At 70.7% G+C, this 55,905-nt stretch carries 53 protein-coding genes (2 of these 53 running past the window's edge); 30 read left to right on the forward strand and 23 right to left on the reverse strand.

Annotated features, from left to right (window positions below; genetic code table 11):
• Positions 1–493 carry the 5' portion of a 5'/3'-nucleotidase SurE gene (gene surE / locus AC1PK7_RS12540; protein WP_010341529.1) on the reverse strand. 287 nt of this gene lie to the left of the window's left edge, so only the first 493 of its 780 coding nucleotides appear in the window; its start codon is at positions 491–493; its stop codon lies off the left edge, out of view.
• Here surE and AC1PK7_RS12545 point away from each other — a divergent pair.
• The 6 genes from AC1PK7_RS12545 (at position 492) to AC1PK7_RS12570 (ending at position 6,719) form a co-directional block, all read left to right on the forward strand.
• Positions 492–689 carry a hypothetical protein gene (locus AC1PK7_RS12545; RefSeq protein ID WP_481098343.1) on the forward strand — a complete coding sequence of 66 codons (198 nt, stop codon included), beginning with the start codon at positions 492–494 and terminating at the stop codon, positions 687–689. The two genes, surE and AC1PK7_RS12545, sit on opposite strands and share 2 nt — an antisense overlap.
• 9 nt (positions 690–698) lie before the next feature.
• Positions 699–1,232 (forward strand): Smr/MutS family protein, encoded by a 534-nt coding sequence (locus tag AC1PK7_RS12550; protein WP_209029074.1) that lies wholly within the window; start codon positions 699–701, stop codon positions 1,230–1,232.
• Positions 1,233–1,582: 350 nt separating this feature from the next.
• The gene (locus tag AC1PK7_RS12555) at positions 1,583–2,650 is read left to right on the forward strand and encodes a VirK/YbjX family protein (RefSeq protein ID WP_481098344.1); all 1,068 of its coding nucleotides are present in this window, start codon (positions 1,583–1,585) and stop codon (positions 2,648–2,650) included.
• 48 nt (positions 2,651–2,698) lie between these two features.
• A complete protein-coding gene (locus AC1PK7_RS12560) occupies positions 2,699–3,247 on the forward strand; it encodes an RNA polymerase sigma factor (RefSeq protein ID WP_481098345.1) in 549 nt (182 codons plus the stop codon).
• Positions 3,247–4,215 carry a FecR family protein gene (locus tag AC1PK7_RS12565; RefSeq protein ID WP_420010030.1) on the forward strand — a complete coding sequence of 323 codons (969 nt, stop codon included), beginning with the start codon at positions 3,247–3,249 and terminating at the stop codon, positions 4,213–4,215. The genes AC1PK7_RS12560 and AC1PK7_RS12565 overlap by 1 nt, the downstream gene beginning before the upstream one ends.
• Before the next feature lie 221 nt (positions 4,216–4,436).
• On the forward strand, positions 4,437–6,719 hold the full coding sequence (locus AC1PK7_RS12570; protein WP_481098346.1) for a TonB-dependent siderophore receptor: 2,283 nt from the start codon (positions 4,437–4,439) through the stop codon (positions 6,717–6,719).
• A 34-nt stretch (positions 6,720–6,753) separates the two neighbouring features.
• Here the strand turns inward: AC1PK7_RS12570 and truD are convergent, their stop codons facing one another.
• The 9 genes from truD to AC1PK7_RS12615 all read right to left on the reverse strand — a co-directional run bounded on the left by truD (position 6,754) and on the right by AC1PK7_RS12615 (position 14,304).
• Positions 6,754–7,755 carry a tRNA pseudouridine(13) synthase TruD gene (gene truD, locus AC1PK7_RS12575; RefSeq protein ID WP_481098347.1) on the reverse strand — a complete coding sequence of 334 codons (1,002 nt, stop codon included), beginning with the start codon at positions 7,753–7,755 and terminating at the stop codon, positions 6,754–6,756.
• 44 nt (positions 7,756–7,799) lie between these two features.
• Positions 7,800–8,291 (reverse strand): 2-C-methyl-D-erythritol 2,4-cyclodiphosphate synthase, encoded by a 492-nt coding sequence (gene ispF / locus AC1PK7_RS12580; RefSeq protein ID WP_481098348.1) that lies wholly within the window; start codon positions 8,289–8,291, stop codon positions 7,800–7,802.
• A gap of 81 nt (positions 8,292–8,372) precedes the next feature.
• Positions 8,373–9,074, reverse strand: coding sequence for a 2-C-methyl-D-erythritol 4-phosphate cytidylyltransferase (gene ispD / locus AC1PK7_RS12585; protein ID WP_481098349.1), 702 nt, complete (start codon positions 9,072–9,074; stop codon positions 8,373–8,375).
• On the reverse strand, positions 9,074–9,433 hold the full coding sequence (gene ftsB / locus AC1PK7_RS12590; protein WP_481098350.1) for a cell division protein FtsB: 360 nt from the start codon (positions 9,431–9,433) through the stop codon (positions 9,074–9,076). The genes ispD and ftsB overlap by 1 nt, the downstream gene beginning before the upstream one ends.
• A 3-nt stretch (positions 9,434–9,436) precedes the next feature.
• Positions 9,437–10,729, reverse strand: coding sequence for a phosphopyruvate hydratase (eno, locus tag AC1PK7_RS12595; RefSeq protein WP_043095786.1), 1,293 nt, complete (start codon positions 10,727–10,729; stop codon positions 9,437–9,439).
• Between the two features lie 99 nt (positions 10,730–10,828).
• Entirely contained in the window at positions 10,829–11,158 is a 330-nt protein-coding gene (locus tag AC1PK7_RS12600; RefSeq protein WP_481098351.1) for a hypothetical protein, read from the reverse strand.
• A gap of 7 nt (positions 11,159–11,165) precedes the next feature.
• Positions 11,166–11,996 carry a 3-deoxy-8-phosphooctulonate synthase gene (kdsA, locus tag AC1PK7_RS12605; protein ID WP_481098352.1) on the reverse strand — a complete coding sequence of 277 codons (831 nt, stop codon included), beginning with the start codon at positions 11,994–11,996 and terminating at the stop codon, positions 11,166–11,168.
• Positions 11,997–12,247: 251 nt separating this feature from the next.
• Complete coding sequence (locus tag AC1PK7_RS12610) at positions 12,248–13,912, reverse strand: CTP synthase (protein WP_019799956.1); 1,665 nt, start codon at positions 13,910–13,912, stop codon at positions 12,248–12,250.
• A 137-nt stretch (positions 13,913–14,049) separates the two neighbouring features.
• Positions 14,050–14,304, reverse strand: coding sequence for a hypothetical protein (locus AC1PK7_RS12615; RefSeq protein ID WP_481098353.1), 255 nt, complete (start codon positions 14,302–14,304; stop codon positions 14,050–14,052).
• A 165-nt stretch (positions 14,305–14,469) separates the two neighbouring features.
• On the opposite strand from AC1PK7_RS12615, the gene parE reads away from it, so the two are divergent.
• Positions 14,470–16,359 carry a DNA topoisomerase IV subunit B gene (gene parE / locus AC1PK7_RS12620; protein ID WP_481098354.1) on the forward strand — a complete coding sequence of 630 codons (1,890 nt, stop codon included), beginning with the start codon at positions 14,470–14,472 and terminating at the stop codon, positions 16,357–16,359.
• 187 nt (positions 16,360–16,546) lie between these two features.
• Here parE and AC1PK7_RS12625 read toward each other — a convergent pair whose 3' ends face one another.
• Entirely contained in the window at positions 16,547–17,359 is an 813-nt protein-coding gene (locus AC1PK7_RS12625) for a CDP-diacylglycerol diphosphatase (RefSeq protein WP_481098355.1), read from the reverse strand.
• A 207-nt stretch (positions 17,360–17,566) separates the two neighbouring features.
• Between AC1PK7_RS12625 and AC1PK7_RS12630 the strand changes: the two genes are divergently transcribed.
• Complete coding sequence (locus tag AC1PK7_RS12630; protein WP_481100893.1) at positions 17,567–19,018, forward strand: S10 family peptidase; 1,452 nt, start codon at positions 17,567–17,569, stop codon at positions 19,016–19,018.
• A 200-nt stretch (positions 19,019–19,218) separates the two neighbouring features.
• On the opposite strand, the gene AC1PK7_RS12635 is transcribed toward AC1PK7_RS12630, so the two are convergent.
• Both AC1PK7_RS12635 and AC1PK7_RS12640 read right to left on the reverse strand, forming a co-directional pair.
• On the reverse strand, positions 19,219–20,340 hold the full coding sequence (locus AC1PK7_RS12635) for an inorganic phosphate transporter (RefSeq protein WP_371182479.1): 1,122 nt from the start codon (positions 20,338–20,340) through the stop codon (positions 19,219–19,221).
• Positions 20,341–20,425: 85 nt separating this feature from the next.
• Positions 20,426–21,052 carry a DUF47 domain-containing protein gene (locus AC1PK7_RS12640; protein WP_010343421.1) on the reverse strand — a complete coding sequence of 209 codons (627 nt, stop codon included), beginning with the start codon at positions 21,050–21,052 and terminating at the stop codon, positions 20,426–20,428.
• A 259-nt stretch (positions 21,053–21,311) separates the two neighbouring features.
• On the opposite strand from AC1PK7_RS12640, the gene AC1PK7_RS12645 reads away from it, so the two are divergent.
• On the forward strand, positions 21,312–22,655 hold the full coding sequence (locus AC1PK7_RS12645) for a hemolysin family protein (protein ID WP_481098356.1): 1,344 nt from the start codon (positions 21,312–21,314) through the stop codon (positions 22,653–22,655).
• Positions 22,639–23,301: an exopolysaccharide biosynthesis protein gene (locus AC1PK7_RS12650; protein ID WP_481098357.1), complete on the forward strand. Its 663-nt coding sequence runs from the start codon at positions 22,639–22,641 to the stop codon at positions 23,299–23,301. Before AC1PK7_RS12645 ends, AC1PK7_RS12650 begins: the two co-directional genes overlap by 17 nt.
• 33 nt (positions 23,302–23,334) lie before the next feature.
• On the opposite strand, the gene AC1PK7_RS12655 is transcribed toward AC1PK7_RS12650, so the two are convergent.
• Together AC1PK7_RS12655 and AC1PK7_RS12660 are read right to left on the reverse strand one after the other, a co-directional pair.
• Positions 23,335–23,523, reverse strand: coding sequence for a hypothetical protein (locus AC1PK7_RS12655; RefSeq protein ID WP_019802461.1), 189 nt, complete (start codon positions 23,521–23,523; stop codon positions 23,335–23,337).
• Positions 23,524–23,721: 198 nt separating this feature from the next.
• Entirely contained in the window at positions 23,722–24,720 is a 999-nt protein-coding gene (locus tag AC1PK7_RS12660; RefSeq protein WP_481098358.1) for an LLM class flavin-dependent oxidoreductase, read from the reverse strand.
• A gap of 482 nt (positions 24,721–25,202) precedes the next feature.
• Between AC1PK7_RS12660 and AC1PK7_RS12665 the strand changes: the two genes are divergently transcribed.
• On the forward strand, positions 25,203–26,009 hold the full coding sequence (locus AC1PK7_RS12665; protein WP_481098359.1) for an SDR family oxidoreductase: 807 nt from the start codon (positions 25,203–25,205) through the stop codon (positions 26,007–26,009).
• Between the two features lie 133 nt (positions 26,010–26,142).
• Here the strand turns inward: AC1PK7_RS12665 and AC1PK7_RS12670 are convergent, their stop codons facing one another.
• Both AC1PK7_RS12670 and AC1PK7_RS12675 read right to left on the reverse strand, forming a co-directional pair.
• On the reverse strand, positions 26,143–26,880 hold the full coding sequence (locus AC1PK7_RS12670) for a sulfurtransferase (protein ID WP_481098360.1): 738 nt from the start codon (positions 26,878–26,880) through the stop codon (positions 26,143–26,145).
• Positions 26,881–26,975: 95 nt separating this feature from the next.
• The gene (locus AC1PK7_RS12675; RefSeq protein ID WP_481098361.1) at positions 26,976–27,341 is read right to left on the reverse strand and encodes a DUF6164 family protein; all 366 of its coding nucleotides are present in this window, start codon (positions 27,339–27,341) and stop codon (positions 26,976–26,978) included.
• Positions 27,342–27,408: 67 nt separating this feature from the next.
• Here AC1PK7_RS12675 and AC1PK7_RS12680 point away from each other — a divergent pair, with 67 nt between their 5' ends.
• The 3 genes from AC1PK7_RS12680 to AC1PK7_RS12690 all read left to right on the forward strand — a co-directional run bounded on the left by AC1PK7_RS12680 (position 27,409) and on the right by AC1PK7_RS12690 (position 30,727).
• Positions 27,409–27,852, forward strand: coding sequence for an FKBP-type peptidyl-prolyl cis-trans isomerase (locus tag AC1PK7_RS12680; RefSeq protein ID WP_010341042.1), 444 nt, complete (start codon positions 27,409–27,411; stop codon positions 27,850–27,852).
• A 13-nt stretch (positions 27,853–27,865) separates the two neighbouring features.
• Entirely contained in the window at positions 27,866–29,125 is a 1,260-nt protein-coding gene (locus AC1PK7_RS12685; protein WP_481100894.1) for a TIGR03862 family flavoprotein, read from the forward strand.
• Positions 29,126–29,266: 141 nt separating this feature from the next.
• Positions 29,267–30,727 (forward strand): serine hydrolase domain-containing protein, encoded by a 1,461-nt coding sequence (locus AC1PK7_RS12690; protein ID WP_481098362.1) that lies wholly within the window; start codon positions 29,267–29,269, stop codon positions 30,725–30,727.
• A 31-nt stretch (positions 30,728–30,758) separates the two neighbouring features.
• Here the strand turns inward: AC1PK7_RS12690 and AC1PK7_RS12695 are convergent, their stop codons facing one another.
• The 4 genes from AC1PK7_RS12695 to AC1PK7_RS12710 all read right to left on the reverse strand — a co-directional run bounded on the left by AC1PK7_RS12695 (position 30,759) and on the right by AC1PK7_RS12710 (position 36,619).
• Positions 30,759–32,945 (reverse strand): PAS domain S-box protein, encoded by a 2,187-nt coding sequence (locus AC1PK7_RS12695; protein ID WP_481098363.1) that lies wholly within the window; start codon positions 32,943–32,945, stop codon positions 30,759–30,761.
• Positions 32,946–33,064: 119 nt separating this feature from the next.
• Positions 33,065–33,541 carry a GNAT family N-acetyltransferase gene (locus tag AC1PK7_RS12700; protein WP_481100895.1) on the reverse strand — a complete coding sequence of 159 codons (477 nt, stop codon included), beginning with the start codon at positions 33,539–33,541 and terminating at the stop codon, positions 33,065–33,067.
• Positions 33,542–33,558: 17 nt separating this feature from the next.
• Positions 33,559–35,181 (reverse strand): FMN-binding glutamate synthase family protein, encoded by a 1,623-nt coding sequence (locus AC1PK7_RS12705; protein ID WP_481098364.1) that lies wholly within the window; start codon positions 35,179–35,181, stop codon positions 33,559–33,561.
• A gap of 148 nt (positions 35,182–35,329) precedes the next feature.
• Positions 35,330–36,619 (reverse strand): nucleotide sugar dehydrogenase, encoded by a 1,290-nt coding sequence (locus AC1PK7_RS12710; protein WP_481098365.1) that lies wholly within the window; start codon positions 36,617–36,619, stop codon positions 35,330–35,332.
• 364 nt (positions 36,620–36,983) lie between these two features.
• Between AC1PK7_RS12710 and AC1PK7_RS12715 the strand changes: the two genes are divergently transcribed.
• Positions 36,984–37,307, forward strand: coding sequence for a hypothetical protein (locus AC1PK7_RS12715; protein ID WP_017911090.1), 324 nt, complete (start codon positions 36,984–36,986; stop codon positions 37,305–37,307).
• 15 nt (positions 37,308–37,322) lie between these two features.
• Positions 37,323–37,499: a hypothetical protein gene (locus AC1PK7_RS12720; protein ID WP_010341034.1), complete on the forward strand. Its 177-nt coding sequence runs from the start codon at positions 37,323–37,325 to the stop codon at positions 37,497–37,499.
• A 78-nt stretch (positions 37,500–37,577) separates the two neighbouring features.
• On the opposite strand, the gene AC1PK7_RS12725 is transcribed toward AC1PK7_RS12720, so the two are convergent.
• Complete coding sequence (locus AC1PK7_RS12725) at positions 37,578–38,558, reverse strand: LacI family DNA-binding transcriptional regulator (RefSeq protein ID WP_481098366.1); 981 nt, start codon at positions 38,556–38,558, stop codon at positions 37,578–37,580.
• A 162-nt stretch (positions 38,559–38,720) separates the two neighbouring features.
• Here AC1PK7_RS12725 and ptsP point away from each other — a divergent pair, with 162 nt between their 5' ends.
• The 14 genes from ptsP (at position 38,721) to AC1PK7_RS12795 (ending at position 55,187) form a co-directional block, all read left to right on the forward strand.
• Positions 38,721–41,234, forward strand: a complete 2,514-nt coding sequence (gene ptsP, locus AC1PK7_RS12730) for a phosphoenolpyruvate--protein phosphotransferase (RefSeq protein WP_481098367.1) — start codon at positions 38,721–38,723, stop codon at positions 41,232–41,234.
• Positions 41,231–42,184, forward strand: coding sequence for a 1-phosphofructokinase (pfkB, locus tag AC1PK7_RS12735; RefSeq protein WP_420010051.1), 954 nt, complete (start codon positions 41,231–41,233; stop codon positions 42,182–42,184). Before ptsP ends, pfkB begins: the two co-directional genes overlap by 4 nt.
• Before the next feature lie 55 nt (positions 42,185–42,239).
• Positions 42,240–43,970 (forward strand): PTS fructose transporter subunit IIC, encoded by a 1,731-nt coding sequence (locus AC1PK7_RS12740; protein ID WP_481098368.1) that lies wholly within the window; start codon positions 42,240–42,242, stop codon positions 43,968–43,970.
• A 92-nt stretch (positions 43,971–44,062) separates the two neighbouring features.
• Complete coding sequence (locus tag AC1PK7_RS12745; RefSeq protein ID WP_150408945.1) at positions 44,063–45,331, forward strand: carbohydrate porin; 1,269 nt, start codon at positions 44,063–44,065, stop codon at positions 45,329–45,331.
• 590 nt (positions 45,332–45,921) lie between these two features.
• Positions 45,922–46,629, forward strand: a complete 708-nt coding sequence (locus AC1PK7_RS12750) for a response regulator (protein WP_019802458.1) — start codon at positions 45,922–45,924, stop codon at positions 46,627–46,629.
• A complete protein-coding gene (locus AC1PK7_RS12755; protein WP_010342683.1) occupies positions 46,626–48,047 on the forward strand; it encodes a sensor histidine kinase in 1,422 nt (473 codons plus the stop codon). The genes AC1PK7_RS12750 and AC1PK7_RS12755 overlap by 4 nt, the downstream gene beginning before the upstream one ends.
• A complete protein-coding gene (locus tag AC1PK7_RS12760) occupies positions 48,044–49,474 on the forward strand; it encodes an efflux transporter outer membrane subunit (RefSeq protein WP_481098369.1) in 1,431 nt (476 codons plus the stop codon). The genes AC1PK7_RS12755 and AC1PK7_RS12760 overlap by 4 nt, the downstream gene beginning before the upstream one ends.
• Positions 49,474–50,607 carry an ABC transporter permease gene (locus tag AC1PK7_RS12765; RefSeq protein WP_481098370.1) on the forward strand — a complete coding sequence of 378 codons (1,134 nt, stop codon included), beginning with the start codon at positions 49,474–49,476 and terminating at the stop codon, positions 50,605–50,607. The genes AC1PK7_RS12760 and AC1PK7_RS12765 overlap by 1 nt, the downstream gene beginning before the upstream one ends.
• Positions 50,604–51,368: an ABC transporter ATP-binding protein gene (locus AC1PK7_RS12770; protein WP_010342590.1), complete on the forward strand. Its 765-nt coding sequence runs from the start codon at positions 50,604–50,606 to the stop codon at positions 51,366–51,368. Before AC1PK7_RS12765 ends, AC1PK7_RS12770 begins: the two co-directional genes overlap by 4 nt.
• The gene (locus tag AC1PK7_RS12775) at positions 51,365–52,267 is read left to right on the forward strand and encodes an HlyD family secretion protein (RefSeq protein ID WP_481098371.1); all 903 of its coding nucleotides are present in this window, start codon (positions 51,365–51,367) and stop codon (positions 52,265–52,267) included. The genes AC1PK7_RS12770 and AC1PK7_RS12775 overlap by 4 nt, the downstream gene beginning before the upstream one ends.
• Positions 52,268–52,359: 92 nt before the next feature.
• On the forward strand, positions 52,360–53,187 hold the full coding sequence (locus AC1PK7_RS12780) for an alpha/beta hydrolase (RefSeq protein WP_481098372.1): 828 nt from the start codon (positions 52,360–52,362) through the stop codon (positions 53,185–53,187).
• Positions 53,187–53,549 carry an EamA family transporter gene (locus AC1PK7_RS12785; RefSeq protein WP_209246800.1) on the forward strand — a complete coding sequence of 121 codons (363 nt, stop codon included), beginning with the start codon at positions 53,187–53,189 and terminating at the stop codon, positions 53,547–53,549. The genes AC1PK7_RS12780 and AC1PK7_RS12785 overlap by 1 nt, the downstream gene beginning before the upstream one ends.
• Positions 53,546–53,944 (forward strand): DMT family transporter, encoded by a 399-nt coding sequence (locus AC1PK7_RS12790; protein ID WP_010342594.1) that lies wholly within the window; start codon positions 53,546–53,548, stop codon positions 53,942–53,944. The genes AC1PK7_RS12785 and AC1PK7_RS12790 overlap by 4 nt, the downstream gene beginning before the upstream one ends.
• Positions 53,934–55,187 (forward strand): DegT/DnrJ/EryC1/StrS family aminotransferase, encoded by a 1,254-nt coding sequence (locus AC1PK7_RS12795; RefSeq protein ID WP_481098373.1) that lies wholly within the window; start codon positions 53,934–53,936, stop codon positions 55,185–55,187. The genes AC1PK7_RS12790 and AC1PK7_RS12795 overlap by 11 nt, the downstream gene beginning before the upstream one ends.
• Positions 55,188–55,334: 147 nt before the next feature.
• Here the strand turns inward: AC1PK7_RS12795 and AC1PK7_RS12800 are convergent, their stop codons facing one another.
• Positions 55,335–55,905, reverse strand: partial view of an arginase family protein gene (locus AC1PK7_RS12800; RefSeq protein ID WP_481098374.1) — the 3' portion only. Its footprint extends 308 nt past the window's final position; the window shows 571 of its 879 coding nt (coding positions 309–879); the start codon falls outside the window, past its right edge — the gene reads right to left on this strand; the stop codon is at positions 55,335–55,337.

Below are 55,905 nucleotides of genomic sequence, written 5' to 3' on the forward strand. Positions count from 1 at the left end.
GCACGTTGACGTTGAGGATGGTGTCGGCCGGCAGCGGATCGGCCTTGAGCTGGGCCACGATCTCCACCGCGGCGCGTGCGGCGGTCTGGAAATGCTTGGGGTCGTGGTTGTGGGTGACCAGCGACACGGCCACCGCGGGCAGTCCGAGGAAGCGGCCTTCCATCGCCGCCGAGACGGTGCCGGAATAGATCACGTCGTCGCCGAGATTGGCGGAATTGTTGATGCCGGAGACCACGATGTCCGGGTCGAACTCCAGCATGCCGGTGAGCGCCAGATGCACGCAGTCGGTCGGGGTGCCGGCGACGCTGCAGGTGTCATGGTCGATGCGCTTGAGCCGGATCGGCAGATCCAGGGTCAGCGAATTGCTGGCGCCGGACCGGTCGCGGTCGGGTGCGACCACCGTCACTTCGTGGCCGGCGCCGCGCAACTGCTCGGCCAGCATGCGGATGCCGGGGGCGTCGACGCCGTCGTCGTTGCTCACTAATACGCGCATGGTGCTCCTCGAAAACCGGGGCATGATACCGGATGCGTCCGGCCAGGTCGCTGACGGCGCGCCGACGATCGCGGTGGCGGCCTTCGCGCGGCAGCCGACAGCGGCGCTGTCCATGGCAAGCAGCGTGACCGCGATCCATGGCGCAGGCGCTGCCAGCGACACCCGCGCTCACCTCAAACCAAGCAGCACGCTCTAAGCTGTGCGCATGGCGCATTCCGACGACGAAGACCCCGCTGCCCTGTTCCGTGCGGCCATCGGCAAGGTGGCCCCGCTCAATGCGACGCCGCCGGCCAACCCCAAGCCGCGCCCCAAGCCGCGCGCACGCATGGCCGAACGCGACGACGCCGAGGCACAAGGCGAGTTCCAGCAATTGCTCCGCCAGAGCGCACCACTGGAAGCCGGCGACGTGGCCAGCTACCGCCGCGAGCATCTGCCGGCGCGGGTGTTCCAGCGCCTGCGCAAGGGCCAGTTCTCGGCCCAGGACGAACTGGACCTGCACGGCGCCACCGCCGCCCAGGCCGAGACGCTGCTGCGCCAGTTCCTGGCCGAAGCGCACGCGCACGAGTTCGGCTGCGTGCGGATCGTCCATGGCAAGGGCCTGCAATCCGGCGGCGTGCCGCTGCTGAAGAATCTGGTGGACCGCCTGCTGCGCCAGCGCAACGACGTGCTGGCCTTCCATTCGGCGCCGACCGCGCAAGGCGGCACCGGTGCGATGCTGGTGCTGCTGGCGCGGCGTTGAGCCGCGCCGCGGCTGCCGGCATCAGAGCGCGGCTTAAGGAAGACAGCGCACCGCCGAGATCGCCGGCACCGGGTCGTGTTGTCCACACGGAAGCAGGAAGCGCGACGGATCTGTCACGGTGGCGTAGGAGCGGCTTCAGCCGCGACCTGCATGAACGAGAAAGCCCCTCGCTGCTGAACCTTGGCGCAGCGACGCGACCTCGCGTGCAGCCGCGGCATGCGCGCGCAGGTCCCCGGTCAGGCCAGGCCGGCAGGCCGCGCACGCAACCGAGCATCTCGCATGCGCACGCATTTCAATTTTCGCCCGCTGAAACGTCTTGTCAGAGAGTACCGCCCCTCTGCGAGCCGAACGTGACCGACGCGACCACCGAATTCCTCCTGCAACCCACTGATCTGGTGGACGTTTCCGCGAGCGCTGCAGCGTTCGAGTCGACATCGGCCCGGCTGGCCCGGCCGTCACCGTCGCCCCCGCCGAGCGGCAAAGCTGCGCCGTCCCGCTGGTGGCCGCTGTTCCTGGCGTCGTTCCAGGGGCGGACCGACTGGCACGGCAACCCGGCGCAGCGCGGGATCAAGGCCACCAAGTACCTGCTGCGTGCGCTGCGCATGCCTGCCACGCATCTGCGTTTCCTCGACGAGCTGCGCCGCGATCCGCGGATGCGCGGCTATGCCGAGCGCGATCCACGCCTGCTCGAGCGCCACCTGCACCGTTTCGTCAACACCCGCTGGGACAGCAAGGCGCGGCTGCGCCACCTCCGGCAGCACTATCGCCTGATGCTCGAGCGCCTGCCGGCTGGGTTGTTCGACGCCATCTACCGGCGCGGCCAGGCGGACCTGGGGACGCTGCCGCTGCACGATGGCAGCGCACTGACGCTGTCCCTGCTGCCGCCGGCGCCGATGAGCTGCGAAGGCGAACTGTGGCTGCAGCTCAGCGACGCGGCGGGCCGCCAGTTGTACCGCCTGGTGCTGACGGCGACCGGCGACGACGCCTCCCCGACCGTGCTGATCGGTTGCCTGCAAGGCCCCAGCGGCGGCGATGCCCGCGACGTGGTGCGGACGCTCACCAAGCAGATGCACGGGCTGCGGCCCAAGCAATTGATGCTGGCGCTGGCCTGCACCTTTGCCGAGCGCATCGGCGCGCGTGCGATCCGCGCCGTCTGCAATGCCGCGCATCCGCTGCAGCGCAAGCGGCAGGCATTCCTGTCCGACTACGACGCGTTCTGGATCGAACAAGGCGGTACGCCCATTGCCGATGGCTGGTTCGCGTTGCCACTGACCCCGGCGCGCAAGACGGTGGCCGATGTGCCCAGCCAGCACCGCGCGGCGTTTCGCCGCCGCGAGGCATTGCGCGCGCATGCCGAGGGCCTGCTGGCCGCCGCACTGCCGACCGCGTGCGCCGCCGCGCCGCGTGGCGGCCAGTGAGCCTGGCTATACTGCCGCGGCCGCTTCCCTGCAGGAGCACCAGCATTCGTGAGCCGGGCCGAGCACACCGAAGGCGCGCCGTCGCCGGAGCGGGCACAGGCGCATCACGTCGACGCGTTGTTCAAGGAACATCACCGCGCCCTGCTCGCCTTCCTGCAGTGCAAGCTCGGCTCGATGGCGGACGCGCAGGACGTGGCCCAGGAGGCGTACATGCGCATCGTGACCCTTGAGCGTCCGGACACGCTGACATCGCCGCGCGCCTATCTGTTCCATGTCGCCTCCAACCTGGCGGTGGACCGGCTGCGCATGCGCAAGGTCCGCGAAAACGCCGCAGTGGAGCTGCCGGAGCACGACCTGCCGCTCCCGCCGGTTCCGGAGCGGCACGCCACGGCCAGCGAACAACTGCGCGCGCTGACCCGGGCGCTGCAGGAACTTCCGGCCAAGACCAGCCGCGCCTTCGTGCTGCACGTGATCGAAGGCAAGGACTTCGGCATGATCGCCAAGGCGATGAACGTGAGCGAACGGATGGTCCGCTACCATGTGGCCAACGCGCTCGCGCATTGCCGCAAACGCTTCGACGAAGCGGAGATCCCGTGATGGACAGCGGCATCGACAAGCACATCCTCGACGACGCCGCGCGCTGGTGGACACTGCTGCGCGAACCAGACAGCAACGAGGACACCGTCGCGCGCTGGCTGGACTGGACGGAGGCCGACCCGCGGCACCTGCAGGCGTTCGAGCAAATCAATGCGCTCGGCGGCGAGTTGCGCACGCTCGATCCCGCGGCGCGAGACGAACTGGTCCGCACCTTCGCGCCACCGCGCTCGCGCTGGCGGCCGCTGCAGGTGGCCGCCTGCATCGGCGTGCTGGCGCTCGGCAGCGCCCTCGTCTGGCGGCAGCTGCACCCGCCGCCGGTCACCCAGGTCTACAGCAGCGCGATCAGCCGCCACCACGACATCGTGCTGGCGGACGGATCGAAGATCGCGCTCGGCGGCGCCTCGCGGCTGAGCACCCGCTTCAGCGCCGCGCAGCGCCACGTGGACCTGATCGCCGGCGAGGCCTTCTTCGAAGTGGCGCATCACGCCGGGCGCCCGTTCGTGGTCGACGCCGGCGGCGTGTCGATCCTGGACGTCGGCACCGCCTTCGATGTCAGCCGCGACGGCGACCGCGTCGAGGTCGCGGTCACCCAAGGCCGGGTCCGCATCTACGGCGCCGGCCAGGTACCGGCCGACGGCAGCGGGGGACTGGAAGCGGTGGCCGGGCAACGCGTGTCCTACGATCCGGCCAGGCCCACGCTGCAGGTCAGCCAGATCGACGTGGCGCAGGCCACTGCCTGGCGCGATCACCGGCTGGAGTTCGTCGATACGCCGCTGGATACCGTCATCGCCAGGGTCAACCGCTACAGCGACCGCCCGCTGCGCCTGGCCGACCCGGAGCTGGCGCGGCTGAGCTTCACCGGTACGGTCGACACCCAGGCGACCGCGCAATGGATCGACGCCCTGCCGCAGGTGTTCCCGTTGCGGGTACGCCAGGGCAAGGACGAGATCGTGCTGAGCCACCGTTAGGCAGCGCCTTCCGCCCAGCTTCGCCTGAGCAGCGCGCGGCGGCCGGACGGACCGGGCGCCGCGTCGGGAAGGCCACGCATGGCATAATTCGCGCTTCCGCTGGGGGGCGAAGTGCAGTGCGTGGGCTGAGGCGAGTGATCATCTGCGGCAGTCTGGCGCTGCCGCTCGTAACCTGGAACCAAGCTCCAGCCGCGCCCCTCCCGTCCGATGCACGCCAGATCGTGTTCTCGATCCCGCCGCAGGCGCTGTCCACGGCGCTGATCGCATTCGGCAAGCAGGCCAAGGTGCAGGTGCTCACCGCCAGCCCGACCCTGTCCGGGTTGCGCAGCGATGGGCTGCAAGGCGTATTCACCACGGACGCGGCGCTGCAGCGCCTGCTGCAATCCAGTGGCCTTGCATACAGCATGCTCGATGCGAATACCGTGGCGGTCACCCCCGCCGCTACGGCGCCGGTCGACTCTGCGGACGCCGCCGATGCGCACCGCGCCGGCACCCCGCCCAAGCTGCTGGAACAGGTCGACGCCGCGGCGCTGACCGAGCACGCCATGGGCGACGTGCCTGCCTATGCCAGCGACGCGCTGCGTTATGCCGCCGATTCCATCGCCGTGCCGCAGTCGGTGAACGTGGTCGCCCCACACCTGCTGGCATCGCAACAGGTGCGCACCGTCGCCGACGCATTGCGCAACGTGGCCAGCGTGCAGCAGATCGAAAACCCGTTGCGCGCGCCGCTGTTCAAGATCCGCGGCATCTACACCGGCAACGGCATGACCGATGGGATGCCGAACAGCTTCGTCGGGCTCGGTGGCTATCCGCCGATGATCGGCGTGGAGCGGGTCGAGGTGCTCAAGGGGCCGGAATCGATCCTCGGCGACAGCAACGGCGGCGACATGAGCGGACTGATCAACGTCGTCACCAAGCAACCGCTGCGCAGGCCGCAGCGCGAACTGAGCTACGTCCTCGGCGAACGCGGCGACATGCAGGCCGGGCTCGATGCGACCGGGCCGATCGGCGCCACGCCGCTGAGCTACCGGCTGGTTGTCTCCGGTCAGCATACCGATGCCACGGCGCAGGGCTACGGCCCGCGCAACGCCGCCTACCTGGCGCCGTCGATCGCCTGGCAGGGCGAGGACAACCGACTGGTGCTCGGCGTGCAGCGCGTGACCGACCGCGAGCCGGCCGCCGACCACGCGCTGCTGCTGCGCAACCGCGTCTCGGCGATGACGCCCCGGGCCTTGCGCCTCGGCAACCCGCAGGACCACACCGCCTACCGGACCCAGCGCGCCTACTACCTGTTCGATCAGCGGCTCAGCGACCGCTGGCAACTGCGCAGCCGCGGCCAGTACGTCACCCAGGCCGTCGACGCGCGCAACTGGGGCATGTTGTCGCCGTCGCCGAACGGCATCGTGCGCGCCTATGCCGAGGCCTACCGCAATACGACGGCGTACTCCACCATCCAGAACGACCTGATCGGCAGCTTCGGCGACGGGCCGCTGCGACAGACCGTGACCCTCGGCCTGGACTACACGCGCGCGCGCCTTGGCAGCAGCGATTACTTCATCCGGATGCACCGCAACCGCTACGACGTGTTCGGCGACGAGCGGCTGGGTCCGGTGCACTGGCCGCGTTCGCAGCGCGGCATCCGGCATTCCCCGGGCAGCCCCTGGTCGAGCCGCAGCGGCATCCTGCTGCAGGACCAGATCAGCATGGGCGAGCGCTGGGACGTGCTGCTGGCGCTGCGCCGCTCGGCGTACGAGATTTCCAGCTACGACGCCAGGGGCAAGCTGCGCCAGTTGCGCCGGCGCCGCTGGGTCCCCAATGTCGGCGTGGTCTACAAACTGACCCCCGAGGCGTCGCTGTACGCCAGCACCATGAACGGCTTCGCGCCGAGCGCCGTGCTCGGCAAGAATGGCCGGCCGCTGCCGCCCGCGTTGTCGCGGCAGGTGGAGGTCGGTGCGAAGTTCGATCTGTTCGACCACCGGGCGCGGCTCAGCGCCGCCTACTACCAGATCACCGTCGACCGCAGTTTCGATCTGGTGCTGGCGCATCCGTCGTACTTCGCCAGGCCGATCGACAGCCAGAGCAACCGCGGGCTGGACGTGGATTTCGTCGGCACCCTCGCCCCCGGCCTGGAACTGAGCAGCAGCCTGGCGCTGGCCCGCATCGGCCGGCGCGACGGCACGCCGACCACCGGCGTGCCGCGCACGCGCTTCACCCTGTGGAGCAGCTACCAATTTCAGGACAGCCGCTGGAGCGGCTGGGGGGTGGCAGGCGGCATCCTCGCGCGCGATCACACCCTCGGCCGCTGCCTAGCCGGCGGCTATTTCAAGATTCCCGGACAGGCCAGCGTGGACGCGAATGTGTCCTATCACACCGAGACCTGGGGCGTGACCGTGGGCATGCGCAATGTCTTCGATCGGCGGCTCTACGCCGACGAGTTCGACGAGACCTTCGTGCCGCTGCCGGAGGGACGCAGCCTGCTGTTGACCGGCAGCTACCGGTTCTAGGGCGCAGCGGCCGGCGTGGCGGACGTGACCACGCTCAGGCCTCGGTGGACGCCTGCGGCGCTTCCTCGACCTGGCCGAGTTCGTGCAGCAACGCGGTGGCGTAGCTGCCCGGCGGCAGGGCGAAACGCAGCTCCAGCGCGTCGCCCTGCCCGTCCAGCCAGCGCCACTGCAGGTCGGCCACGCGCAGGCGGGTCGCCCGCCGCTCCTGCTTCAGCCCCTCGCGCTCCAGGCCTGCGCGCAGGCGAAGCGCGACGGCCTCGTCCAGTGCCGCCAGCTCCAGCGCACGCGCCGCCTCGGCGCTGCGCAACTCGCCGGCGCCCCACAGCGGCGCCGACGGATGGATGTCGAATCGCTGCAGGCGCTCGGCCAGCGCCTCCGACCACGGCTCCGGACCGAACACGCTGCGGCTGCCGTCGAGCATCCACACTTCGCCGTCCAGCGCGCTGTCCCAGTTGCCGGCGGCCACGCGTGCGGCCAGCACCCGGTTGAACAATTCCGAACGGGCCGCCGACAGCAGCAGCGAGCGCTGCTCGCGCCGCACCCGGCGACCACCGAACATCGCCAGTGCGGCGCCGACATTGCTGCCGTCGCGACCGAAGCGCTGTTCGCCGAACCAGTTGGGAATCCCGCGCGCGGCGATCTGCGCCAGCCGCGCCTCGATCGCGGCGCGCTCGCCGCGCACCTCGCGCAGCGCCAGCACGAAGCCGTTGCCGGCCAGCGCGCCGCGCGGCAGCTTGCGGTTGTGCCAGTGCGACTCCAGCACCTGCAGGTCCGCGTCCTGCAGGCTGTCCAGGGACGGCGCCACGCGCTTGGGCAGATGCACCGAAAAGCGCTGGGTGGTGACCGCATGCCGGTCCTTCATGCCGGCATAGCCGATCGCCAGTTCCGCCACCCCGGCCCACTGCGCCAGGCGGCGCGCGGCGAAGGCGGTGTTCATGCCTCGCTTGCGCACCGTCAGCAGCAGGTGTTCGCCTTCGCCGCTGGGCGCGAACGCCGGCACTTCGTCGACCTGGAAATCCTCGGCGCTGCAGCGCATGCGCGCCTGCAGGGGCGCGGGCCCGAACGCGCGCGGCAGCTCACTCACAGCGCCACCAGCAAGGCCACCGCCTGCGCCGCGATGCCCTCGCCGCGGCCGGTGAAGCCCAGCTTCTCGCTGGTGGTGGCCTTGACGCTCACGCAGTCCAGTTCGACCTGCAACAGTGCCGCCAGGCGTTCGCGCATCGCCTGCGCATGCGGGCCGACCTTGGGCCGTTCGCAGATCACGGTGACGTCGACATTGCCCACGCGCCAGCCGCGCGCGTGCAGCAGGCCCATGCAGTGATCGAGGAACTGCGCGCTGTCGGCGCCCTTCCAGCGCGGATCGGACGGCGGGAAATGCTGGCCGATGTCGCCCAGCGCCAGCGCGCCGAGCAAGGCATCGCACAGGGCGTGGATCACCACGTCGCCGTCGCTGTGGGCGAGCACGCCGCGCTCGTGCGCCACGCGCACGCCGCCGAGCATGAGGTGGTCGCCATCGCCGAAGGCATGGACGTCGTAGCCCTGGCCGATGCGGATGCGGGGAAGTTCAGACATAGGCATGGAGACATCCCACGAGAAATGAAAAAGGACGGAGCACGCGCCGCGCCACGGCGGCCGCATCCAAGGACAGGTGCATCACGACTGCCGCGCGCGCTGGAACAGTTCGAACTCGAAGCGCGCCAGGTCGGCGGGCGTGGTGACCTTGAAATTGTCTTCGGCGCCTTCCACCAGCAGCGGCCGCAGCCCCAGCAACTCCATCGCCATGGCGTCGTCGGTGACCTCCACGCCGGCCGCGGCGGCTTGCTCCAGCGCGCGGCTCAGTTGCATGCGCCGGAACAGCTGCGGAGTCAGCGCGCGCCACAGGCGCTCGCGCGGCTCGGTGCCGTCGATGCCGCCGTCGTCGCCGGCACGCTTGAGCGTGTCGCGCACCGGCGCGGCCAGGATCGCGCCGACCGGATCGCCGCGTCCCGCTTCCAGCAGCCGGTCCAGGTCGGCCAGCGCCAGGTTCGGTCGCGCCGCATCGTGCACCAGCACGAAATCGTCCGCCTTCACCGACTCAGGCAAGGCCTGCAGCGCGGCCAGCACCGAGCCTGCACGGCTGCTGGCGCCCAGGCAGGTCAGCACCGGCTTGCCGGCCAGTTCGGTCCAGCCCGGCCACAGCGCATCGTCGGCGCCCAGCGCGACCATCGCCCCGGCCACCGCCGGATGCGCCAGCAACGCTTCCAATGCATGCGCCAGCAACGGACGCCCGCCCGCCTGCAGATACTGCTTGGGCGTGGCGCCGCCGAAACGGGTGCCGCGGCCGGCCGCCGGGACCACGGCCCAGACCGTGGCCATCAGGGTTGCTCGCCCGGCGCCGGGGTGACGGGCGCCGGCTGCGCGCCCGCGGCCGTGCCGGCCGGCGTCGGCACCGGCGCGTTCTCGACCACGCGGTAGAACTTTTCGCCCGGCTTGATCATGCCCAGTTCGCTACGCGCGCGCTCCTCGATCGCCGCCTCGCCGTCCTTGAGGTCCTTGACCTCGGCGGCGAGCGCGGCGTTGCGTTGCTGCAGTCCTTCGTTGTCGCGCTTCTGGTGCTCGACCTGGCTTTCGAGCACCAGCACTTCGCCGGAATTGCCCGGGCCGAGCCAGAAACGGTACTGCAGCCACGCCAGCAGTCCCGCCAGCACCAGCAGCAGCCAGCGCCAGTTACGCACGGCTTATCGCTTGAGCGAGACGAAAGCGTCGCGCCCGGCGTAGCGCGCGGCACTGCCCAGCGCTTCCTCGATGCGCAGCAACTGGTTGTACTTGGCCACGCGATCGCTGCGGCACAGCGAGCCGGTCTTGATCTGGGTGGCGGTGGTGGCCACGGCGATGTCGGCGATGGTGGTGTCCTCGGTCTCGCCGGAGCGGTGCGAGACGATGGCCGCGTAGCCGGCCTTGTCGGCCATGGCGATGGCTTCCAGGGTCTCGGTCAGGGTGCCGATCTGGTTGACCTTGATCAGGATCGCGTTGGCGGTGCCGGACTCGATGCCCTGCTTGAAGATCTTCGGGTTGGTCACGAACAGGTCGTCGCCGACCAGTTGCACCTTGCTGCCGATGCGGTCGGTGAGCAGCTTCCAGCCGGCCCAGTCGTCCTCGGCCAGGCCGTCCTCGATGCTGACGATCGGGTACTGCGCGGCCCAGTCGGCGAGGAAGTCGACGAACTGCTCGCTGGTCAGGCGCTTGCCCTCGCCGACCAGATGGTACTTGCCGTTGTCGTAGAACTCGCTGGAGGCCACGTCCAGGCCCAGCAGCACGTCTTCGCCGGCGGTGTAGCCGGCCTTGCCGATCGCTTCGAGGATGGTGTCCAGCGCTTCGACGTTGCTGCGGAAATCCGGGGCGAAGCCGCCTTCGTCGCCGACCGCGGTGGACAGGCCGTGGCCCTTCAGCACCGACTTCAGCGCATGGAAGATCTCGGTGCCGGCGCGCAGCGCCTCGGAGAACGAGGCGGCGCCGACCGGCAGCACCATGAATTCCTGGAAATCGACGTTGTTGTCGGCATGCGCGCCGCCGTTGATGATGTTCATCATCGGCACCGGCAGCGCCAGGTTGGCGGTGTTGCCTGCAGCCAGCGACTGCCACAGCGGCTGCTTGCGCGAGGCGGCAATGGCATGCGCGTTGGCGAGCGAGACGCCGAGCAGCGCGTTGGCGCCGAGGCGGCCCTTGTTCTCGGTGCCGTCCAGGTCGATCAGGCGGCGGTCCAGGCCCTGCTGGTCGGCAGCGTCGAAGCCCTTCAGCGCGCTGGCGATGGTGGTGTTGACGTTCTCCACCGCCTTGCGCACGCCCTTGCCCAGGTAGCGGGTCTTGTCGCCGTCGCGCAGCTCGACCGCTTCCTTGGTTCCGGTGGACGCGCCCGAGGGCACCGCGGCACGACCGAACGAACCGTCCTCCAGGATGACATCGGCTTCCAGCGTGGGATTGCCGCGGCTGTCGAGGATTTCACGGGCGTGGATGCTGCGGATCGTACTCATGGGCGGGCCGGTTACCTGTCAGGAGAGGGGGCGGGGAACGAATGCCGCATGATTATCCCCGCCGGCCCATCACTTGCCAAATCACGCCGCTAACGCGGCTCAGCGGAGGATCGCGGACAGGGGGATCGCCACGATCAGCAGCAGCGCCAGCAGCGCGGCCGCGATGACCGCACAGACGCGTCCCCGCCGCAATCGCCAGCCCTGCACCGCGGCGAGCAGCCCGCCCGCTGCGGAGACCGCCAGCACGCCCAGCGAGGTGAGGATCCACGGACGCATGGCCCGGATGGCGTTGTCGCCATCGCCGGGCACGCCGATGCTGGCGAGGAAGGACAGGACCGTGCCTACCAGGGCGAGCCAGGCCAGCAGCACCAGCAGCAACGCGGCCAGGCCCCACGACCGGCCGCAGCGAGGCGACGAGGTCGACGCCATGCGCACGTCAGGCGAAGCGCGAGAAGCCGTGCTTCTTGGTCACCGCGTCCAGCTCCATCAGCGTTTCCAGCAGCGCCTCCATCTGGTCCAGCGGCCAGGCGTTGGGGCCGTCGGACAACGCCTTGGACGGATCCGGGTGGGTCTCGGCGAACACGCCGGCCACGCCCACGGCCACCGCCGCGCGCGCCAGCACCGGCACGAACTCGCGCTGGCCGCCGGAACTGCCGCCCTGCCCGCCCGGCAACTGCACCGAATGGGTGGCGTCGAACACTACCGGGCAGCCGGTCTCGCGCATCACGCTGAGCGAGCGCATGTCGCTGACCAGGTTGTTGTAGCCGAAGCTGGCGCCGCGCTCGCAGACCATGATCTGCTCGTTGCCGGTGGACTTGGCCTTGTCCACCACCGGCTTCATGTCCCACGGCGACAGGAACTGGCCCTTCTTGATGTTGACCGGCTTGCCGGCGGAGCACACGTTCTTGATGAAGTCGGTCTGCCGCACCAGGAACGCGGGCGTCTGCAGCACGTCGACCACCGCGGCCACTTCGTGCATCGGCGTGTACTCGTGCACGTCGGTCAGCACCGGCACGCCGATCTGCTGCTTCACCGCTTCCAGCACCTTGAGCCCTTCTTCCAGGCCGGGGCCGCGGAAGCTGGTACCGGAAGTGCGGTTGGCCTTGTCGAAGCTGGACTTGAAGATGAAGTTGATGCCCAGCCGGCCGGTGATCTCCTTGAGCCTGCCGGCGACGTCGAGCTGCAGTTGCATCGACTCGATCACGCACGGGCCGGCGATCAGGAACAGCGGCTGGTCCAGGCCGACGTCGAAGCCACACAGTTTCATTGGATCACCTATCGGTTGAGCCTCGTTCCGTTCGGGCACGAGATGTTTGGCGAGGTTACCCCCTCTCCCATCGGGAGAGGGGCTGGGGGTGAGGGTCCGGGCGAAGCCTCATGGAATCAAGCCCCTCTCCCGCCGGGAGAGGGGTTGGGGGTGAGGGTCCGGGCGAAGCCTAGGGAACTCAAACTACGCGAGGCTTCGCCCCGTACCCTCATCCGGCGCTTCGCGCCACCTTCTCCCACAGGGAGAAGGAACTACGCGCGCGCTTCCTTCAACAGCTTCCCACCCGCCTTGCGCTCGCGCGCAGCGCGCACGAAGCCGATGAACAACGGATGGCCGTCGCGCGGCGTGGACAGGAATTCCGGGTGCGCCTGGCAGGCCAGGAACCACGGATGCGTCTCGCGCGGCAGTTCCACCATCTCCACCAGGGTGTCATCCATCGACTTGGCGGCAATCACCAGGCCGGCGTCCTCGAGCTGGGTGCGGTAGCGATTGTTGAACTCGTAACGGTGGCGATGGCGTTCGGCCACCACGTCCTTGCCGTACAGCTCGCGCGCCAGCGTGCCCGGCTTGAGCCGCTGCTCCTGCAGACCCAGGCGCATGGTGCCGCCGAGATCGGACTTCTCGTCGCGCTTCTCGACATCGCCACTGGCGGTGCGCCACTCGGTGATCAGGCCGATCACCGGATACGGCGACTGCCGGTCGTTCTCGGTGCTGTTGGCCGCATCCAGCCCGGCGACATGCCGCGCGTAGTCGACCACCGCGGCCTGCATGCCGTAGCAGATGCCGAAGTACGGCACGCCGTGCTGGCGCGCATAACGCGAGGTCAGCACCTTGCCTTCGAAGCCGCGGTCGCCGAAGCCGCCCGGGACCAGGATGCCGTCCACGTCGGCAAGCGCCGCCATGTCGCTGCCTTCCAGGTCCTGCGCCTCCAGCCACTTCAGGTTGACCTTGGTGCGCTGGCGCAGGCCGCCGTGCTTGAGCGCCTCGCCGACCGACTTGTACGCATCCTGGTGGTCCACGTACTTGCCGACCACGGCGATGGTGACCTCGTCGAGCGGATGCTTGATCGCATCGACCACCGCTTCCCACTCCGACAGGTTGGCCGCGCCGACCTTGTCGCGCAGCTTGAACTGCTCGATGACGATCTCGTCCAGACCCTGCCGGTGCAATTCCAGCGGCATGCCGTAGAGCACGTCGATGTCGGCGGCGCTGATCACCGCGCGCTCGGAGACGTTGGTGAACAGTGCGATCTTGCGCCGCTCCGAATCCGGGATCGCCTGTTCCGAGCGGCACAGCAGCACGTCCGGCTGGATGCCGATCGAGCGCAGTTCCTTGACCGAATGCTGGGTCGGCTTGGTCTTCAGCTCGCCCGCCGCAGCGATGTACGGCACCAGGGTCAGGTGCATGAACATGGCCTTCTCGGCGCCGCGCTCGGTGCGCACCTGGCGGATCGCTTCCAGGAACGGCAGCGACTCGATGTCGCCGACGGTGCCGCCGATCTCGACCAGGGCCACGTCGTAACCGGCGGTGGCTTCATCCACGCAGCGACGGATCTCGTCGGTGATGTGCGGAATCACCTGCACAGTGGCGCCGAGGTAGTCGCCGCGACGCTCCTTGCGGATCACGTTCTCGTAGATGCGCCCGGTGGTGACCGAATTCTTGCGCGACAGCCGCGTGCGCACGAAGCGCTCGTAATGCCCCAGGTCCAGGTCGGTCTCGGCACCGTCGTCGGTGACGTACACCTCGCCGTGCTGGAACGGGCTCATCGTGCCCGGGTCGACGTTGATGTAGGGGTCCAGTTTCATCATCGTGACCGACAGGCCACGTGCTTCGAGAATGGACGCAAGCGAAGCGGCCGCGATGCCCTTGCCAAGCGAGGACACTACGCCGCCGGTAACGAAGATCAGGGGGGTCATGGCTCAAAGGCCTCCCGGAAAGCCATAGTTTAACGGGTGAAGCGGATTTGCCCAAGCGCTTTTGCGCAACAGCCGCCCCACAAAAAAGCGACGCCCCGGGCGACCGGGGCGTCGTGTGCTGGAAACCGTGCGCAAGCTTAAGGCTTGCGCGCTTCCTCTTCCTCTTCCTTCTTCGGCGCGGCCGCATCCTTGCCGGCCTTGTGCTCGGCGGCCGCGGCGGCGCGGCGCTTGACCTTGGCGTCGGCCTCGGCCTTTTCCTTGGCGACCTGCGCCTCGTAGGCGGCGGCACCGGAGGCGGCCGGATCGGCGCTCTGCGCCTGGGCCATCGCGACCGGCACGGCCACCGCGGCGGCGACCAGGGCGGCCAGGGTCAACAGCTTGCGAACGTTCATGGCGGACTCCTTTGGGACGTGCGACGAAGATGTGGGCGACGTCGCGGTTTTTCCAGGGCCAGCGTAGCGTGGAGCCCCCGCACCCGCCCTGAACACCGGCGACGTGCAAAAAACCGCCGCAGACCGCACACTTCCGGATCTGCTTCGCGCCACCTGCTGAGACGCATGAATACCCGCTACAACGCCGCCGACATCGAAGTTCTCTCTGGCCTGGACCCGGTCAAGCGCCGGCCCGGCATGTACACCGACACCGCACGCCCCAACCACCTGGCGCAGGAAGTCATCGACAACGCCGTCGACGAGGCGCTGGCCGGTCACGCCCGGCACATCGAGGTGACGCTGTACAAGGACGGCAGTTGCGAGGTGTCCGACGACGGCCGCGGCATGCCGGTGGACATCCACCCGGAAGAGAAGATCTCCGGCGTCGAACTGATCCTCACCCGGCTGCATGCCGGCGGCAAGTTCAGCGACCGCAACTACACCTTCAGCGGCGGCCTGCACGGCGTCGGCGTCAGCGTGGTCAATGCGCTGTCCACCCGGGTGGAACTGTTCATCAAGCGCGAAGGCAACGAATACCGCATGGCCTTCGCCGACGGCCACGCCGCCTCCAAGCTGGAGATCGTCGGCAGCGTCGGCAAGAAGAACACCGGCACGCGCCTGCGTTTCTGGCCGGACCCGAAGTATTTCGACACGCCGAAATTCGCGGTGCGCGCGCTGCGCCACCTGCTGCGCGCCAAGGCGGTGCTGTGCCCCGGCCTGACCGTCAAGCTGCACGACGAGGCCACCGGCGAGCAGGACACCTGGTATTTCGAGGACGGCCTGCGCGACTACCTGCGCGGCGAACTGGCCGAGCGCGAGTTGCTGCCGGCCGAGCTGTTCGTCGGCAGCCTGAAGAAGGACCGCGAGATCGTCGACTGGGCGGTGGCCTGGGTGGTGGAAGGCGAACTGGTGCAGGAGAGCTACGTCAACCTGATCCCCACCGCGCAGCACGGCACCCACGTCAACGGCCTGCGCAGCGGCCTCACCGATGCGCTGCGCGAGTTCTGCGATTTCCGCAACCTGCTGCCGCGCGGCGTCAAGCTGGCGCCGGAAGACGTGTGGGACCGCGTCGCGTTCGTGCTGTCGCTGAAGATGACCGACCCGCAGTTCAGCGGCCAGACCAAGGAACGCCTGTCCTCGCGCCAGGCCGCCGGCTTCATCGAGGGCGCCGCGCACGATGCCTTCAGCCTGTGGCTGAACCAGAACGTGGAAACCGGCACGCGCATCGCGCAGATCGCCATCGACCGCGCCAGCGCGCGGCTGAAGACCGAGAAGCAGATCGTGCGCAAGAAGGTCACCCAGGGCCCGGCGCTGCCGGGCAAGCTGGCCGACTGCATCAGCCAGGATCTGTCGCGCACCGAACTGTTCCTGGTCGAGGGTGACTCGGCAGGCGGCAGCGCCAAGCAGGCCCGCGACAAGGATTTCCAGGCGATCCTGCCGCTGCGCGGCAAGATCCTCAACACCTGGGAAGTGGCCTCCGGCAGCGTGCTGGCCTCGGAGGAAGTGCACAACCTGGCGATCGCGATCGGCTGCGACCCGGGCAAGGAAGAGATCGACGGCCTGCGCTACGGCAAGGTGGTGATCCTGGCCGACGCCGACTCCGACGGCCTGCACATCGCCACCCTGCTGACCGCGCTGTTCCTGCGCCACTTCCCCGCCCTGGTGCGCGCCGGCCACGTGTTCGTGGCGATGCCGCCGCTGTTCCGCGTGGACGTGGGCAAGCAGGTGTTCTACGCGCTGGACGAGGAGGAGAAGCGCTCGCTGCTGGACAAGATCGAGCGCGAGAAGATCAAGGGCCAGGTCAGCGTCACCCGCTTCAAGGGCCTGGGCGAGATGAATCCGCAGCAGTTGCGCGAATCCACCATCCACCCCGACACCCGGCGCCTGGTGCAGCTGACCGTGGACGACGGCGACCAGACCCGCTCGCTGATGGACATGCTGCTGGCCAAGAAACGCGCCGGCGACCGCAAGCAGTGGCTGGAGACCAAGGGCGACCTGGCGTCGCTGGAGGTCTGAGGCGACGCAAGCGCGGCTGCTTGCTGCCGTCGTAGGAGCGGCTTCAGCCGCGACCTGGCTCTCCCGGGGAACGCCCCGTCGCGGCTGAAGCCGCTCCTACGACGGACGACGACGGCATGCCGGGCTTACGCACCGGCATCCACATTCGTCACGCCGGCCATCCGGTGATCGACTGCCGCTCGGGCGGTCATCCGCGCGCAGGCGCCGCCGGCACCACGCCGGTGCAGTCGTGATCCTGCAGTTCTTCCGCACCGACCCCATCGCCGGGAAGCGCGGTGGCGGCCAGCAGCACGAAGCCGGGGCGGCCATCGAACGCCGCGCCGACCACCGCCAGGGTCTGGTGGGCCATGTGCTGGTGCGGCGGCAGGGCGCGCGCCAGCAAGGTCAGCGGATTCGCATCCAGCGCTTCGCCCTCCAGGCGCATGGCCCGATAGGCGTGCCCGTGGAGCGGCTGCGGCAACGGCGCCCAGGTCGGGCCGATCGCCGCCTGCATCGCCTGCAACTGGTCGCGCACCTGCGGCGCCAGGCAATCGATATGGATATGCAACTGGTCCTGCGAACGCGCCGAGGGCGGATTGATCGTCAGGCTGGTCAGTTCGCGCGGCAGCGGCCGCTGCAACAACCGCTCGACCCGGGTGCGCGCCTGCCAGGCCAGGCCCAGCCAGTTCGGCGCGCCGGCACCGCGCGCGCGCGGATCCTCGATCCCGCTCACCGGCACCGTCGGGATCAGCAGGTATTGGTAGTCGCCGCGCAGATCCTTCATCAAGGCATAGCGTTCGCCTGGCCCGGGATGCACGTCGCTGCAGGGCGCCGGATCGGCGCCGAGCCGCGCCTGCGGCAGGCAACGCGTGCTCACCAATCGCCACAGGCGGTGCCGATCGTGCGCATGCGCATCGTGTGCGGCCGGCGAGTCGGCCACCGGCGGCGGCGCGCTGGCGCAACCGGCCAGCAACACCGCCAGGGATAGGCACAACGGCAGCTGGAAACGAACTGGAGGCATGCGTGACGGATCGGAGTACGGGACTAGCCGAGGATTGTAGCCAGCGCCGATGACCGGCATGGCGCGGCGCGCGGGCGCCGACCATGGCTTTGTGCACATCCGCCGCGCCGGCGCCGCGGCCTAGCATGCCGGCTACCTCCCTGCGAGCGACCGCCCGTGCCGACCTTTCCCTCCGTGCTGCTGGCCGTGCTGCTGGCGGCGACGCCGATGACCGCGGCACTGGCCGCCGATGCCGATGCGGCGAACGCCGACAAGGCCGACAAGCCCGCCGCCGTCGAACCGCCGCCTCTGCCGGCCGACGCCCAGACCAGCCAATCCACCCAGCTCGACGGCCGCACCCTGCGCTATACGGTCAAGGTCGGCACGCTGCCGGTGAAGGACAAGCAGGGCAAGGTCGTCGCCGACGTGGTCTACACCGCCTACACCATGGACGGCAAGGACCGCCCGGTCACCTTCGCGCTCAACGGCGGCCCCGGCGCGGCCTCGGTGTATCTCAACCTGGGCGCGATCGGACCGAAGGTGGTGGCGTTCGGCAGCGAAGGCGACAGCGCGTCCGCGCCGGCGCAACTGCGCGACAACCCCGGCACCTGGCTGGACTTCACCGACCTGGTGTTCATCGACCCGGTCGGCACCGGCTTCAGCCGCTCGCGCATCCCCGACGAGCAGGCCAAGAAACAGTTCTACAACCCGCAGGCCGACATCGAGTACCTCTCGCGCACCATTTACGACTGGCTGCTGAAGAACCAGCGCCTGCAGTCGCGCAAGTATCTGGTCGGCGAAAGCTACGGCGGCTTCCGCGGCCCGCGCATCACCCACTACCTGCAGACCAAGCTCGGCGTGGCGATGAACGGCGTGGTCCTGGTCTCGCCATACCTGAATCCGACCCTGGACGACAACGGCGACGTCTCGCCGCTGCCGTGGATGCTGACCCTGCCGTCGATCGCCGCCGCGCGCCTGGAGCGCGAGGGCAAGCTGACCCCGGAGGCGATGCGCCAGGTGATCGACTACACCCGCGGCGATTACGTCACCGCGCTGCTGCGCGGGCGTTCCGACCCGGCCGGCACCACCCGCATGATCCAGCAGGTGACCGCGATGACCGGTCTCGACCCGGCCTTCGTGCGCCGCGCCGGCGGCCGCCTGGAGACCCAGGCGTACCTGCGCGAGGTGTTCCGCGACAAGGGCGAACTCGGCAGCCGCTACGACTCCAACGTCACCGCCTTCGACCCGTTCCCCAACGCCCCCGAGCAGCGCGCCAACGACCCGCTGCTGGACAGCATCATCGCCCCCACCACCACCGCGATGGTCGATTTCGTGACCCGCGTGGTCGGCTGGAAGGTCGACGCCCGCTACGAAGCGCTGAACTACGACGTGAACCGGCTGTGGGACTGGGACGACGAACTGCGCAAGGGCTCGGTGACGCAACTGCGCCAGGCGGTGGCGATCGACCCGAAACTGCGCGTGCTGATCGTGCACGGCTGGAACGACCTGTCGTGCCCGTTCATGGGCTCGGTGCTGACCGTGGATCAAATGCCGGTAATGGGCAACGACCCGACCCGCGTGCAGGTCAAGAACTACCCCGGCGGCCACATGTTCTACAACCGCGCCGACAGCCAGCGCGCATTGCGGCAGGACGTTCTGGCGATGTATCGGGCGAATTAGCGGGGATTAGGCATTCGGGATTGGGGATTCGCTAAGGCGGGTTCCCGGCACTGGAAGCGGGATTGGAGAGTTGGGATTCGGGATTCGCGATAGCCGCGCCTCGGCTGTGCCCCGCTGCAGTGCGGCGGATGGGGATATCGGGCTAGCCGGGAACCCGCTTTAGCGAATCCCCAATCCCGACTCCCCAATCCCTGCTCCACTCACACCCACCCAGCCAAGGCGAATCCGCGGAAAATCAGATACGCCACGCCGGCGGCGGCGGGGATGGTGAGGATCCAGGCCCAGACGATGCGTTCGATGACGCCGAAGCGCAGCGAGCGCGGGTTCTTGGCGAAGCCCACGCCCATGATCGCGGTGGAGATGCTGTGGGTGGTGGACACCGGCATGCCGAAGTGCGCGGCCAGGGTCAGGATCGTGGCCGAGCTGGTCTCCGCGGCGAAGCCGTGGATCGGATGCAGCTTGACCATCTTGTGGCCCAGGGTCTTGATGATCTTCCAGCCGCCGGAGGCGGTGCCGGCGGCCATCACCACCGCGCAGGTCAGCACGATCCAGGTGGCGATGCCTTGCCCCTGATGGGCGTCGGGATGCAGGAACGCCAGCCACGACGGCAGGTCGTCCAGGGCGCCGGTGCTCTGCGCGCCGATCAGGGTCATGGCGATGATGCCCATGGTCTTCTGCGCGTCGTTGTGGCCGTGCGCGTAGCCCATGTACGCGGCCGAGGCGATCTGCGCCTTGCCGAAGAAGGCGTTGACCCAGCGCGGCCGCGCCAGCCGCCCGAGCGGGCCGCCGAGCTTGGCCAGGCCGGCGATCGCCGCCCACAGCAGCAGCATCACCGCGATGCCGAGCAGGAAGCCGGCGATCGGCGAGGTGACCATCGGCACGAACACCTTCCACAGCAGGCCCTTGTTCTTGGCCCAGTCGCCCACGGTCTGCGACCAGATCAGCGCATCCCAGTCGTTGTGCGCCGCGGCCAGGCCGGCGCCGCACAGGCCGCCGATCAACGCGTGCGAGGACGAGGACGGCAGGCCCTTCCACCAGGTGATCAGGTTCCAGACGATGCCGCCGAGCAGCGCGCACAGCACCACCTGCGGGGTCACCGCGACCACGTCGGTGTTGAGCAGGCCGGAGGCGATCGTCATCGCCACCGCGGTGCCGGTCAGCGCGCCGACCAGGTTCATCGCCGCGGCCAGCATCACCGCCCAGCCGGGGCTGAGCACCTTGGTGGCGACCACCGTGGCGATCGAGTTGGCGGTGTCGTGGAAGCCGTTGATGAATTCGAACACCAGCGCCGCCAGGATCACGATCAGGACCAGGCTCAGCATCGGCGCGCCTCCACGCACGCGGCGGCGGCGGCCGGCGCGCGCAGGGCGCGACGGCCGCGCAGGCAGCAACTCCGCAGCGCGTCCATCAGGAGTTCTTCAGCACGATCTGGTAGACCACCACGCCGGCCTCGCGGCAACGGTCGATGGCCTTCTCCAGGATTTCGAAGAACTCCTTGAGCAGGAACATCTGCAGGTTGTCCAGGCGGCCGGAGTAGATGTCGCGGTACAGCTCCAGCATCAGCCGGTCGGCCTCGTTCTCCAGCGAGCGCAGCTTGTCGTTGAGCGCGCTCATCCGGTCCAGGTGCATGTTGCGCAGGTCGTGGACCATCTCCACCACCACCGCCGCGGCCTGCTCCAGCATCGCCGCGCGCGGGGCGAAATCGATATGCTCCAGGTGCTGGATCGCCAGCGAGTAGCGGTCGGCGAACTTCTCCACCTGCTTGGGGATCTTGTACAGCGCCGAGCCCAGCGCCTCGATGTCCTCGCGCTCGATCGGGGTCATGAAGCTGTCCACCAGCGCCTGGCCGATCTTGTCCGAGGCCGCGCGCTCGCGCAGGCGCGCCAGCTTGAAGGCGTCCAGCGCCGGCTGCCGGTCGGACTCGCGCATCATCGCGTGCAGGGCCTTGGTGCTGTCGTAGGCGGCCTGTGCCGCCTCGTCGAGCAGGGTGTAGAACTGCTTGCCGGAACCGAAGATGGTCTGCAACGAAAACATGCAACGCGCTTCCCGCCGTCGCGGGAAGGACGGCACTAGGGCGGAATTATGACTGTTTGCTGACACCTGCGGATAGTCGCGGCCGCTGGGCAGGCCCGGGCCATGTGGGCGCGGCGTGGACGCGGCCCCCGCCCGGGTTTGTTACCATCGCCGCCGCGCCCTTCGCGGGTGCACCCTATGGACGACCACCCCACACCCCCTCCCCCGCGCCGCAACGGCGCCCATGTCCCCGCTTTCCTTGGCGCCAAGGAGCGCGCGCATGCTTGAACTGTTGATCGTTGCAGCCCTCATCCTGCTCAACGGTTTCTTCGCGATGTCCGAGATGTCGCTGATGACCTCGCGCAAGAGCCGGCTGAAGCAGATGTCCCAGTCCAGCACGCGCGCGGCCAAGGCCCTGGCGCTGGCCGAGAACCCCGAGCACTTCCTGTCCACCGTGCAGATCGGCATCACCGCCATCGGCATCCTGACCGGTGTCTTCGGCGGCCAGGCCATGGGCGTGGCGATCGCGGCCAAGCTGCAGGCGCTGTTCCCGGCGCTGGCGGCCAACTTCACCCTGTTCGGCGACCCGCAGCCGTGGTCGGCGCTGATCGGCAAGACCCTGGCGATCGTGCTGATCACCTTCCTGACGCTGATCTTCGGCGAACTGGTGCCCAAACGCCTGGCCCTGACCCGATCGGAGGTCATCGCCGGCTTCGTCGCCATTCCCATGGGCTGGCTGGCCCGGGCCGCCGCGCCGTTCGTCTGGGTGCTGTCGCGCTCGACCCGGCTGGTGCTGCGCCTGCTCGGCCTGGGCAAGGAGGAATCGGCCTCGGTGACCGAAGAGGAGATCCGCATGCTGGTGGCCGAGAGCCACGAGGCGGGCGTGATCGACGCGCACGAGCGCGACATGATGAACCGGGTCATGCGCCTGGGCGACCGCACCGCCGACAGCCTGATGACCCCGCGCAACCGCATCGCCTGGCTCGACGCCAACGCCGAGCCGCAACGCAACCTGCAGGTGATGCGCGAACACGAGTTTTCGCGCTACCCGGTGTACCGCGGCAGCGACCAGGACATCGCCGGCGTGCTGGAGGTGAAATCGCTGGTCACGCGCATGGACGGCGACGCCACCCAGCTGTTCCAGAGCCTGCGCGACACCCTGTTCGTGTCCGAGTCCACCCACGCGATGAAGCTGTTGGAGATCTTCCGCGAGGAACAGCAGTCGATGGCGCTGGTGGTGGACGAGTACGGCGAGATCCAGGGCCTGGTGACGATCAGCGACCTGATGGGCGCGGTGGTCGGGCGCCTGCAATCGGCCGACACCGCCGACGAGGACGCGCTGGTGATAACCCGCGCCGACGGCTCGCTGCTGATCGACGGCTCGCTGGCGATCGAGGAATTGCGCGAGCTGCTAGGCGGCGCCGAACTGCCCAGCGCCGAGGAAGGCGACTACAACACCCTGGCCGGGCTGTGCATCTACTACTTCGGGCGCATCCCGCACGCCGGCGAGTTCTTCGACTGGGCGGGCTGGCGCATCGAGATCGTCGACCTGGACGGCGCGCGCGTGGACAAGCTGCTGCTGCGCAGGCTGCAGGACGAGAACAGCGATGACATCACCGGGTGACGCGCCCGGCGGTGCGCCGCGCGACGGCGACCACGGCTACAGCGCCGAGGGCATCCGCACCCTGCTCGACACCTTCGTCCTGGGCGACCCGGACGAACACCTGCGGCTGCGGCTGATCCTCGCCGATCTGCAGCAGAGCGCGTTCGGCGTATTCCTGTTCGTGGCGATCCTGCCCGCATTCCTGCCGGTGCCGGGCCTGGCCGGCGGCATCAGCGGGCCGCTGGTGACGCTGATCGGCCTACAGATGCTGATCGGGCTGCGCAAACCGTGGTTGCCGCGCTTCATCGGCGAGCGCGGGCCGCGCCGCCGCACCATGCAGCGCTTCGTCGGCCGCATCGCGCCGTGGCTGCGACGCCTGGACCGGCTGCTCAAGCCCCGCCTGCCAATGCTGGTCGACACTCTGCCGGCGCGTGCGTTCAGCGGCCTGCTGTTGGTCGTCCTGGGGATCCTGCTGTCGCTTCCGATCCCGTTCACCAACTACGCTTTCGGCGCGATGCTGCTGCTGTTCGCGCTGGCGTTGCTGGAACGGGACGGTGGGCTGATGCTGCTGTCGTGGCTGGGCAGCATCGCCGTGGCGCTGAGCCTGGGATTGGCCTCGGACCAGGTGGTCGACCTGGGCCGGGAATGGATGCAGAAGCTGCGCTGACGCATCGCGGCGGCAGCGCGCAGCGCCACCCGCTCACTTCACCAGGTACAGCCCCGTCTCGTTGGCGAACACGTTGCGCATGTGCGCCTGGCGCGGCGAGGCGTTCTGGGTCGATCGCTCGGTCGCCTGGCCGCGGACGCGCTCCAGGCATTTGCTCAGCTGTTGCAGTGCCGCCTCCAGTCCACATTCGTGCACCGGCGCCATCGGATGTTGTGCGTTCATTGCCGATCCCCTGTTCGCGTCGTTGTACGGCCATGTCCTGGGCCGAACGCCACGCTGATGCGTGACGCGCCACGATCACATACCGGGCAAAATCAAGACATCGTGAAAGCAGCGCGTGCTGTGATGTGCATCAACAGGAGTGCGGCGTTTCTCGCCGAGGTGCGTCTGCGCTCGTAGACACCCGCGCAAATGCACGTATCAGGCGGCCGCTGCGACCTGCGTCCATGCCTCCGCCGTCAATTGGAACGAGCGCAAGCGGGCCGCGTGATCGTGGATGTTCGCGGTCAACAGCAGCTCGTCCGGGCGGTGCCGCGCGACGAAGTCCGACAGGCCCTGTGCGACCGTGTCGGGATCGCCGAGCACGGTGCAGGCCAGCGCCCGTTCAACACCCAACTTCTCGTGCGGCGCCCAGAACGTCTCGATGTCGTCGATCGGCGGCGGAATCAGCCCGGGACGGCCGCGACGCAGGTTGACGAAGCTCTGTTGCTGGGTGGTGAACACGCGCCGCGCCTCTTCGGTGGACGCGGCGGCCACCACGTTCAAGGCCAGCACCGCATACGGCGCCTGCAGACGCGGCGATGCGCGGAACTCGCGGCGATACACCGCCAGTGCCTCGTCCATCGCGTCCGGCGCAAAATGCGAGGCGAAGGCGAACGGCAGGCCCATCGCCGCGGCCAGGCGCGCGCTGAACAGGCTGGAGCCGAGCAGCCATATCGGCACCTCGATGCCGGCGCCGGGCACGGCGCGCACGAGTTGCCCGTCCACCGCCGGCTCGAAATAACGCAGCAGTTCAGCGACGTCGTGCGGGAACTGGTCGGCGCTGTCGAAGTAGCGGCGCAACGCGCGCGCCGTGGCCTGGTCGGTGCCGGGCGCGCGGCCCAGGCCCAGGTCGATGCGTCCGGGATACAGCGAGGCCAGGGTGCCGAACTGCTCGGCCACCTGCAGCGGCGCGTGGTTGGGCAGCATGATGCCGCCGGCGCCGACGCGGATGCGCTTGGTACCGCCGGCCACATGCCCGATCAGCACCGCGGTAGCGGCGCTGGCGATGCCGGGCATGTTGTGGTGCTCGGCCAGCCAGTAGCGATGGTAGCCCCAGCGTTCGGCGTGCTGGGCCAGATCCAGCATGTTGGCGAAGGCGGCGCTGGTGTCGCTGCCTTCGCAGACCGGGGCGAGGTCGAGGATGGAGATCGGCATCATGGTGCGGCGGGTTCCTGCAGGCGATGCGGACGAGGTGGGGACGATGGTTGCCGATTGCAGCGGCCGTGGCCGGAACGCTGATTTGCGCTGGGTGTTGGGTGTTGGTGTGTGCATCGGGCAGGACGCTTGGCTGGCGGTCGTACCCTCACCCCAACCCCTCTCCCGAGGGGAGAGGGGCTTTGGCTTGTTCCTTCTCCCACCGGGAGAAGGTGCCCCGCAGGGGCGGATGAGGGTCCGGGCGAAGCCTCGCATCACCAGATCCACGCGAGCGCTGCGCGCTCCGTACCCTCACCCCAACCCCTCTCCCGGTGGGAGAGGGGCTTTGGCATCTTCCTTCTCCCGCCGGGAGAAGGTGCCCCGAAGGGGCGGATGAGGGTACGGGCGAAGCCTCGCATCATCAGATCAACGCAAGCGCCACTACCACATTGGTTGCACAGCGCGCTGGCTAGGCTGACACCCCTGCCCTCGCCCGGTCGCCCCCCATGTCGCTGATCCCGCCGCCCGCCCCCGTTCCCGCCCTGCCCTTGCGCGACCGTGTGGTGCTGGTCACCGGAGGCGCGCAAGGCATCGGCCGCGGCGTGGTGCAGGCGGTGCTGGGGGCTGGCGGCAAGGTCGTGTTTTGCGATCTCGACGCCGACGCCGGGCGGGCCTGCGTGACCGAACTGGAGGCCGGCGAGCGCCTGCTGTTCCGCCGCGTCGACGTGGCCGCCGAGGCCAGCGTGCGCCGCTTCATCGAGGCCGCACTGGCCCGGTTCGGTCGCATCGACGGGCTGGTCAACAACGCCGGCATCGCCGATCCACACACCGGACCGCTGGAACGGCTGTCGCTGCGCGAGTGGAACCGACGGCTCGGCGCCAGCCTGGGCGGCGCGTTCCTGTGCAGCAAGCACGCCTTGCCGGCGTTGCGCAACAGCCGCGGCGGCGGCGCCATCATCAACATCGCCTCCACCCGCGCGCAGCAGTCCGAACCGGACACCGAGGCCTACGCCGCGTCCAAGGGCGGGCTGGTGGCCTTCACCCACGCGCTGGCAATCAGCGCCGGGCCGGCGGTGCGGGTCAACTGCATCAGCCCCGGCTGGATCGCGACCGACGCCTGGCGCAAGCCGAATGCGCGGCGCACGCCCAAGCTGTCGCGGCAGGACCATGCGCAGCACCCGGCCGGGCGAGTCGGCACGCCGCCGGACATCGGCGCCCTGGCGGTCTATCTGCTGTCGGCACAGGCCGGCTTCATCACCGGCCAGGAGTTCGTGGTCGACGGCGGGATGACGCGCAAGATGCAGTACGCCTGACGGCGTGGGGATTGGGGATTCGGGATTGGGGATTCGTTAAAGCGGGTGTTGCCTTACCTGACGGGCCACTTGCATAGCTGGCAGCAACCCGCCTTTGCCAATCCCCAATCCCGACTCCCCAATCCCGCGACAATCAGCCGCCCACCAGCGGCTCCAACTGTGGATCCAGCGCCACGCGTTCGTCGAAGACGAAGCAGCGGCCGTCGTAGCCCTCGCCGCCCACTTCCTCGAAGTAGCCGAGGATGCCGCCGTCCAGTTGCAACACGTTGTCCATGCCGTCGGCGCGCATCCACAGCGCCGCCTTTTCGCAGCGGATGCCGCCGGTGCAGAAGCTGACCACGGTGGCGTCGGCCAGGGCCGCGCGATGGGGGGCCAGCGCCTCCGGCAGGTCGGTGAACTTGACGATCGGCAGGGTCAGCGCGCCGGCGAAGGTGCCGTAGACCACTTCCTGCGCATTGCGCGTGTCCAGCAGCACCACGCGCCGGCAGGTGTCGTCGTGCCCCTGGCGCAGCCAGCGCTGCAAGGTGGCCGGCGCCACCGCCGGTGCGCGCGCCGCCTCCAGCGGCGAGGCGGCGTCGCGACGGAAGCTGATGATCTCCGGCTTGACCTTGACCTTCAGCCGCGCGAACGGCTGCTGTGCGCTGGTGCTGGACTTGACGCGCAGGTCGGCGAAGCGCGGATCGGCACGCAACTGCGCGTAGAAGCCGTCGATCGCCGCCGGCGCGCCGGCCAGGAACAGGTTGATGCCCTCGCCTGCCACCAGGATCGTGCCGCGCAGGTCGCCGTCCTGCGCCCAGGCATGCAGCTGTGCGGCGAGCGCGTCGGGGTCGGCGATGGCGACGAAGTGATAGGCGGCGGTGTTGGCGATCATCGGCGCATTTTAGAGCCTGCGGCGCATGCCCGCTGCAGGAAACGGCCGCCCCAGCGCACACGGCACCTCGGCGACGCGTGTTGCAGCGCGCGCCGCTAGCCGCGCAGCAGCAGGAACGGCAGCAGCACCAGCGAAGCGACCAGCAGCATGCCCAGCAGCGTCGCCAGCACGAACAGCGGGCGCCGCCGCAACAGGCTGGCGAAGGTCTCGGCGCTGCCGTCGCGCAACGCCGCGGCGCGCTCGGCGCGGGCGCGTTGGCCACGTTCGGCCTGGTACTCGGCCAGCAGCGCCTTGGCGCGCGCCTGCTCGGCGTCCTCGCGCAGCCAGATGCCGCCGGCGGAGATGCCGAAGGTGCCGGCGCGGGTTTCGTAGTAGCCGATGCCGGCGGTATCGAGCAGCGCGCAGACCTCGGCGCGTTCGTCGTCGGGCACGTGGCGCAGGTTGAGCAGCAGTTTGGCCATGCGCCGCATGATAGCCGCTGCGGCGATGCGCTACCCTTGCACGCCCTGCCCGCCGTGGACGTCCCGCATGCGCCGAATCCTGCTGCTGTTGAGCCTTTCGTTGCCGGCGTGGCTGCTGAGCGGCTGCACGCCGCCGGGGCCGCCGCCCGGCGGCAGCATCGCCGCGTTCCAGGCCACCGACGAGCGCGTCGGCGACGGCGCCGAGGCGCGCCCCGGCAGCCGCGTCACCGTGCACTACACCGGCTGGCTGTACGACGAGCACGCCAAGGACAAGCGCGGCGAGAAGTTCGATGCCTCCGCCGACCACGGCCAGCCCTTCAGCTTCGTGCTGGGCGGCGGCCAGGTGATCCGCGGCTGGGACGAGGGCGTGGCCGGCATGCGCGTGGGCGGCAAGCGCCTGCTGATGCTGCCGTCGGACTACGGCTACGGCGACAGCGGCGCCGGCGGGGTGATCCCGCCGGGCGCCTCGTTGGTGTTCGAGGTCGAACTGCTCGATGTCCAGCCGCGTTGAGCCGACTGCGCCGATGCCCGCCAGCAAGCACGCCGCGCCGGTGCGCGGCCGTCTCGTCATCGTCGGCGGCGGCCCGGCCGGGCTGATCGCCGCCGAGACCGCGCGTGCCGCCGGCGCCGAGGTCGACGTGTACGAGGCCAAGGGCTCGGTGGGACGCAAGTTCCTGATCGCCGGCAAGGGCGGCCTCAACCTGACCCACTCCGATCCGTTCGAACGCTTCGTCGCCCGCTATCGCGAACGCGCGACCGCGGTCGGCGACTGGCTGGCCGACTTCGATGCCGACGCGCTGCGCGCCTGGGCGCAGGCGCAGGGCGTGGAGACCTACGTCGGCAGCTCCGGCCGGGTGTTCCCGCTGGACCGCAAGGCCGCGCCGCTGCTGCGCGGCTGGGTGCGGCGGTTGAAGGAGGCCGGCGTGCGCTTCCACGTGCAGCAGCGCTGGCTGGGCTGGGCCGCGGACGGCGCGCTGCGCTTCGCCAGCGCCGATGGCGAGCAGCGCGTGCAGGCCAATGCCTGCGTGCTGGCGCTGGGCGGCGGCAGCTGGCCGCAGCTCGGCTCCGACGGCGCCTGGCAGGACACGCTGCGCGCGCGCGGCGTGGAGGTGGCGCCGCTGCAGCCGGCCAACTGCGGCTTCGACGTGAAGTGGAGCGCGCATTTCCGCGAACGCCATGCCGGCGCGCCGCTGAAGCCGGTGGTCGCGCACTGGCACGATGCGCAGGGCCAGGCGCAGTCGCTGCAGGGCGAATGCGTGGTCGGCGAACACGGCATCGAAGGCAGCCTGATCTATGCGCTGGCCGCGGACCTGCGCGAGGCCATCGCCGCGCACGGCCCGGCCACGCTGTGGCTGGACCTGGCGCCCGGCCGGGATCTGCCGCGGCTGCAGGCCGAACTGGGCAAGCCGCGCGGCGGCCGCAGCTTCGGCGAGCATCTGCGCCGCCAGGCCGGCATCGACGGGGTCAAGGCCGCGCTGCTGTTCGAGATCCTCGGCAAGCAGGCCGGCCAGGATCCGGCGCTGGCCGCGGCCACGCTCAAGCGCCTGCCGCTGACCCTGCTGCGCCCGCGCCCGCTGGCCGAGGCGATCAGCAGCGCCGGCGGCGTGCGCCTGGAGGCGCTGGATGCGCACCTGATGCTGCAGGCGCTGCCCGGCACCTTCTGCGCCGGCGAAATGCTCGACTGGGAAGCGCCGACCGGCGGCTACCTGCTCACCGCGTGCTTCGCCAGCGGCGTGCGCGCCGGGCGCGGCGCGGTGGCCTGGCTGCAACGCGCCACGCGCTGAGCGACATCGGCACGGCGACTGGCCGGAACGCCCAGTGACCTTCGGGCCTGTCGTCGCCATCGCCGCAGCACGTATTCCTGCACGGACGTGGCGACCGCGGCTGTCTCGCGGTTCCAGCTCACCTGCCGCCTGGAGCGACGCATGCGCCCATCGATCCTGTTCTGCGCACTTGGCCTGGCCGGCAACGTCGTGGCCGCGAGTGCCGCGCCCAGCACCAGCCCGAAGGTCCGGCAGGTCGAGCATGGCCTGCTGCCGGCCGTCGTCACCCAGGACCAGGCGGGCGGGCAGTTGTCGCTGCTCGACCAGATGGACGCGCTGCACGTCCCGGGCGTGGCGATCGCGGTGATCCAGCGTGGCCGCGTCGCCTGGGCCAAGGGCTATGGCGTCACCGCCAGCGGCGGGGCCGCGGTCGATGCCAGGACCCTGTTCCAGGCCGGCTCGGTGAGCAAGCCGGTGGCGGCGATGGCGGCCTTGTCCCTGGTCCAGGACGGACGCGTGGCGCTGGACGCCCCGGTCAATGCGCGCCTGACCTCGTGGACCCTGCCCGATGCCGCCGACAGCCACGACCATCCGGTGACCCTGCGTCAGCTGCTGTCGCACACCGCCGGCACCAGCGTGCACGGTTTCGATGGCTACGCCCACGGCGCCGCCGTGCCCACCCTGCAGCAGGTGCTCGACGGCCAGGCGCCCGCGAACTCGGCGCCGGTGCGGGTGGAGGCGCCGGTCGGGGTGCGCTACCGCTATTCGGGCGGCGGCTACACGGTGATGCAGCAGTTGCTGATCGACGTCGGCGGGCAGGACTTTCCGACGCTGCTGCAGCAGCGCGTGCTGGCGCCGCTGCGCATGCGCGCCAGCAGTTTCCGCCAACCGCTGCCCGCACGCGATCTGGCGCACGCGGCGCAACCGCACGATGCCAATGGCGCACCGGTGGCAGGCGGCCCACACACCTACCCGGAACTGGCCGCGGCCGGCCTGTGGACCAACGCGCAGGACCTGGCGCGCTATGCGATCGAACTGTGCGATGCGCAGGCCGGCCGCGGCCGCGTGCTGTCCGCCGCCAGCGCGCGCGCCATGATGACCCCGGTGCGGGATGGCTACGGCCTGGGCCTGAACATCGGCGGCGCCGGCGCGCGCAAGTACGTCTATCACGACGGCTCCAACGCTGGCTACAAGGCCACGCTGGTGGTGTATCCGCAGGGATGCGATGGCGCGGTGGTGCTGAGCAATGGCGACCAGGGCTACCAGTTGGGTCTGGAGATCGTGCGCGCCATCGCCGCGGCCTACGCCTGGCCGGACTTCCAGCCGGTCCGGCGCACTGCCGTCGCGCTGGACATCGCCGCGCAGCGGCGCTTCGTCGGCAGTTTCGCCATTCCCGAACTGGGCACGTTCCGGATCCGCGAAGCGCAGGGCAGCCTGCTGATGGAACTGCGCAAGGATCAGGCGTATCCGCTGATTCCCGCGTCGGATCACGCATTCTTCCTGAGCGCGCAGGACATCGTCATCCGCTTCGATACGCCCGGCGATGCCGACCAGGGCACGCTCGACGCCGATGGCGGGCACTATCCGTTCCGGCGCGTGGCCGCGGACAGCGCCGTACCGTAGCCAGTGCCGGCCTCGCGCCGGCGGACCGCGCTCAGAGCGTTGCGATCTGCACCCGCGCCTGCGGATCGCGCTTGGCCACGTACATGGCCTCATCGGCGCGCTGGGTGAGCAGCACCGGATCGAAGCCGGGGCCTGCCTGCACGGCGATGCCGATGCTCGGCTGCAACGGCAAGTGCCGACCACTGACCTCGCAGCCGTCCGCGCTCGCCTCCATGATCCGCGCCGCGGCAGCCAGCACTTCGCGCCTGGCGTCGGCCAGCCCTTCCAGCAGCACCACGAACTCGTCGCCGCCCAATCGCGCGATGCTGTCCTGCCCGCGCAGGCAGCGCTGCAGCAGCCGCGCGAAGTGCACCAGCAATGCATCGCCGACGTGATGGCCGAAACGGTCGTTGACGCTCTTGAAGTCGTTCAGATCCAGGAACATCACCGCCACCTGGCCCTGACTGCGGCGCTCGTTCATGCGCCGCCGCAGCGTCTGGTTCCAGGCCATCCGGTTCGGCAGCCCGGTCAGCTCGTCGCGCAGTGCACGCTCTTCCAGCAACCGCGCCAGCCGGGTCTGCCCGGTGATGTCGCTGATCATCAGGTGCAGGCCGACCCGCTGCGGCGCCAGCGCCACGTCCGGGATCAGGCTGAAATGCATGATCCGCAGGGCATCGGCGGCATCGCACAACTCCGCATCGAACTGCGCCGGCACGCCTTGCAGGGCTGCCGGCAGATGCGCTTGCAGCAAGGCCTGCTGCTGTGGATCCAGCACCTCGTGCAGGCGGCGGCCGATGATGCGCTCCGGCGCCAGCCCGAACCACGCCGCATACGGCCGGTTGACGAACTGGTAGCGCAGGTCGTGGTCGAGGTAGGCGATCAGCGCTGGCGCGTTGTCGGCGATGGTGCGCAGTTGCGCCTCGCTGTCGCGCAGGCGGTGCTCGGCCTGGTGCTGCTCGGTGATGTCCTGGATATGGGTGACGAAGTGCAGCGGACGCTGCTGCTCGTCGCGCACCAGCGACACCGCCAGGCGCACACGCACGGTATGGCCGTCGCGGTGGCGATAGCGCTTTTCGCTGCGGTAGTCGCTGCGGCGCCCGGCGATCAACGCGGCCACCTGTTCCATGTCCTCGGCCAGATCTTCGGGATGGGTCAGATCCTGGAAACGCAACTCCAGCAGTTCCTCGCGGCTGTAGCCGAGCATCGCGCACAAGGCGTCGTTGACGTCCAGCCAGCGCCCCTCCAGCGACACCAGCGCCATGCCGTGCGCGGCCGCCGAGAAGGCGCCGGAGAAACGCTGCCCCGCCAGCAGCGCCGCGTGCGACGCCGCGCGTTCGGCGCTGACGTCGCGCATCACGCACACCGCGCCCAGGCTGCGCCCATCGCCGCCATCCAGCCGTTCCGCATTGCACAGCACGCTGCGCGGCGCCTGCCCCTTGGCGGCAATCACGATTTCCGCATCGCGCACCGATTCGCCGCGCCAGGCACGGACCAGCGGCACTTCCTCGCTGGCCAGCGGGCGCCGGCCGCTGGCGTCGAACAGGTCGAAGTACTGCGCCCACTGCTCGGGCGGCAAGGCGCGCGGATCGGCCCCGTGCCACTGCCGCGCCACCTGGTTGAACTCCCCCAGCGTGCCGTCGGCCAGGCACGAGACCACGCCGTCGGGCATGGTTTCCAGCAGCAGGCTCAGCGTCTTGGCCTGGTCGTGGGCGATGCGTGCGTCGCGGCGCGCCTCCAGATGCGCGGTGACCTGCCTGGCCAGGCGCTGCAGACCTTCGCGCTGGCGTGCGTCCAACTGCCGCGGACGGATGTCGATCACGCACAGGGTGCCGTAGCTGTAGCCCTGGTCGCCAATCAGCGGCATGCCGGCGTAGAAACGCAGATGCGGCGCGCCGCACACCAGCGGGTTGCCGGCAAAACGCGGATCCAGCGTGGCGTCCGCCACCTCCAGCAACTGCGGCTCCAGCAAGGCATAGGTGCAGAACGCCATCTCGCGCGGATACCCGGTGGTGCCGGCGGGCAGGCCACAGCTGGCCTTGAGCCATTGCCGGCGTTCGTCGATCAGCGAGATCAGGGCGATCGGCACCTCGCACAGCCGGCTGGTCAGCCAGATCAGGTCGTCGAAGGTCGGCTCCGGCGGGGTGTCCAGCATCCCCAGCTCGGCCAGTGCACGCAGGCGCTCCGCTTCGTCGACGGGCAGCGGCGCGGGAACGACGTCGGGGACCGAGGGTTGGTTCATGCGCAGCACGCCGAGGAGGAACCGGCACGATAACGGGCGGCGACAGCGATGGCGAGCATTCGCCTTGCATGCGGCAGTGCAAAACGGCCGCGTCCACGCGATGTACTGAGATACCGACCTCAGCGTGGCGCGGCCGCGCCATGTTTCTCCATGAACACGCACTCCAGCACGATGCCGCTGGGATGGGGATAGCCTCCCTCGCGCACCACCACATACCCCTGCGAACGGTAGAACGCCACCGCGTTCAGTGCAGCGGCGACATGGATGCGCGGACATGCTACGAGGCGCAGTTCCAGTGCCTGCAGCAGGCGCCTGCCGAGGCCGCCGCCGCGCAGGGTGGGATCGACGAACAGGCCGTCGATCTCGGCACCGGCCAGGTCGACGGTGCCGAAGCCGAGCACGCGTCCGTCGCGATCCTCCGCGACGATCGCCCCACCCGCGGCGACCAGTCCGCGGTACGACGCCGGCGCCGGCGCCGCCGACCAGCGCGCGATCACCTCCGGCGGGTAGTGGCTGCAGCACACCTCGCGGACACAGCGGGTGCGCAACGCCCACAGCGTCGGGATGTCCTCGGGCACCCCGGGCCGCAACCGTATCGGCGGCGGCGCCGCGTTCATTGCGACTTGCTGTCGCGCAGGCGCCGGATCCGCTCCGGCGGCTGGAACGAATCGCTGCGCGCGTCGCCCCAGTAGTCATGGAAAACCGCGTGGTCGGGCACCGTGCGCAGCAGTTCGCCCGGCTCCAGGTAGCGGTACAGCGAGGCCAGCGAGCGGATCTCCACCTGCGAGATGCGGCGCAGGATGTGCTCCGGCCCCAGTTGCGAAGGATGCGTCAGCCCGGCGGCGCTGAGCAGTTCGCGCAGGGCCTTGAGCGTGTTGGCGTGGTAGTGCGCGACCCGGGTGGCCTTGTCGGTCGGGTCCAGGTGCTGCCAGCGGCGCCGGTCCTGGGTGGCGATGCCGGTGGGGCAGCGGTCGCTGTGGCAGCTCAGCGACTGGATGCAGCCCAGCGCGAACATGAAGCCGCGCCCGGCGTTGCACCAGTCCGCGCCCAGCGCCAGGGTGCGCGCGATGTCGAAGGCGCTGGTGATCTTGCCGGCGGCGCCGAGCTTGATGCGCTCGCGGATGTCCAGCCCGACCAGGGTGTTGTGGACCAGCAGCAGGGCTTCGTGCATCGGCACGCCGACGTGGTCGATGAACTCGGCTGGCGCCGCGCCGGTACCGCCCTCGGCGCCGTCGACGACGATGAAATCCGGGTACAGCCCGCTTTCCTGCATCGCCTTGGCGATGGCGAACCACTCCCAGGGGTGGCCGATCGCCAGCTTGAAGCCGGTCGGCTTGCCGCCGGACAGCTCGCGCAGCCGCGCCACGAACTGCAGCAGTTCCAGCGGCGTGGTGAACGCCGAATGCCGCGACGGCGAGACGCAATCCTGGCCCATGGCGACGCCGCGGGTGGCGGCGATCTCGGCGCTGACCTTGGCCGCCGGCAGCACCCCGCCATGGCCCGGCTTGGCGCCCTGCGAGAGCTTGATCTCGATCATCTTGACCTGCTCCAGCGTCGCGTTGGCGACGAAGCGCTGTGGGTCGAAGCGCGCCTCCTCGTCGCGGCAGCCGAAGTAGCCCGAGCCGATCTCCCACACCAGGTCGCCGCCGCACTCGCGGTGGTAGGGCGAGATCGAGCCCTCGCCGGTGTCGTGGTAGAAACCGCCCTGGCGCGCACCGGCATTGAGCGCGCGGATGGCGTTGGCCGACAGCGCGCCGAAGCTCATCGCCGAGATGTTGAACACGCTGGCCGCGTAGGGCTGCGCGCAGTCGGCGCCGATGGTGACGCGGAAGTCGTGGTCGGCGATCTCGCTGGTGGCCAGCGAATGGTTGATCCACTCGTAGTCCGGCGCGTAGGTGCTGCGCTGGGTGCCGAACGGCACCACGTCCATCACGTTCTTGGCGCGCTGATACACCAGGGCGCGCTGCTGCCGCGAGAAAGGCGCCTCCTCGATGTCGCTCTGCAGGAAGTACTGGCGCATCTCCGGGCCGACCGATTCCAGGCCATAGCGGAAATGCGCCAGGATCGGGTAGTTGCGGCGCAGGGTGCTGCGGGTCTGCAGCAGGTCCACGGTGCCCAGCCCCGCCAGCACGGCGAAGGCGGCCACGCCCCAGCCCCACAGCGGCCAGATCGCGCACAGGGCGATGGACAGCGCCAGCAGCAGGCAGCTGGCGAGATAGGCTAGGTAGCGGTGCATCGCGGTCCTCGCAGGCGTCGGAAGCCGGCGAGTGTAGAGGGTGTGGCGGTCATGGCGTTGCGACCGCCGCCGGGTCCGCTCCGCGCAGGTACAGCGTGCCGGTGCCAGGCGCGCCAGCGCTGTGGGCTGGCGCGCGCCCGCGCCCGTCTTACAGGCGGTCGTCCACCGCCGCGCGCGGCCACACCGACTTGACGTCGTAGACCACCAGCTCGGGCGTGCCGAGCGCGCGGATCTGCGCTGCGTCCAGGTCACGGTAGGCCGCGTGCGCCACCGCCAGCACCACCGCGTCGTAGCGGCCGGGCACCGGTTCGGGCAGCAGCTCGACGCCATGCGCCTGCGCCGCCTGCGGATCGGCCCAGGGATCGCACGCATCGACGCGGGCGCCGGCAGCGGCCAGCGCCTGCACCAGTTCCAGCGCGCGGCTGTTGCGCAGGTCCGGGCAGTTCTCCTTGAAGGTGACGCCGAGCACCAGCACGGACGCATCGGCCATCGCCACGCCCTTGCCGGCCAGCAGCGCCTGCACCCGCGCGGCGACATGCGCGCCGACCCGGTTGTTGACCTGGCGCGCGGTGTGGATCAGGTCCGGGTGATAGCCCACGCTCTCGGACTTGTGCAGCAGGTAGTAAGGATCGACGCCGATGCAATGGCCGCCGACCAGGCCCGGCCGGAACGGCAGGAAGTTCCACTTGGTGCCGGCGGCGTCCAGCACGTCCTGGGTGTCGATGCCGAGCCGGTCGAAGATCAGCGCCAGCTCGTTGACCAGGGCGATGTTGACGTCGCGCTGGATGTTCTCCACCACCTTGGCCGCCTCGGCCACGCGGATCGACGGCGCGCGCCAGGTACCGGCGGCGATGATGCCGGCGTACAGCGAATCCACCGCGTCGGCGGCGGCGGGGTTGGAGCCGGAGGTGATCTTGCGGATATCGGCCAGGCGCCGCTGGCGGTCGCCGGGGTTGACCCGCTCCGGGCTGTAGCCGCAATGGAAGTCGACGTCGCAGCGCAATCCCGAGCCCTGCTCGAGCAACGGCACGCAGACTTCCTCGGTGGTGCCCGGGTAGACGGTGGACTCGTAGATCACCAGGTCGCCGCGCTTGAGCACGCCGGCCAGCAACTCGCTGGCCTGGCGCAGCGGCTGCAGGTCGGGCTGCTCGTGCGCGTCGATCGGGGTCGGCACGGTGACGATGTACACGTTGCGGTCGCGCAGCGCGGCGGCATCGTCGCTGTAGCGCAAGTGCACGCCGGCACGCAGTTCCTCGGCCTCCAGTTCCAGGGTCTGGTCGTGCCCGGCGCGCAGTTGCGCCACCCGCTGCGCATCGATGTCGTAGCCGAGCGTGTCGTGGCGGGCGCCGAACGCCACCGCCAGCGGCAGGCCGACATAGCCGAGGCCGATCACGGCGATGCGCGGCGGCGCGGAATCGAACACGGGGGCGACGGACATGCCAATCCTTTACGGGCGCCGGCAACGGCGGCCGTCGGCGCGTGGTGGGGAACTCGGGCGCCCGCGGACGCGGACGTCGTGCATGGTAAGCCGCTGCAGCGGCGCGGACCAAGTCGACCGGGGGAACGCCGGGGTCGCATATGCGCGCCTCGTCTTCACACGCCGCGTCGGCCGCCTTCACAACGCCGTGTGTGAAAGTCGGCGTCCAACATCACGCTTTGTGGCCGAGTGGGCGCGCGTCTTGTCATCCACACCACATGAGCACCACCTCACCTTTACGCGCCGCGGCCTAGGGTGATGGAGCGGTGGCTGCCAGGGGGGCACCCTCCGCCTCCCTCTTTCCTCTCACTCAAGGAGAACTCGCGTGAGTCACGCTCCGAGCCTGCTCGTGGATGTCGAAGCCGAATTGGCGCATTGGAAGGCGCTGCACGCGGCGGGCAAATTGGGGTCGCAGTCGTTCAGCGAACATGCGCGCCTGATCAAGATGGCCTGCGATGTGTTCCTGCAGTTGCCGCGCGAATCCAACGACGTGCGGCTGCAGCGCCTGCGTCAGCGCTATGACGCAGAACATCCCTGGCCGCGCATCGCCTGGAGCGATGCCGAAACCCTGGTCGTCGCCTGCTGGGCGCGCCTCGACGGATCCGAGCAGCACGACCGCCATCCGGATCCGGCGCCCACCCCCGCCTGATCCAGGAGGTCCGTCATGTCCCCGCCCGCCAACCGCGACAACGCCCACGATTCCCAGCAACGCAGCCACACGCCGGACAAGATCCACAACGACGACGCGCAGTGGAAGGATCGCGACCAACCCGACAGCGACCCCAAGCGCGACCACGCCGATCCCGAGCACGACTACCCGCGACCGGACGGTAGCGAGTAAGCAGGCCACCACGCCCGCTGCGGCAGCGTACCGTCGCCGCAGCGGCACCCATCCCGCACCCTCACAACCCCGCGGCCATCAGCGCAGGCTCGATCCGCGCACGATGCAGCGGCCGCTGAGCACCACCTTGCGGGTCGGCTGCGTCGGCGCGTTCATCCGCTCCAGCAGCAACGACATCGCGGTACGTCCCATCTCTTCCACCGGCTGTTCGATCACGGTGATGCCGGGCTCGACCAGGTCGGTCCAGCTTTCGTTGTCGAAGCCGGCCAGCGCCAGATCCTGCGGAATGCGCAGGCCGGCGCCGCGCGCGGCCTTCATCGCGCCCATCAGCAGCAGGCTGTTGCTTGCCACCAGCGCGTCCGGTCGCGACGCCTGCGCCAGCCAGTCCTGAACCTCGGCGATCGCCGCCTCCGCGCTCGGCGCCACCTCGCGGTAGTCCGGTGCCAGGCCGTGCCCGCGCATCGCCTCCAGATAACCGTCGCGACGCTCGGCGGCGGTGCTGCTGGTCCTGCCGAACAGGCCGCCGATCCGGCGCACGCCCTGGCCGACCAGGTGATCGACCAGGGCCGCCATCGCCGCCGCATTGTCCAGCACCACGCTGTCGTGCGTGCCGCGCTTGCCGGCGCGGTCCAGCAGCACCACCGGATGGTCGAAGCTCAAAGTGCCCAGTTGGCTCTGGGTGGTGCGGGTGGGGGCGAAGATCAGCCCGCTGACCCGCTCTTCCTGCATCAGTTGCAGGTACAACGCCTCGCGCTGCGGATCCTCGTCGGTATTGCACAGGATCACGCGCATGCCGGCGCGGTAGGCCACGTCCTCGACCGCGCGGATCGCCGCGGTGAAGAACGGATTGCGGATGTCGGCGACGATCAGGCCCACGACCCCCGAGTGCTGCGAGCGCAGCCGCCGCGCCATCAGGTTGGGGCGGTAGCCGGTTTCGCGCACCGCCGCTTCCACCCGCGCGCGCACCTCCTCGCTGACCGGGCCGTGGCCCAGTGCGCGCGACACCGTCGAGGTGGAGACGCCGGCGACCCGCGCCACGTCGTGGATGCTGACGCTCACTGGCAACGTTCCCGCTTGTTTTCCATGTCGACCCCCTGTCTTTGTGGCGCCTCCGGATAGTAGCACCAGGCTTTTCCGAAGGAATTGTGCACTGCACATTGACGATCGACTGGGAACGTTCCCACACTGCGCCCACTCGTCGCCCACCCTCAAGGACTCCGCGTGTCCCAGACGCCCTCCTCCTCCCTGGTTTCCAGCGACCTGGTCCGGGTCGCCGCCCAGGCCCACGACAAGGCCGACGCGATCGCCCAGGCGGCGCAGTTGCTGGTCGCCGCCGGCTGCGTGCCGCCGGCCTACGAGGCCAGCATGCTGCGCCGCGAAGCACTGGCCAACACCTTCCTGGGCCATGGCGTGGCGATCCCGCATTGCACCGGCGAGGACCGCCACCTGGTGCGCCGCGACGGCATCGCCGTCCTGCAACTGCGCGACGGCGTGGAATGGAACCCGGGCCAGACCACGCGCCTGGTGGTCGCCATCGCCGCCCAGTCCGACACCCACATCGCCGTGCTGCGGCGGCTGACCCGTTTGATCCAGGACCCGCCGCGGCTGGAGGCGCTGTTCGCCAGCGACGACCCGCAGACGATCGTCGCCGCGCTGAGCGAGGACGCGGCCCCCACCGCGCCCACCGCCCCGGCCAGCGACCTGGCCGAGCGCTTCGACTGGACCGTGCGCTACCCCACCGGCCTGCACGCACGCCCGGCCACGCGCTGGGTGGAAACCGCGCGCGGCTTCGCCGCCCGCATCCAGGTGCGCGCTGGCGACCAAGTCGGCGACGCCAAGAACCTGGTGTCGCTGCTGCAACTGGGCCTGCACGCCGGCGACACCGTGACCATTTCGGCCGAGGGCCAGGACGCCGCCGCGGCGCTGGCGCGGCTGCGTAGCGTGATCGACGCGCTGACCGCGCAGGAGCAGGCCGACGCCGAGGCCGCCGCGCAACGTCGCGCCGCGCCGGTCGCCGGCTGGACCCCGCCGCAGGCGCAGCCGGCCATCGTCGGTATCGGCGCCAGCCCCGGCTTGGCGATCGGCGTGGTGCACAAGCTGGCCGGCCATGACGTTGCGGTGGCGGACACGCCGGTGCCGCTGAGCGACGGCGGCGCCCTGCTGCACGACGCCCTGCAGCGCACCCGCGCGCAACTGCAGGCCATCGAGGACGACACCCGCCGCCGCCTCGGCGCCGGCGATGCGGCGATCTTCCGCGCCCAGGCCGAACTGCTCAACGACACCGACCTGATCACCCTGGCCTGCCAACTCATGGTCGAGGGCCACGGCGTCGCCTGGTCCTGGCAGCAGTCGGTCGAGCGCCTGGTCAACAAGCTCTCGGCGCTGGGCAATGCGGTGCTGGCCGGACGCGCCAGCGACCTGCGCGACGTCGGCCGCCGGGTGCTGGCGCACCTGGATCCCAGCCTGGCCGGCGGCAGCCTGGCGCAGCTGCCGGCCGCGCCGTGCATCCTGCTCGCCCACGACCTGTCGCCGTCGGATACCGCCAACCTCGACACCGCGCGCGTGCTCGGCCTGGCCACCGCCGTGGGCGGCCCGACCTCGCACACCGCGATCCTCTCGCGCACCCTCGGCCTGCCGGCGCTGGTCGCCGGCGGCGCCGACCTGCTGGACCTGGAGGACGGCGCCACCGTCATCGTCGACGGCACAAGTGGCCGCCTGTACCTGGCGCCGTCGGAGGCCGACCTGGCCTCGGCCCGCGCCTACATCGACGAACAGCAGCAACTGCGTGCGCGCGAGGCCGAGCAACGCAACCAGCCGGCGCAGACAGAGGACGGCCATCGCCTGGAGATCGGCGCCAACGTCAACCTGCCCGAGCAGGTCGCCGCGGCACTGGCGCAGGGCGCCGAGAGCGTGGGCCTGATGCGCACCGAATTCCTGTTCCTGGAACGCGGCAGCACCCCCAGCGAGGACGAGCAGTACGCCACGTACACGGCGATGGCGCAGGCGCTGGACGGCCGCGCGCTGATCGTGCGCGCGCTGGATATCGGCGGCGACAAGCAGGTCGCGCACCTGAACCTGCCGCGCGAGGACAACCCGTTCCTGGGCGTGCGCGGCGCGCGCCTGCTGCTGCGCCGCGCCGACCTGCTGCAACCGCAGCTGCGCGCGCTGTACCGCGCGGCCAAGGACGGCGCGCGCCTGGCGATCATGTTCCCGATGATCACCTCGGCGGCGGAACTGCTGACGCTGCGCGCCGAATGCGAGCGTCTGCGCGCGGAACTGCAGGCGCCGGAGGTGCCGCTGGGCATCATGATCGAAGTGCCGGCCGCGGCGATCCAGGCCGATGCGCTGGCGAAACACGCGGACTTCTTCTCGGTCGGCACCAACGACCTGACCCAGTACACCCTGGCCATCGATCGCCAGAACCCGGACCTGGCCGCCGAGGCCGACAGCCTGCATCCGGCGGTGCTGCGGCTGATCCGCACCACCGTCGAGGGCGCGGCGCGTCACGGCCGCTGGGTCGGCGTGTGCGGCGGCCTGGCCGGCGATGCGTTCGGCGCGGCGCTGCTCGCCGGGCTGGGCGTGCACGAACTGTCGATGACCCCCAACGACATCCCCGCGGTGAAGGCGCGCCTGCGCGGCAGCCGCCTGGACGCGCTGCAGGCGCTGGCGCAGCGCGCGCTGGAGTGCGAGAGCGCGGCGGATGTGCGCGCGCTCGACGGCGGAGCCGACGCATGAGCGTCGATGCCGTCACCGTCACCCTGAATCCGGCGATCGACCTGACCGTGGCGATCGACCGGCTGCAACCGGGCCAGGTGCACCGTGCGCGCAGCGCCCATGCCATCGCCGGCGGCAAGGGCATCAACGTCGCTGCCTGCCTGGCCGATGCGGGCCTGCGCTGCGCCGCGCTCGGCGCACTCGGCGCGGACAACGCGCAGGCGTTCGAGGCGCTGTTCGCCGAACGCGGCATCGACGACCGCTGCCTGCGCGTGCCCGGCGACACCCGCACCAACCTCAAGCTGGTCGCCGCCGACAGTGGCGCCACCACCGACATCAACCTGCCCGGCCTGGCGCTTGACCAGGCGCAGCTCGACAGCGTCGGCGCGCGCCTGGCCGAACTGCTGCGCCCCGGCCTGCCGGTGGCGCTCTGCGGCAGCCTGCCGGCCGGCCTGGCCGAGGACACCTGGCGGCACCTGCAGGCGCAGGCCGCCGCGGCCGGTGCGCGGGTGCTGCTGGACACCAGCGGTGCGCCGCTGCACGCCGCCCTGGACGCGCCGCGCGCGCAACTGCCGTTCGCGATCAAGCCCAACCGCCACGAACTGGAGGAGTGGGCCGGCGCGCCGCTGGCCAGCACCGCCGACCTGCTCGGCGCCGCACGCGCCTTGCTGGCGCGCGGCATCGGCCTGGTGGCGGTGTCGCTGGGCAGCGACGGCGCGCTGTTCGTGCGCGGCGAGCAGGCGCTGCTGGCGCAGCCGCCGCAGGTGACCGGTGGCAGCAGCGTCGGCGCCGGCGACGCGATGGTGGCCGGTCTGGTCGCGGCATTGCGCGCCGACGCCGACCTGGCGACCTGCGCGCGCCAGGCCACCGCCTTCGCCGTGGCCACGCTGGGCAGCGGCGTCGCCCGCCGCCTGCCGCGCGAGCGCCTGGCCGACCTGGCCGCCGCGGTCCGCGTGGAGACCCTGGCATGACTTCCGTCGCGTCGCTGCTGTGCGCCGCGCCCTCTTGCGCTCATCGGGAGCCCGCATGAATCCGATCCTCGTGGTGATCGCCGCCGGCGATCGCAGTACCGAAGCCGTCCTCGCCGCCGAGGCGCTGCGGCATGCCGCCACGCTGCGGGGCGCCGTCCTGCAGGCCGAGGTGCGTACGCCGCAGGGCGTGATCGCCCCGCTGGACCTGGCCGCCGCATCCGCCGCCGCGCCGCTGCTGCTGGTCGGCGACGGCGAGGTCGATGCCGCCCGCTTCGCCGGCCGCCGCGTGCAGCGCAGCGCGCTGGACGCGGTGCTGGCCGACGCCGGCGCGGTGCTGGCGCCGCTGCTGGCCGCCGCGACGTCCGACGCCGCCGCCGTGCCGGCCGCGGCCGACAGCACCGAGGGTGCCGGCAAGCGCATCGTCGCCATCACCTCCTGCCCCACCGGCATCGCCCACACCTTCATGGCCGCCGAAGGCCTGCAGCAGGCGGCCAAGCTGCTGGGCCACCAGATCCGGGTGGAAACCCAGGGCTCGGTCGGCGCGCAGGACGCGCTCAGCGCCGAGGAGATCGCCGCCGCCGACTTGGTGCTGATCGCCGCCGACCGCGAGGTCGACCTGGGCCGCTTCGGCGGCAAGCGCCTGTTCAAGAGCGGCACCAAGCCGGCGATCAACGACGGCCCGGGCCTGATCCGCAAGGCCCTGGCCGAGGCCAGCGTGCACGCCGCCGGCAATGGCGGCAGCGCGCCGGCCAAGGCCCAGGGCGGCCGCTCCGCCGGCCCATACAAGCACCTGATGACCGGCGTGTCGTTCATGCTGCCCTTCGTCACCGCCGGCGGCCTGCTGATCGCGCTTGCGTTCGCGCTCGGCGGCATCTACGCCTTCGACGACGCGCACAAGGGCACCCTGGCCTGGTCGCTGTTCCAGATCGGCGCCAAGGCCGGCTTCACCCTGATGGTGCCCGCCCTGGCCGGCTACATCGCCTACTCCATCGCCGACCGCCCCGGCATCGCCCCCGGCATGATCGGCGGCATGGTCGCGGCCAACCTCGGCGCCGGCTTCATCGGCGGCATCCTGGCCGGGTTCATCGCCGGCTACGGCGTGGCCGCGCTGAACCGGGCGATCAAGCTGCCGCGCACGCTCGAGGGCCTGAAGCCGGTGCTGATCCTGCCGGTGCTGGGCACCCTGCTGGTCGGCCTGGCCATGCTCTACGTGGTCGGCCAGCCGGTGGCCGAACTGCTGGCCTGGCTCACCGAATGGCTGCGCGGCATGCAGGGCAGCAGCGCCGTGCTGCTGGGCCTGCTGCTGGGCGCGATGATGGCCTTCGACATGGGCGGGCCGGTCAACAAGGCCGCCTACGCCTTCTCCACCGGCCTGATCGCCAGCCAGGTGTACACGCCGATGGCCGCGGCGATGGTCGCCGGCATGACCCCGCCGCTGGGCATCGCCCTGGCCACCTGGGTGTTCCGCAGCCGCTTCACCCAGGACGAGCGCGGCAGCAGCGCCGCCACCGGCGTGCTAGGCCTGGCCTTCGTCACCGAAGGCGCGATCCCGTACGCCGCACGCGATCCGCTGCGCACCATCCCCGCGCTGATGCTCGGCTCGGCCCTGGCCGGCGCCATCTCGATGGCCGCCGGCGCCGAACTGAAGGTGCCGCACGGCGGTGTGTTCGTGCTGCCGATCCCCAATGCGGTCAGCCACCTGGGCATGTACTTGGTGGCGCTGCTCGCCGGCACCGTGGTCACCGCGGTGGCGCTGCGGGTGCTGAAGAAGCCGGTTCTCGCCTGATCCCGTCCATGCGCCGGCGCGTCGCCACGCGATGCCCCTCCCCCCGTCGCCGCTGGCGGCGCGCCGGCCTTTCCCTGCTGAGGAGTTCCGCCATGTCCCGTCCCCTCGTCTCGTCCCTGCCCCTGGCCACCCTGGCGCTGGCGCTCGCCGCACCGCTGGCCCACGCCCAGGACGCCAGCGACGCATTCAAGCTCAAGCTCGCCTACACCGGCGAAGGCGCCGTGTCGCTGGACGGCGGCAAGCATGAGGGCAGCGCCTACGCCGGGCAGCTGATGTTCGGCACCGACGTGGACCTGCAACGGCTGATGGGCTGGAACGGCGCCACGCTGAAGGTCTACGGCATCAATCGCCACGGCACCAACCTGGCCAACGGCAACATCGGCAACAGCACCTCGGTGCAGGAAATCTACGGCGGCCAGGGCACGCGCCTGGCCAATTTCACCATCGACCAGAAGCTGTTCAACGATCGCCTGGAACTGGAAGCCGGCCGCAGCGTGGCCAACATCCACTTCCTGGGCTCGGAGCTGTGCGGCTACTTCCAGGGCAACTCGGCCTGCGGCAACCCGACCTTCGTGTTCCGCACCAGCAACTTCACCTACTGGCCGGTGTCCAGTTGGGCCGCGCACGCCAAGGCCTGGGTGACGCCGAACGTGTATGTCCACGTCGGCGCCTACGAGGTCAACCCGATCCAGGCCGAACGCGGCCAGCACGGCCTGAACTGGAGCACCAACGACAGCACCGGGGTGATCGTGCCGTACGCGATCGGCTACAGCACCCAGGCCAGCGGCGCGCGCTTGCCGGCGATGTACGAGCTCGGCGGCTGGCAGGACAATTCCGACTACCGCGATCCGCTCAACGACCGCAACGGCAATCCGGCGCGGCTGAGCGGGCTGGACTACGCCACCCGCAGCGGCCGCTCCGGCGCGTTCTTCCGCTTCGAACAGCAGGTCACCCGCCCCGACCCGGACAGCAACCGCGGCCTGGTGCTGTTCGGCTCGGTGCTCAAGGGCACCTCCGGGCAGTTGATCGAAGACCATTTCCTGGAACTGGGCCTGGTCCAGCGCGGCACCTTCGCCAGCCGCCCGCAGGACAACATCGCCTTCGTCGTCACCCAGCAGCACTACAGCGACGACGCCCTGGAAGACCTGCGCCTGGCCCGCGCCGCGGCCGGCGGCAGCGGCACCCCGCACCGCTCGCAGACCATGATGGAACTGAGCTACGGCATCCAGGTGACCCCGCAACTGCGCATCGCCCCGAACCTGCACTACATCGTGCACCCGGACCAGTTCAACGAGCCGGCCCGTACCCGCGACCTGCCCAATGCCTTGGTGGCAGGGTTGCGCCTGGACTGGGCGCTCTGAGGGGCCGGGATTTGGGATTGGGGATTGGGGATTCGGGATTCGCAAAGGCGGCCGCTTGCAGCCTGAGGGGTCGCGTGCAGGTGTGGCGCTGACGGCATGGTGCAGACCGAGCCTGCCTGCGCATGATGCCGACATGATTCCCGCTCGATAGCGGCACGTTGAACGCACGAGGCCCCGGCATGCCGGGGCCTCGTGCGTTTTCTTCCCTTCGATTCCGATCGCCGTGGCGCTGCGCCGATCCGTCGGCGCCTGCGGGAGCGAAACGTGGCCGGCGAATCGAGATCCGTTCGATTCCGTGGGAGCCGTCTCCCTGGCGCGGGAGCGGTGACGTTGCCGACGCATGCATGATGCCGCCGCCCCGGGGGCGTGAGGATCGGCGGATGCCGCGGTCAGCTATAGGATTTTTCCTACCCGGCGGTACCCGCACCGGCGAGCGCGCGAAAGATGTCATGGATGACAATCGTCATCACCGCATCGCAGAATCTGGATACAGACTCCATCGAAGCTACATCGACGTATGTGAACGTAGTGACTTCACCGCCGCCGATTACGACGGTTTTCCCACATCCCCGTTGCAAGCATTTCGCGTCATGCGCATCCTGGTCGCCGAAGACGATACGTCCATTGCCGTTGCATTACGCGACTCGCTCGCCGAGTGCGGCCACGTGGTAGACCATGTCGGCGACGGTGCCGCTGCCGAACGCGCACTCGGTAGCGAAAGCTATCAATTGCTGGTGCTGGACCTGGGCCTGCCGCGCCGCGATGGGCTGCAGGTGCTGCAACGCCTGCGCGCCCGCCGCGACGAGATCCCGGTGCTGGTGGTGACCGCCCGCGACGCGGTGGAAGACCGCATCCGCGCGCTCGACGAGGGCGCCGACGACTACCTGATCAAGCCCTTCGAACTGTCCGAATTCCTTGCCCGTACCCGCGCGCTCCTGCGCCGCAGCAGCAGCGGCGGCGTGCCGGAACTGGTGCTGGGGCAACTGCGCATCAACCTGGCCGGGCGCCGGGTGTGGCTGCAGGACCAGCCGCTGGACCTGACCGCGCGCGAGTTCGCGCTGCTGGAAACCCTGCTGCTGCGCAGCGGACGCGTGGTCAGCCGCAGCCAGCTGACCGAGGCGCTGTGCGATTGGCAGCACGAAATCACCGACAACGGCCTGGACATCTCCATGCATCGCCTGCGGCGCAAGCTGCATGGCGCCGGCGTCGGCATCCGAACCATCCGCGGCCTGGGCTATCTGCTGGAGGAGTCGCACGCCGCCTCACCGGCCGCCGACCACGCACAGACCTCGCAGTGAGCGCGACCACCGCCGCGCACGCGCCGGCCTACCGCCATCCCAGCCTGCGCCAGCGATTGCTGGCGTTCCTGCTGATCCCGACCGTGCTGCTGATGCTGGTGGTGTCGTCGCTGTTCTACCTGTTGATGCTCAAGTACACCAATCACGTCCACGACATGGACCTGAAGGAGGACACGCAGGGCCTGGCGAACGCGGTCAACGACCCCGGCGAGCGCATGCCGCTGACCCTGCAGGCGCGGCAACTGCTGGAGTACAGCAGCGACGGCCGGGTGTTCTTCAAGCTCGACAGCCGCCGCCACGGCGTGATCAGCGGCAGCACCCAGCCGATTCCCAAGCACCCGGATCCGGCGGAGATCGGCCGGGTGATGCTGTACGACGACCGCATGGACAACGGCGTGCCGGTGCGCGTGGCCAGCCTGCTGCTGCCCTCGGCGCTGGAGCCGGGCGACTGGCTCACCGTGTCGGTGGCCGAGACCCTGGACGACCGCCACCGCCGCGCCCGCGAGATCCTGGTGCTGATGCTGCCGACCGAACTGCTGCTCACCTGCTCGCTGCTGGTGCTGGTCTGGCACGGCGTGCGCGTCGGCCTGCGCATGCTGGAGCCGGCGGTGCGCCGGCTCGACGACAGCCAGCGCGACCTCAGCCCGGTGTCCGGCCCGGACATCCCGGTGGAGATCCTGCCGCTGACCCAGGCCATCGACGGCCTGCTCGGCCGGCTCAAGCACATGATGGCGCTGCAGGAACGCTTCCTGGCCGATGCCGCGCACCAGTTGCGCACGCCGCTCGCCGGGCTGAGCATGCACGTGCAGCGCGCCCAGGCCGGCCAGCGCCCGGAAGACACCGCGCAGGCGCTGCAGCACATCCGTCAGTTGACGGACCGCGCCACCCGCACCTCCACCCAGTTGCTGGCGCTGACCCGCACCCAGGCGCCGCGCGAGAGCATCCGCGAGCTGCTGCCGCTGGACCTGGCGCAATGGCTGCCGCAGGCCCTGTCCGACCGCATCCCCGACGCGCTGCACGCCGGCGTGGACCTGGGCTACGACGCCGGCGACGACGACGCGCCCGCCTGGGTGGCCGCCGACACCTATGCGCTGCGCGAACTGCTCGACAACCTGCTGGACAATGCCTTCCGGCATGCCGCCGGCCGCATGGTCACGGTCAGCCTGCGCCGCGATCCGCTGTACGTGCGCCTGGCCGTGGACGATGCCGGCAGCGGCATCGACGAGGCCCTGCTGCCGCGCCTGGGCGAGCGGTTCTTCCGCGCGCCGGACGCGCCCGAAGGCGGCACCGGCCTGGGCCTGGCCATCGTCGCCAACATCGCCGCCCGCCACCACGCGACGCTGCGCTACCGGCGCTCGGCACTGGGCGGCTTGCGCGCGGAACTGGACCTGCCGGCCGGCGCGGAGCCGCGCGCATGAGCCGCCACCGTCTTCGCTGCGCCGGCGCACTGGCGCTGGCCAGCGTGCTGGCGCTGGGCGGCTGCGCCAGCAAGCCCATTCCCGATCTGCGCCAGCCGGCGCTGCCCGCGCACTGGAGCAGCGCGATGCCGCAGGCGGCCGCGCCGCGCCCGCCGGGCAGTGCCTGGTGGCAGGATTTCCACGATCCGCAGCTCGATGCGCTGGTCGCGCAGGCGCTGCAGGACGATCTGGAGGTCGGCCAGGCGCTGGCACGGCTGCGCGCGGCGCGGCGGCTGGATGCGGTCGCCGACGCGACGCTGCGGCCGCAACTGCGTGCGCGCACCGAGGACCCGATCGATCCGGACGCCAGCGCCTCGTTCCTGGTCGTGGGCGTCGATTCGGAGTGGGAGCTGCCGCTGTTCGGCCGTGGCGAAGCCACCAACCGCGTAGCCCGTGGCGACCTACAGAGCGCCCAGGCCAACCTGGCGCAGGTCCGCGCGGCGACGATCTCCGACGTGACCCACAACTGGATCGACCTGCGCCACGCGCAGCAGGCCGAACGCCTGCTGCAGGACATCGCCGACGCGCGCCAGCGCCAGGCCAGCCTGCAGCAGACCCTGGTCGACCTGCATCTGGCCGCGCCGGCCACCGCGGCGCAGGCGCAGGCGGCGGTACTGCAGGCGCAGAGCGCGGTGAACGAACCGCGCGACGCCGCGGCCGCGGCCGCGCGGCGCCTGGCGCTGCTGCTGGGCCGCGACGCGCCCGATCCGGCGTGGAGCACGGCCGCGGCCAGCAGCGCGCCGGGACAACTGCAGATCGCCGCGGTCGACAGCGTGCCGGCCGACCTGCTGCGGCGGCGCCCGGACATCGCCGCGCGCGAGGCCGAGGTGATCAGCGCCGCCGGCGCCCTGGGCATCGCCCGCGCCGACCGCTACGGCAGCATCGGCCTGGGCGGCGCGATCCGCTGGTCGACCAGCCTGCTGAGCCATCGCCGCACCGCCACCCACGGCATCGCCTCGTTCGGCCCGGTGATCGACATCCCGCTGTTCGACTGGGGCATCCGCCAGGCCAGGGCCAAGGCGCGCGGCGACCTGCTGGAAGCGGCCACCCTGGCCTACCGGCAGACCGTGCTGTCGGCGGTCAACGAGGTCGAGGACGCGCTGACCGCGCTGGAACAGCAGCGGCGCAACGTCGAGACCGAGCAGCAGGTGCTGCAGGCGCAGCAGCAGGTCGCCGAGGCGGCGCAGCAGCGCCGGCGGCTGGGCCTGGGCAGCGATCTGGACGTGGCCACGCAGCAGGCCGCGCGCGACCAGGCGACGCTGGAACTGCTGGAAGCGCAGCGCCAGCGCGACCTGGCCTACGTCGCCCTGCACACCGCGCTGGGCAGCGCCACCGCGCCGATTCCCGGCACCGGTACCGGCAACGAGCACGAAGGCGCGCAGCCCTGATGGTCGCGCTGGCCCGCCAGACCCTGCGCTACGAGTGGCGCCGCTTCCTGCCGGTGGTGGTGTCGGTGGGCTTCGCCAGCCTGTTGCTGCTGCTGCAGACCGCGCTGGTGCTGGGCATCTTCGGCAGCGCCAGCGTGTACGTCTCCGGCTCCGACGCCGACCTGTGGCTGGGCTATCCCGGCACGCAGAGCGTGGACCAGGGCCGCGCCATCGATCCGGACGCGGCCGCGCCGCTGTACCTGGACCCACGGGTGGCGCAGGTCGAGCCATTCATCTGGTTCGACGGCGACTGGCGCGGCCCCGGCGACACCGGCGCGGTGTCGGTCTACATCTCCGGCATCGACACCCGCGACGGCGGGCTGATGTTCTCGCGTCTGCTCAGCCCGGCGCTGCGCGCGGCGCTGCGCGAACCGGACACCGTGGTGGTGGACCGCGCGGAACTGGACAAGCTCGGCGTCGACATCGGCAGCAGCGCGCGCATCAACGGCCACCGCGTGCGGGTGATCGGGGTCGGCCGCGGCCTGCGCGCGCTGGGCGGGGTCAACGTGCTGGCCTCGCTGGACACCGCGCGCGCGCTCAACACCGACAGCGCGCATCCGGACTGGCCGACCTACATGGTGGCCAGGCTGCGCCCCGGCGCCGACCCGCAAGCGGTGGCGCAGGCGATCGACAGCGCGGTCACGCGGCCGCGCGTGGAAGCCTGGAGCGCCGACGATTTCGCCCGGCGCAGCATCCTGTTCTGGATGTTCGACACCGGCGCCGGCTCCGGCGTGCTGTTCCTGGGCGGCATCGTGCTGCTGGTCGGCGTGGCCATCACCAGCCAGACCCTGCTCGGCACCGTGCTCGGCGCCGCGCGCGAGTACGCCACGCTCAACGCACTGGGCGTGAGCATGCGCAACCTGCGCTGGGTGGTGCTGGAACAGGCTGCCTGGGTCGGTGCGCTGGGCCTGATCGGCGCCAGCGCGCTGGGCGCGGCGCTGGTCGCGCTGGCCCGCGCGCACGACGTGCCGGTGGCGTTCAACGCCAGCGGCTGGGGCCTGTGCGTGTGCGCAGTGATGCTGCTGACCGTGGTCTCGGCCCTGGCCGCGCTGCGCGGCCTGCGCCGCGCCGATCCGGCGTTGCTGCTGCGATGAGCCGGATCGTCGCCGCCGCCGCGCTGCACCCGGCCGCCGCCACCCTGCGCGGCAGCGGGCTGTGCAAGAGCTTCGTCTCCGGCAGCCTGCGCACGCCGGTGCTGCGCGACGTGGAACTGCAGGTATGGCCGGGCGAGCTGACCCTGATCTCCGGCCCGTCCGGCTGCGGCAAGAGCACCCTGCTGTCGATCCTCAGCGGCCTGCAGCGCGCCGACGCCGGCCAGGTGCTGGCGCTGGGCGAGGAACTGGGCGCACTCGGCGCCACCGCGCTGGAGCAGTTCCGGCTGCGCCACACCGGCTTCATCTTCCAGGGCTTCAACCTGTTCCCGGCGCTGTGCGCGCTGGACCAGGTGCGGCTGCCGCTGCAGTACATGGGCCTGGCCCCCGCCGAGGTGCGCAGCCGCGCCGAAGAGGCGCTGGCCGAGGTCGGCATCGCCCACCGCCAGCATCTGCGCCCGGCCGAACTGTCCGGCGGCGAAAAGCAGCGCGTGGCGATCGCCCGCGCCCTGGCCAAGCACCCTGCCCTGCTGTTCGCCGACGAACCGACCAGCGCGCTGGACGCCGGCAACGGCCAGATCGTGATCGACCTGCTGCACCGCATCGCGCGCCGCCACAACACCATGGTGCTGTGCGTGAGCCACGACCCGCGCCTGATCCGCCACGCCGACCGCGTGCTGTCGATGGAGGACGGCCGCATCCTCGACGACCGCCGCGTGAACGCGCCGCCCTCGCCCCTGCCCTCACGGAATCCCGCACCATGAAAGCGTTCGCCGCCGCGCCCCTGCTGAGCCTGCTGCTGGCCGCATGCGCGCCATCGGACCGCACCCCGGCGCCGGCGGCGGCCGCCGCCCCACCGGCCTACCTGGCGGTGGCGCGCGGCCGCATCGACGTGGAGGGCGGCGTGCTCAAGCTCGGCCTGCCGGTCGCCGCGACCCTGCGCGAGGTGCCGGTGCACGAGGGCGACGCGGTGCAGAAAGGCGCGGTGCTGGTCGCCGGCGACGACCGCGCCGCCGCAGTCGACCTGGACATCGCCCGCACCCGCGCGCAGGCCGCGGCCACCCACCTGAAGCAACTGCAGCAGCGCCTGCAAAGCGCCCAGCAGAAGCAACGACGGCTGGCCGAGGCCGCGCGCCTGGGCGCCGGCGACGGGCAGAGCGCCGACGACGCCAGCGACGCGGTGCAGAGCCTGATGGACGCGCTGGACACCGCACGCAGCGACGCGGCCTTGGCAGACGCGCAGGTGCGCGCGGCCGAGCTGCAGCGCGCGCAGTACCGGCTGCAGGCGCCGGTGGCCGGACGCGTGCTGCAGCTGTCGGCGGCGGCCGGCGCGCGCACCGAGGCCAACGCGCCGCTGTTGACCCTGCTGCCGGACGCGCCGCGCCTGGTCCGCGCCGAATTGAACGAAAGCTATGCCAGCAGCGTCACCCCGGGCATGGCCGCCGAAGTGATCAGCGACGACGGCCGCCAGACCGTGCTCGGCGAGGCGGTGGTGCGCTGGCTGGCGCCGGCCTACGGCCCCACCCAACTGCACGACGACGCCACGCCCGCCGGCAACGACCGCAGCGTGGCCTGCGTGCTGGCCTTCACCCAGCCCTCGACCCTGCGCCTGGGCCAGCGCGTGCTGGTACGCTTCCGCAACCCGGCCACGACCAAGCGCTGACCCTGCACACCGCCGCTGCGGCGAAAGGCTGCTGAAACGCGCAGCGGCGACCCTGCACGGATTGCCGAGACTGCGCAGCCGCGCCCATTCACATGATCCAATCTGCCGAGTTCCACTTCGAAGGCGGCCGCAACGCCGTGCTGCTGATCCACGGCCTGACCGGCACGCCCAGCGAGATGCGCCTGCTCGGCAAGAGCCTGAACCGCGAAGGCTTCAGCGTCTACGGCGTGCAACTGGCCGGCCACTGCGGCGACGAGGACGACCTGCTGGCCACCAGCTGGCGCGACTGGTACGCCAGCGTCGAGGCCGCCGCCGCGCGCGTGCGCCCGCAGGTCGACCGCCTGTTCGTGGCCGGGCTGTCGATGGGCGCGGTGCTGGCGCTGCGCCTGGCGCAGCAGCGTCCGGAGTGGGTGGACGGAGTCGGCGTGCTAGGCGCCACCTTCCGCTACGACGGCTGGAACATCCCCAGGCGCGCGCGCCTGGCGTTCCTGCTGCCCTGGTTCAAGCGGCTGGGCATCGGCAAGCGCCGCATGTTCCTGGAAGAGCCGCCGTATGGCCTGCGCGACGAGCGCATCCGCGCCCAGGTCAGCAGCGCCATGCTCGGTGGCGACAGCAGCGCCGCCGGCCTGCCCGGCAACCCCTGGCACGCGCTGGCCGAGATGTACCTGCTCGCGCGCGATGTGCGCCGCAACCTGCCCAAGGTGGTCGCGCCGTGCCTGGTCGCGCACGCGGCCGAGGACGACATCGCCGACCTGCGCAACGCGCGGCTGGTGATCGCCAACGTCTCCGGGCCGACGGAACTGCTGCTGCTGCACGACAGCTACCACATGATCACCCTGGACCGCGAACGCCGCGTGCTCGGCGCCCGTCTGGCGCAGTTCTTCGCCGCCCTGTCCGCGCCGCAGCGGGCCGCCGCCTGATGGCGATGACCGGCTCGGTGGTGGCGATCTGGCTGGCGACGGTGGCGTTGGACACCGCCGGCCAGCTGGCCTTCAAGTACGTGGCCAGCCACCCGCAGGGCACCGGCATGGCGCGCTGGCAGCGCATGGCGCGGCAGCCGCAGCTGTGGTTCGGCGTGGCCTGCTACGTGTTCGAGTTCCTCGCCTGGACCGCGTTCCTGTCGCTGGTGCCGCTGGGCCGCGGCGTGCTGCTGGGCTCGATCAACATCGTGGCGATCATGCTCGCCGGGCGCTGGCTGTTCGGCGAACGCCTGGGGCGCATGCAGGTGGCCGGCATCTGCCTGGTCAGCGCTGGCGTGGCCGTGGTGGGGCTGGGCTCATGAGCCGGCCGTCGCTGCATCGCTACGCGGTGGGCTTCGCCCTGCTGCTGAGCTTCGACACGCTGGCGCAGATCGGCTTCAAGCTGGCCGGCACCCACGCCTTCCCGCCGCAGGCCGAACTGGCCTGGGTGCTGCGCCTGCTCGGCAGCCCCTGGCTGTACGCCGCGTTGCTGGGCTACGTCGGCGCGTTCTTCACCTGGATGAAGCTGCTCGAGCACGCACCGATCGGCCCGGCCTTCGCCGCCTCGCACCTGGAGGTGGTCAGCGTGATGCTGCTGTCGGCGTGGTGGTTCAACGAACACATCGGCCTGCTGCAGGCGCTGGGCGCGGCGCTGATCGTCGGCGGCATCGTCTGCCTGGCGATCGGCGAACGCGCGGATCCCGCCGATGCGCATTGAGGTGCCGCCGACCGCGGGCCTGCCGCTGCAGTGGCGCGACCTGTGGCCGGGCCGCCCGCGCACGCGCCTGGCCAGCGCGCTCGGCCTGCCGCAGGCGCTGCTGACCTGCTCCGGCACCGCCGCGCTGATCGTGGCGCTGCGTACCCTGACCGCGGCCAGCCGGCGCCGGCAGGTGCTGGTGTCGGCCTATACCTGCCCACTGGTGGCGCTGGCGGTGGCGCACTGCGGCCTGCAACTGGTGCTGTGCGACCTGCTGCCGGGTTCGCTGGAGCTGGACCCGGTGCAACTGGCGCAACGCTGCGGCAGCGACACCCTGGCGATCATCGCCACCCACCTCGGCGGACGCCTGACCGACCTGGCGCCGCTGCGCCGCGCCGCCGAAGGCTGCGGCGCCTTGCTGATCGAGGACGCGGCGCAGGCGCTGGGCGGCGTGCATGCCGACGGCCGCCCCGCCGGCCTGGGCGGCGACATCGGTTTCTGCAGCCTCGCCGCCGGCAAGGGACTCACGCTGTACGAAGGCGGGCTGCTGATGTCGCGGCATGCGCCGCTGCAGCGCAGCCTTGCCGACACCGCCGCGCGCCTGGGCCAGCGCGACTGGCGCTGGGAACTGCGCCGCAGCCTGGAACTGCTCGGCTACGCGGCGCTGTACCGGCCGCAACCGCTGCGCTGGGCATACGGCGCACCGGTCCGGCGCGCGCTGCGCCGTGGCGACCGCATCGGTGCGGCCGGCGACCGCTTCGGCACCGCGATCGCCCAGCATGCGGTCGGCGCCTGGCGCGAAGGCGTGGGCGTGCGCGCCAGCGCACGCTGGCCGGCGTTCCTGGCGCAGATCCGCGAGCAGGGCCGGCGCCGCAGCGCGCGCCTGGCCAGCATCCCCGGCCTGAGCGTGATCGCCGATACCCCCGGCGCCCAGGGCAGCTGGCCGATCCTGATGGTGCTGCTGCCCGATGCGGCCGCCCGCGAATCGGTGCTGGCCGCGCTGTGGCCGCGCGGGCTCGGCGTGGCGGTGCCGTTCGTGCATGCCCTGCCCGACTACGACTACCTGGACGGAATCGTCGAACGCATGCCGATGCCCAACGCCAGCGACTTTGCCGCGCGCTGCCTGAGCATCAGCAACAGCCCCTGGCTGGACGAGGCGCGCTTCGAGACCATCGTGGCCACGCTGCAGGCGGCCTGCGCCACCGCGGTCGGGCCGGCGCCGCTGGATGTCGACCTGGTGCACGCCGCTGCGCCGAGCGCCTGACCGGGCGACGTGCGACTTCGCCAGCGTCGCGATGACAATGCGCCGCTCGTAACGACAGGAAGCACCCTGTAGGCGCGGCTTCAGCCGCGAGGGCATTATCGGTAACGCCTCTCGCGGCTGAAGCCGCTCCTACAGACTGGGGCTGCGCTAACCGACACTGGCCGCGTCCAGCGCCGCCAGCAGCCGCAGATTCAAGGCGTGCTGCTGCGCCTGCCACGCCGACAGATCCGCCGGCGACGGTTCGGGCTGCGCATCCAGCGCCGCCAGCTTGCGCTTCCACCATTGCGGGTAATGGGCCAGCGAGACTTCGCCGGTGATGTCGCTGCCGCACACCTGCCCGCGCAACGCCTCGATCGCCTGCAGCAACTGCGGCACGCGCAGCTGGCCCTGGTCCCAGTTGGTGCGTACGTCCTGCGGATCCAGCACGTCCTTGTCCAACGACAGATAGGTCGGCATCGGCGTGCGCCGCAGGTGCTCGACGAAGGCATCGCTCAGCGCGCTCACGCTGTCGAAGCCGCGCACCGCCTGGCCCAGGCCCAGCCGCCGCGCCCAGCCCACGTCCACACCGCTGCACCAGTAGCGCAGCTTGCCGCGGTACAGCGGCAGCAGATGGTTTTCCCAGGCATGGCCGGGGCCGACGTCGCTGGAGGTGATGCCGGCCACCTCGACCTGCGCCACCTGCGGCAACGCGGCGATGCGGCGCACCCACGAGCCGCAG

The sequence above is a fragment of the Xanthomonas sp. NCPPB 3174 genome (assembly GCF_056725205.1).

Bases quoted from the DNA above. Each gene is read 5' to 3' on its own strand.
- AC1PK7_RS12710 (WP_481098365.1), bottom strand. From the start codon at position 36,619: ATGTCCGTCGCCCCCGTGTTCGATTCCGCGCCGCCGCGCATCGCCGTG.
- AC1PK7_RS12615 (WP_481098353.1), bottom strand. From the start codon at position 14,304: ATGAACGTTCGCAAGCTGTTGACCCTGGCCGCCCTGGTCGCCGCCGCG.
- AC1PK7_RS12645 (WP_481098356.1), top strand. From the start codon at position 21,312: ATGCTTGAACTGTTGATCGTTGCAGCCCTCATCCTGCTCAACGGTTTC.
- AC1PK7_RS12695 (WP_481098363.1), bottom strand. From the start codon at position 32,945: ATGAACCAACCCTCGGTCCCCGACGTCGTTCCCGCGCCGCTGCCCGTC.
- AC1PK7_RS12745 (WP_150408945.1), top strand. From the start codon at position 44,063: ATGTCCCGTCCCCTCGTCTCGTCCCTGCCCCTGGCCACCCTGGCGCTG.
- AC1PK7_RS12630 (WP_481100893.1), top strand. From the start codon at position 17,567: ATGACCGCGGCACTGGCCGCCGATGCCGATGCGGCGAACGCCGACAAG.
- AC1PK7_RS12640 (WP_010343421.1), bottom strand. From the start codon at position 21,052: ATGTTTTCGTTGCAGACCATCTTCGGTTCCGGCAAGCAGTTCTACACC.
- pfkB (WP_420010051.1), top strand. From the start codon at position 41,231: ATGAGCGTCGATGCCGTCACCGTCACCCTGAATCCGGCGATCGACCTG.
- AC1PK7_RS12740 (WP_481098368.1), top strand. From the start codon at position 42,240: ATGAATCCGATCCTCGTGGTGATCGCCGCCGGCGATCGCAGTACCGAA.
- AC1PK7_RS12720 (WP_010341034.1), top strand. From the start codon at position 37,323: ATGTCCCCGCCCGCCAACCGCGACAACGCCCACGATTCCCAGCAACGC.
- parE (WP_481098354.1), top strand. From the start codon at position 14,470: ATGAATACCCGCTACAACGCCGCCGACATCGAAGTTCTCTCTGGCCTG.
- ispF (WP_481098348.1), bottom strand. From the start codon at position 8,291: ATGTCTGAACTTCCCCGCATCCGCATCGGCCAGGGCTACGACGTCCAT.
- truD (WP_481098347.1), bottom strand. From the start codon at position 7,755: ATGCGCTGCAGCGCCGAGGATTTCCAGGTCGACGAAGTGCCGGCGTTC.
- AC1PK7_RS12680 (WP_010341042.1), top strand. From the start codon at position 27,409: ATGCGCCGAATCCTGCTGCTGTTGAGCCTTTCGTTGCCGGCGTGGCTG.
- AC1PK7_RS12780 (WP_481098372.1), top strand. From the start codon at position 52,360: ATGATCCAATCTGCCGAGTTCCACTTCGAAGGCGGCCGCAACGCCGTG.
- AC1PK7_RS12655 (WP_019802461.1), bottom strand. From the start codon at position 23,523: ATGAACGCACAACATCCGATGGCGCCGGTGCACGAATGTGGACTGGAG.
- AC1PK7_RS12660 (WP_481098358.1), bottom strand. From the start codon at position 24,720: ATGATGCCGATCTCCATCCTCGACCTCGCCCCGGTCTGCGAAGGCAGC.
- AC1PK7_RS12775 (WP_481098371.1), top strand. From the start codon at position 51,365: ATGAAAGCGTTCGCCGCCGCGCCCCTGCTGAGCCTGCTGCTGGCCGCA.
- AC1PK7_RS12790 (WP_010342594.1), top strand. From the start codon at position 53,546: ATGAGCCGGCCGTCGCTGCATCGCTACGCGGTGGGCTTCGCCCTGCTG.
- AC1PK7_RS12690 (WP_481098362.1), top strand. From the start codon at position 29,267: ATGCGCCCATCGATCCTGTTCTGCGCACTTGGCCTGGCCGGCAACGTC.
- AC1PK7_RS12625 (WP_481098355.1), bottom strand. From the start codon at position 17,359: ATGCCTCCAGTTCGTTTCCAGCTGCCGTTGTGCCTATCCCTGGCGGTG.
- AC1PK7_RS12770 (WP_010342590.1), top strand. From the start codon at position 50,604: ATGAGCCGGATCGTCGCCGCCGCCGCGCTGCACCCGGCCGCCGCCACC.
- AC1PK7_RS12705 (WP_481098364.1), bottom strand. From the start codon at position 35,181: ATGCACCGCTACCTAGCCTATCTCGCCAGCTGCCTGCTGCTGGCGCTG.
- AC1PK7_RS12750 (WP_019802458.1), top strand. From the start codon at position 45,922: ATGCGCATCCTGGTCGCCGAAGACGATACGTCCATTGCCGTTGCATTA.
- eno (WP_043095786.1), bottom strand. From the start codon at position 10,729: ATGAGTACGATCCGCAGCATCCACGCCCGTGAAATCCTCGACAGCCGC.
- AC1PK7_RS12550 (WP_209029074.1), top strand. From the start codon at position 699: ATGGCGCATTCCGACGACGAAGACCCCGCTGCCCTGTTCCGTGCGGCC.
- AC1PK7_RS12650 (WP_481098357.1), top strand. From the start codon at position 22,639: ATGACATCACCGGGTGACGCGCCCGGCGGTGCGCCGCGCGACGGCGAC.
- kdsA (WP_481098352.1), bottom strand. From the start codon at position 11,996: ATGAAACTGTGTGGCTTCGACGTCGGCCTGGACCAGCCGCTGTTCCTG.
- AC1PK7_RS12665 (WP_481098359.1), top strand. From the start codon at position 25,203: ATGTCGCTGATCCCGCCGCCCGCCCCCGTTCCCGCCCTGCCCTTGCGC.
- ispD (WP_481098349.1), bottom strand. From the start codon at position 9,074: ATGGCCACGGTCTGGGCCGTGGTCCCGGCGGCCGGCCGCGGCACCCGT.
- AC1PK7_RS12685 (WP_481100894.1), top strand. From the start codon at position 27,866: ATGCCCGCCAGCAAGCACGCCGCGCCGGTGCGCGGCCGTCTCGTCATC.
- AC1PK7_RS12795 (WP_481098373.1), top strand. From the start codon at position 53,934: ATGCGCATTGAGGTGCCGCCGACCGCGGGCCTGCCGCTGCAGTGGCGC.
- AC1PK7_RS12600 (WP_481098351.1), bottom strand. From the start codon at position 11,158: ATGGCGTCGACCTCGTCGCCTCGCTGCGGCCGGTCGTGGGGCCTGGCC.
- AC1PK7_RS12610 (WP_019799956.1), bottom strand. From the start codon at position 13,912: ATGACCCCCCTGATCTTCGTTACCGGCGGCGTAGTGTCCTCGCTTGGC.
- AC1PK7_RS12785 (WP_209246800.1), top strand. From the start codon at position 53,187: ATGGCGATGACCGGCTCGGTGGTGGCGATCTGGCTGGCGACGGTGGCG.
- AC1PK7_RS12765 (WP_481098370.1), top strand. From the start codon at position 49,474: ATGGTCGCGCTGGCCCGCCAGACCCTGCGCTACGAGTGGCGCCGCTTC.
- AC1PK7_RS12635 (WP_371182479.1), bottom strand. From the start codon at position 20,340: ATGCTGAGCCTGGTCCTGATCGTGATCCTGGCGGCGCTGGTGTTCGAA.
- AC1PK7_RS12675 (WP_481098361.1), bottom strand. From the start codon at position 27,341: ATGGCCAAACTGCTGCTCAACCTGCGCCACGTGCCCGACGACGAACGC.
- AC1PK7_RS12565 (WP_420010030.1), top strand. From the start codon at position 3,247: ATGGACAGCGGCATCGACAAGCACATCCTCGACGACGCCGCGCGCTGG.
- AC1PK7_RS12760 (WP_481098369.1), top strand. From the start codon at position 48,044: ATGAGCCGCCACCGTCTTCGCTGCGCCGGCGCACTGGCGCTGGCCAGC.
- AC1PK7_RS12545 (WP_481098343.1), top strand. From the start codon at position 492: ATGGTGCTCCTCGAAAACCGGGGCATGATACCGGATGCGTCCGGCCAG.
- AC1PK7_RS12670 (WP_481098360.1), bottom strand. From the start codon at position 26,880: ATGATCGCCAACACCGCCGCCTATCACTTCGTCGCCATCGCCGACCCC.